This window comes from Pontibacter ummariensis (assembly GCF_900188175.1).
Taxonomy (GTDB): Bacteria; Bacteroidota; Bacteroidia; order Cytophagales; family Hymenobacteraceae; genus Pontibacter; species Pontibacter ummariensis.
In genome coordinates this window covers 57,672-115,342 of sequence record NZ_FZOQ01000018.1, presented here as the reverse complement: position 1 = coordinate 115,342, position 57,671 = coordinate 57,672, and the positions used below count along the sequence as shown (strand labels likewise).

Annotated in this window: 38 protein-coding genes and 1 riboswitch (1 of these 39 only partly in view); of the genes, 20 read left to right on the top strand and 18 right to left on the bottom strand. The window is 53.1% G+C overall.

Annotation, left to right across the window (positions count from 1 at the left end):
- On the bottom strand, window positions 1-2,844 hold the 5' portion of the coding sequence (locus CHB92_RS17960; RefSeq protein ID WP_089320612.1) for a class I SAM-dependent DNA methyltransferase. 624 nt of this gene lie to the left of the window's left edge; only the first 2,844 of its 3,468 coding nucleotides appear in the window; the start codon lies at window positions 2,842-2,844; the stop codon falls past the left edge of the window.
- A 349-nt stretch (window positions 2,845-3,193) separates the two neighbouring features.
- On the opposite strand from CHB92_RS17960, the gene CHB92_RS17955 reads away from it, so the two are divergent.
- Window positions 3,194-4,333: a M48 family metalloprotease gene (locus tag CHB92_RS17955; RefSeq protein ID WP_089320611.1), complete on the top strand. Its 1,140-nt coding sequence runs from the start codon at window positions 3,194-3,196 to the stop codon at window positions 4,331-4,333.
- A 327-nt stretch (window positions 4,334-4,660) separates the two neighbouring features.
- A complete protein-coding gene (locus tag CHB92_RS17950) occupies window positions 4,661-4,894 on the top strand; it encodes a hypothetical protein (protein WP_218824276.1) in 234 nt (77 codons plus the stop codon).
- A 184-nt stretch (window positions 4,895-5,078) separates the two neighbouring features.
- On the opposite strand, the gene CHB92_RS17945 is transcribed toward CHB92_RS17950, so the two are convergent.
- The 8 genes from CHB92_RS17945 to CHB92_RS17905 all read right to left on the bottom strand — a co-directional run bounded on the left by CHB92_RS17945 (window position 5,079) and on the right by CHB92_RS17905 (window position 16,524).
- Window positions 5,079-7,517, bottom strand: coding sequence for an outer membrane beta-barrel family protein (locus CHB92_RS17945; RefSeq protein ID WP_089320610.1), 2,439 nt, complete (start codon window positions 7,515-7,517; stop codon window positions 5,079-5,081).
- 304 nt (window positions 7,518-7,821) lie between these two features.
- Window positions 7,822-8,442, bottom strand: coding sequence for a DUF3347 domain-containing protein (locus tag CHB92_RS17940; RefSeq protein ID WP_089320609.1), 621 nt, complete (start codon window positions 8,440-8,442; stop codon window positions 7,822-7,824).
- A gap of 116 nt (window positions 8,443-8,558) precedes the next feature.
- Window positions 8,559-9,773 carry an efflux RND transporter periplasmic adaptor subunit gene (locus CHB92_RS17935; protein WP_089320608.1) on the bottom strand — a complete coding sequence of 405 codons (1,215 nt, stop codon included), beginning with the start codon at window positions 9,771-9,773 and terminating at the stop codon, window positions 8,559-8,561.
- 78 nt (window positions 9,774-9,851) lie between these two features.
- Window positions 9,852-11,168, bottom strand: coding sequence for an efflux RND transporter periplasmic adaptor subunit (locus CHB92_RS17930; RefSeq protein ID WP_089320607.1), 1,317 nt, complete (start codon window positions 11,166-11,168; stop codon window positions 9,852-9,854).
- A 139-nt stretch (window positions 11,169-11,307) separates the two neighbouring features.
- On the bottom strand, window positions 11,308-12,618 hold the full coding sequence (locus CHB92_RS25540) for a TolC family protein (RefSeq protein ID WP_106219155.1): 1,311 nt from the start codon (window positions 12,616-12,618) through the stop codon (window positions 11,308-11,310).
- Window positions 12,605-14,506 carry an efflux RND transporter permease subunit gene (locus tag CHB92_RS17915; protein ID WP_089320605.1) on the bottom strand — a complete coding sequence of 634 codons (1,902 nt, stop codon included), beginning with the start codon at window positions 14,504-14,506 and terminating at the stop codon, window positions 12,605-12,607. Before CHB92_RS17915 ends, CHB92_RS25540 begins: the two co-directional genes overlap by 14 nt.
- A gap of 125 nt (window positions 14,507-14,631) precedes the next feature.
- Window positions 14,632-15,927, bottom strand: a complete 1,296-nt coding sequence (locus tag CHB92_RS17910) for an efflux RND transporter permease subunit (protein ID WP_089320604.1) — start codon at window positions 15,925-15,927, stop codon at window positions 14,632-14,634.
- Window positions 15,928-16,083: 156 nt separating this feature from the next.
- The gene (locus CHB92_RS17905; RefSeq protein WP_089320603.1) at window positions 16,084-16,524 is read right to left on the bottom strand and encodes an HYC_CC_PP family protein; all 441 of its coding nucleotides are present in this window, start codon (window positions 16,522-16,524) and stop codon (window positions 16,084-16,086) included.
- A gap of 248 nt (window positions 16,525-16,772) precedes the next feature.
- Between CHB92_RS17905 and CHB92_RS17900 the strand changes: the two genes are divergently transcribed.
- From CHB92_RS17900 to CHB92_RS17850, 11 genes are all read left to right on the top strand, one after another.
- Window positions 16,773-19,685, top strand: a complete 2,913-nt coding sequence (locus CHB92_RS17900; protein WP_089320602.1) for a triple tyrosine motif-containing protein — start codon at window positions 16,773-16,775, stop codon at window positions 19,683-19,685.
- A gap of 279 nt (window positions 19,686-19,964) precedes the next feature.
- Window positions 19,965-22,931 (top strand): SusC/RagA family TonB-linked outer membrane protein, encoded by a 2,967-nt coding sequence (locus CHB92_RS17895; protein ID WP_089320601.1) that lies wholly within the window; start codon window positions 19,965-19,967, stop codon window positions 22,929-22,931.
- 18 nt (window positions 22,932-22,949) lie between these two features.
- Complete coding sequence (locus CHB92_RS17890; RefSeq protein ID WP_089320600.1) at window positions 22,950-24,431, top strand: RagB/SusD family nutrient uptake outer membrane protein; 1,482 nt, start codon at window positions 22,950-22,952, stop codon at window positions 24,429-24,431.
- A 125-nt stretch (window positions 24,432-24,556) separates the two neighbouring features.
- Window positions 24,557-26,137: a glucoamylase family protein gene (locus CHB92_RS17885; RefSeq protein WP_245842695.1), complete on the top strand. Its 1,581-nt coding sequence runs from the start codon at window positions 24,557-24,559 to the stop codon at window positions 26,135-26,137.
- Between the two features lie 122 nt (window positions 26,138-26,259).
- A complete protein-coding gene (locus CHB92_RS17880; protein ID WP_089320598.1) occupies window positions 26,260-27,627 on the top strand; it encodes a glucoamylase family protein in 1,368 nt (455 codons plus the stop codon).
- 31 nt (window positions 27,628-27,658) lie between these two features.
- Window positions 27,659-29,398, top strand: coding sequence for a family 43 glycosylhydrolase (locus CHB92_RS17875; protein ID WP_089320597.1), 1,740 nt, complete (start codon window positions 27,659-27,661; stop codon window positions 29,396-29,398).
- Between the two features lie 45 nt (window positions 29,399-29,443).
- The gene (locus tag CHB92_RS17870) at window positions 29,444-30,097 is read left to right on the top strand and encodes an SGNH/GDSL hydrolase family protein (protein WP_089320596.1); all 654 of its coding nucleotides are present in this window, start codon (window positions 29,444-29,446) and stop codon (window positions 30,095-30,097) included.
- A 12-nt stretch (window positions 30,098-30,109) separates the two neighbouring features.
- Window positions 30,110-32,467, top strand: coding sequence for a beta-glucosidase BglX (gene bglX, locus CHB92_RS17865; RefSeq protein WP_245842693.1), 2,358 nt, complete (start codon window positions 30,110-30,112; stop codon window positions 32,465-32,467).
- Window positions 32,468-32,811: 344 nt separating this feature from the next.
- A complete protein-coding gene (locus tag CHB92_RS17860) occupies window positions 32,812-35,148 on the top strand; it encodes a DUF7133 domain-containing protein (RefSeq protein ID WP_089320595.1) in 2,337 nt (778 codons plus the stop codon).
- 20 nt (window positions 35,149-35,168) lie between these two features.
- The gene (locus CHB92_RS17855; protein WP_245842691.1) at window positions 35,169-36,002 is read left to right on the top strand and encodes a formylglycine-generating enzyme family protein; all 834 of its coding nucleotides are present in this window, start codon (window positions 35,169-35,171) and stop codon (window positions 36,000-36,002) included.
- A gap of 12 nt (window positions 36,003-36,014) precedes the next feature.
- Window positions 36,015-36,731 (top strand): 3-keto-disaccharide hydrolase, encoded by a 717-nt coding sequence (locus tag CHB92_RS17850; protein ID WP_245842690.1) that lies wholly within the window; start codon window positions 36,015-36,017, stop codon window positions 36,729-36,731.
- Between the two features lie 142 nt (window positions 36,732-36,873).
- On the opposite strand, the gene CHB92_RS17845 is transcribed toward CHB92_RS17850, so the two are convergent.
- From CHB92_RS17845 to CHB92_RS17820, 6 genes are all read right to left on the bottom strand, one after another.
- Complete coding sequence (locus CHB92_RS17845) at window positions 36,874-38,265, bottom strand: alkaline phosphatase family protein (protein WP_089320593.1); 1,392 nt, start codon at window positions 38,263-38,265, stop codon at window positions 36,874-36,876.
- Complete coding sequence (gene eboE / locus CHB92_RS17840) at window positions 38,210-39,493, bottom strand: metabolite traffic protein EboE (protein ID WP_089320626.1); 1,284 nt, start codon at window positions 39,491-39,493, stop codon at window positions 38,210-38,212. Before eboE ends, CHB92_RS17845 begins: the two co-directional genes overlap by 56 nt.
- A gap of 65 nt (window positions 39,494-39,558) precedes the next feature.
- Complete coding sequence (locus tag CHB92_RS17835; RefSeq protein ID WP_245842688.1) at window positions 39,559-40,767, bottom strand: 3-dehydroquinate synthase; 1,209 nt, start codon at window positions 40,765-40,767, stop codon at window positions 39,559-39,561.
- A gap of 111 nt (window positions 40,768-40,878) precedes the next feature.
- Window positions 40,879-41,781 (bottom strand): UbiA-like protein EboC, encoded by a 903-nt coding sequence (gene eboC, locus CHB92_RS17830; RefSeq protein ID WP_089320592.1) that lies wholly within the window; start codon window positions 41,779-41,781, stop codon window positions 40,879-40,881.
- Complete coding sequence (locus CHB92_RS17825) at window positions 41,781-42,722, bottom strand: TatD family hydrolase (RefSeq protein ID WP_245842685.1); 942 nt, start codon at window positions 42,720-42,722, stop codon at window positions 41,781-41,783. The genes eboC and CHB92_RS17825 overlap by 1 nt, the downstream gene beginning before the upstream one ends.
- Window positions 42,723-42,750: 28 nt before the next feature.
- Window positions 42,751-43,647, bottom strand: coding sequence for an EboA domain-containing protein (locus CHB92_RS17820; protein ID WP_089320591.1), 897 nt, complete (start codon window positions 43,645-43,647; stop codon window positions 42,751-42,753).
- A gap of 238 nt (window positions 43,648-43,885) precedes the next feature.
- Here CHB92_RS17820 and mug point away from each other — a divergent pair, with 238 nt between their 5' ends.
- A complete protein-coding gene (gene mug, locus CHB92_RS17815; RefSeq protein ID WP_218824275.1) occupies window positions 43,886-44,434 on the top strand; it encodes a G/U mismatch-specific DNA glycosylase in 549 nt (182 codons plus the stop codon).
- 378 nt (window positions 44,435-44,812) lie between these two features.
- Window positions 44,813-45,091, top strand: coding sequence for a hypothetical protein (locus CHB92_RS17810; RefSeq protein WP_089320590.1), 279 nt, complete (start codon window positions 44,813-44,815; stop codon window positions 45,089-45,091).
- Between the two features lie 174 nt (window positions 45,092-45,265).
- On the opposite strand, the gene CHB92_RS17805 is transcribed toward CHB92_RS17810, so the two are convergent.
- Window positions 45,266-47,758 (bottom strand): TonB-dependent receptor domain-containing protein, encoded by a 2,493-nt coding sequence (locus CHB92_RS17805; RefSeq protein ID WP_089320589.1) that lies wholly within the window; start codon window positions 47,756-47,758, stop codon window positions 45,266-45,268.
- A gap of 469 nt (window positions 47,759-48,227) precedes the next feature.
- Window positions 48,228-48,329, top strand: a riboswitch (SAM riboswitch).
- Window positions 48,330-48,855: 526 nt separating this feature from the next.
- Here CHB92_RS17805 and CHB92_RS17800 point away from each other — a divergent pair.
- The 5 genes from CHB92_RS17800 (at window position 48,856) to CHB92_RS17780 (ending at window position 55,259) form a co-directional block, all read left to right on the top strand.
- A complete protein-coding gene (locus CHB92_RS17800; protein ID WP_089320588.1) occupies window positions 48,856-50,976 on the top strand; it encodes a HEPN domain-containing protein in 2,121 nt (706 codons plus the stop codon).
- A gap of 96 nt (window positions 50,977-51,072) precedes the next feature.
- Window positions 51,073-51,915: a uroporphyrinogen-III C-methyltransferase gene (cobA, locus tag CHB92_RS17795; RefSeq protein ID WP_089320587.1), complete on the top strand. Its 843-nt coding sequence runs from the start codon at window positions 51,073-51,075 to the stop codon at window positions 51,913-51,915.
- A gap of 33 nt (window positions 51,916-51,948) precedes the next feature.
- The gene (locus CHB92_RS26400; RefSeq protein ID WP_089320586.1) at window positions 51,949-53,493 is read left to right on the top strand and encodes a TSUP family transporter; all 1,545 of its coding nucleotides are present in this window, start codon (window positions 51,949-51,951) and stop codon (window positions 53,491-53,493) included.
- Between the two features lie 103 nt (window positions 53,494-53,596).
- Window positions 53,597-54,763: a trans-sulfuration enzyme family protein gene (locus tag CHB92_RS17785; RefSeq protein WP_089320585.1), complete on the top strand. Its 1,167-nt coding sequence runs from the start codon at window positions 53,597-53,599 to the stop codon at window positions 54,761-54,763.
- A 49-nt stretch (window positions 54,764-54,812) separates the two neighbouring features.
- On the top strand, window positions 54,813-55,259 hold the full coding sequence (locus tag CHB92_RS17780) for an OsmC family protein (RefSeq protein WP_089320584.1): 447 nt from the start codon (window positions 54,813-54,815) through the stop codon (window positions 55,257-55,259).
- A 146-nt stretch (window positions 55,260-55,405) separates the two neighbouring features.
- On the opposite strand, the gene CHB92_RS17775 is transcribed toward CHB92_RS17780, so the two are convergent.
- Window positions 55,406-56,683 (bottom strand): sulfate adenylyltransferase subunit 1, encoded by a 1,278-nt coding sequence (locus CHB92_RS17775; protein WP_089320583.1) that lies wholly within the window; start codon window positions 56,681-56,683, stop codon window positions 55,406-55,408.
- A complete protein-coding gene (gene cysD, locus CHB92_RS17770; RefSeq protein ID WP_089320582.1) occupies window positions 56,683-57,591 on the bottom strand; it encodes a sulfate adenylyltransferase subunit CysD in 909 nt (302 codons plus the stop codon). Before cysD ends, CHB92_RS17775 begins: the two co-directional genes overlap by 1 nt.
- Window positions 57,592-57,671 lie beyond the last annotated feature (80 nt).

The following is a 57,671-nucleotide window of genomic DNA, read 5'->3' as shown; positions in this document are numbered from 1 at the left end:
GATCTGCTCCTGCTGCGCTTCGGTGGCGGCAGGGAAGGGGAAGGGGTCGAAGCATTTAGAATTGTTGTAACGTGGAGTGTTGCCACCCAAATCACTACCAGCAGTAAGTGCCCATACTTGGTGTATGCTGGATGATAATACGCCTAAATTATAGTAATCATCACTAGCAATTACAATAACCTCGCTCTCGACCAAGTTATGTGTCTCTAGAAGTTGAAAGACCCTATGCTTAGCAGTTCTTGCTGTTGCAATAAAGCCACTTAATCCTTTAACAGCTTCTCGCATTTTCGGCTGATTCTCTCCGAAAAGCCACCACTTTAGTCTTCGGATTTCCCTTGGGTTATGATCTCTTTCAGGCTTTACATGTAAATAAACATGCTGATATACTTCAGGATACTTAGATAATACTTCCTTTTCATCAAGACCAAATAGGTCTATCACATATTTTTCTTTGACTCCCTGAGCTAAATCTCTACTCGTTAAGTATGGGCGAATAATCTTAAAGTACTCATTGCTTATACTTTGTAGTTTAGCTGCAGATGAAGGGTCTAAGACAAACCCTAAGCCATGAAGTTTTACACCCATATTACTCATGCCAACATTAGACTTTAATGAAGTTGCTTTGAAAACTTCTGCACCAATTGATAGATTGGCATGAACTTTACCCTCCTTTTCAATAAAAGTAACGTGGGCTTCTAATCCATCTGTTTTACTTTTTGTAGCAGTATAAAGAATTCTTCCTCTGGTTTCACCCTTTTCAGCAACACTCATTGCTATCTCTACTGCGGCTCCATCTCCACTATCTACCCAAGGATGGTCAGGAATAGCAAGCGTAATTGAAAGTGGTGGAGTAGCTTGCATATGTGACTCTATCACTCGGCTGTTAAATGTCTGTTTTATACTATTGGTGGTGATGAAACCGAAACGTTCTGCCTTATCTGCACGAACAATTTCAGCTGCTTTGTGCCACCAGTACATCACGAAGTCAGCACTATCGGGTACAGCGCCTTTATAAGCTTTTCTCAATGCCTCTGTATAGCCATCTCCCAAAGCTTCACGCATTTTAGAAGTACCAATAAATGGCGGGTTGCCTACTATAAAATCGGCTTCGGGCCAGGTAGCGGGTTTAGGGTCGAGGTAATCGTATACGATGGTGCGGGCGGTTTCGTCGGGTACTTCCTGCCCGGTAACCGGGTGCGGTTTGGTGCTGTGGCCGTCCCAGCGGGTAACGGGCTGCTTGTTGCTGTCGAGGCGTGGGGTACGGTCGGAGTAGCTCAGCACCGCGTCCTGCTGCCGTATGTTGCCATACTCGCGCAGGATGGGGTTGCTCAGGCGGGTGGCCGAGCCGTGCGCCCGGAAGTGCCACTGCAGGTAGCCGATCCAGAGCACCACGTCGGCGATGGCCGCTGCCCGTGGGTTTACCTCCAGGCCCAGCAGCTGCGCCGGCGTTACGGTATAGCCGCCCGTCATGTCGAGGGTGCGCTGCCCCGGGAAGTGGTCGAGGTACTCGGTTACCTCGCCCTCCAGCCTTTTGAGATGCTCCAGGGTGACGTACAAAAAGTTGCCGCTGCCGCAGGCCGGGTCCAGCACGCGCACCGAGCACAAACGGCGGTGGAAGGCTTCAATTTCTTTACGAGCGCCGGCTTCGTCGCCGCTGTCTTCGAGTATGGCCGAGGCGGTACGGGCCGCTTCCCACTCTTCGCGCAGCGGCTCAATTACGGTTGGCATGACGAGGCGCTCCACGTAGGCGCGGGGCGTGTAGTGGGCACCCAGCTTGTGACGCTCGCGCGGCTGCAAAGCCCGCTCCAGCAGCGTACCGAAAATGGCAGGCTCCACGTCGGCCCAATCGGCCTCGGCGGCAAGTATAAGCAAGTCTAATTGGGCTTCGGTGATGGGCAGCGCCTCGGGTTCTTTAAACAAGTAGCCGTTAAACTGCGGGATAACCGTGCGCAGGGCCGGGTCAAATCCGCCTTTGTCCATACTCTGCCAGAGCGCCTGCAGTGCGTGCGGGAAGTAAGCGATGTTGTGGCGGTAGTCCTGCAGCAGCTTGGTAAAGGAGCTGTCGGGCAGCAGCTGCACGTCTTCGGCAAACATGGTAAAGAGGCAGCGCATCAGGAAACCCGACACCTGCTCCGGCGTGTGCCCTGCCGCCTCCAAAGAGGTCGCCAGCTTTGCCAGCCGCTCGGCCAGCGCCCTGGTAACACGGGCTGCACGTCGGCTTGGGTCCAGCTCCAAAGGGTCGGTAAAGAGCAAACGCAGGCGCTCGCGCACCTCTTCTTTGTTAAGTTCCTCTAAGGTAATTCTGTAGTTCTGCGGATCCGGAAACGGCACATAGGTCTTTCCCTGCCGCGCAAAATCCGCATACAGATCAATGCAGTAGCCCACATCCACCACCGCCAGGAAGGGTGGCCAGCCTTCGGTGGTCGGCAAGGAGCGGGCGTAGCGCAGGGCCTGTTCCTTGGCCTTTTTCATCTCGCGCTCCCAGGTGCGGGTGTCACGAGTGGCCGTGCCGGTCTTGGTCTTTGCCCGTTCCGCGCCCAATAGTTCGGCCTCACTTATACTTGCCTTGTCGGAGCCCTGCTTGGCCTCCAGCACAAAGCAGTCTTTCTTATAGAGGTCGATGAAGTTGGTGCTGGTCTTGCCTTCGCCGTCGTCAAACACCACCGGCCGCTCAAAAGTATAAGTCGCCTCGTGCACCTTATCGGTGGCTGGCTGTGGCTTCTCCACGCCCAGCAGCTCGCACAGCTCGGTTAAAAACAGCTGGTAGTTAGCACGTTCCGAAGCGCCGGAGGCTTTCCAGCGGGTGATGAAGTGAGTGACGGCAGGGGTTGGTGACAGGCTCATGTAAGGATGCTGTTTGCTTTCTGAGGGCGGATATGGTTTTACAAGTGCAGTTTAGGAAATTTAGGTGAGAAAATATAGAGCAAAGGCTATTTAATGCAGGGCAGCAAGTACCTTGTCTCTGCTTATGCCGCGGCCACATCACGCACAAGCAAAGGCCCGCCAAAGAGGAAGAATACTATAGGAGGGAAATGTGGTTGACGTGTAAAGAGGCTGCCCCGGTGTAAATTAAATCACAGCAAAAGCGTAATTTCTTGCTGGTGTCGATTCTTCTGCCTACCTTATCCGTGTAATTCAATATACTCATATTATCATTCTAATCCCTTAACCTACTTTTTTAAACCCACTTTACATGAAGACAATGAAAATTGCACTAGGCTTCCTGGGCCTGGCCTTGTTCGCTACGTCCTGTGAGAACGAGATGGAAGAGATGGACACCCGCTTAACAACTAGTGCCGTTACCCAGCATGCGGTAGTGTCTCCTCAGGATGGCAGGCTGAACACCCGTGTAACCCTTAAAAACCTATCGGACGTTAAGCTGATAAGTGAGAACCTGCGCGGCTATTTTGTCATCAACAATGCCGTGGAGGCGACGGACTGCGGGCCTACTGAGTTTATAAGTGTGCAAAACAAGTATATCGGTCAGCTTGGGAGGGAACTTGTTCCAGTTTTTGGTGGACCGACTGCAAACTACCTGTTCAATTTGTACATGAACATTAACTTTGTGTCTGCTTATTTTGACAGATCACCTAACCAATACTTTGGCGAAAAAGGGGAGTACACCAATTTTGTGACCAAGCGCACCCGTGAGCTGGAGGGGTTCTGGAACATGCCAGGTCAAATACGTGTAAACGGCCAGCATAACGAAACACTGAACGACCGCAACAAGGTGGGTTACATTCTGTATAACTATTTTAGCGGTTTTGCATCAGAAAAAGAAGCATATGATTATGCTGATATACTGGTAGGGATTAATGCAACCATGGCAACCCTTCCAGAATCACCTTTCTTCGCTATAGACGGGTTTGCCACCAGCGGCAACCTGATCGTCATTGGGGATGGCTTGGTAGGAATGATGACTGAGGCTGGCGTAGAGCAGGACATTGTCTGGACGGGTATTCTGGCCCATGAGTGGGCACATCAGATTCAGTTCGATAACACAGCGGCTTGGTACCCAGCGGGTGCTGCAGATAATGCGCCGGAGGCTACGCGCTACACAGAGCTGGAAGCGGATTTTATGGCTGCCTATTACATGACGCACAAGCGCGGTGCCACCTATAACTGGAAGCGGGTAGAGCAGTTCTTCAACCTGTTCTTCCAGATCGGAGACTGCAGCTTTGGAAGTGCTGGCCACCACGGCACACCAGCACAGCGCCTGGCAGCAGCCCAGCTAGGCTACGAAACAGCAAACCAGGCCCAGAAGCAAGGCCACATCCTGTCTCCGCAGCAACTGCACGAGTTGTTTGTAGCCAGCATAAACAACCTGCTATAGCCTGAGAGCATACTTGCAACATCAGAAGAGCCGTTCCACTACAGTAGAACGGCTCTTTTAATGTTAAGTGGCTGTACTATTAAGTACTACCTGCGTGCTGTATCTAAAGCGATGCTTGCCATACCCGGCACCTGCAGGAAAGCGCTGGGCCCACTGCCTCACAGCGTGCACTGCTCCTGCGAGTGCCTGGTTTCATGCAGGCTTAGGCGTCGGGGAAGGCCTTTTTTGTTGCTCCTGTTGTTGTAACTGACTGGTATTTAACCTTTAATGGCCTGATTCGTTAAATTGATTAGAAGAGATATAATTTTGTTTTGACGAAGTAAGACTATGGAGGACACTATGGGAGAATTAGTATTAGGACTCGGCATCTTCGGCCTGGCACTAGGGCTGATAGGGCTGATATTATATATATGGAGTATTGTTTGGGCCTACAAAGACGCAGAGCGCAGAGGCAAGCCAGGCTGGCTGATCGCACTGGTGGTCGCTTTTGTGGCCTGGCCGATCGGGCTGCTGCTGTGGCTGATCATCAGGCCGGATGACCGCAGGTCGTATCATCATTAACGGAATCAGTAACTATATAGGTTAATGTGGAGCCTGTCTGTGCTTGTAGAGCATAGGCAGGTTTTCTATTTGGGGAGCAGCGCAAACCGCAAACGCAGCACAAGGGCTGGAAGCCTGTGAATAAGTGGAAATAAAAAAAGGCAGCGACAAAGCCGCTGCCCTCTCTGGAAAGAAAGCACTAAGATTAGTTGCCGCCGGCGCGGTTCAGTTCGTCCAGGTTCACGTTACGCTTCTTCGATTCGAAAGCAGAACCTTTGCTGAAGCGGTAGCGCAGGTTAAAGCGCACGCCACGGTCCCCGCGGTACTGTTTAATGGCATTGATGTTCCCGTTCAGGTTGGTATCCAGGTCCAGCACGCGGCTTTTGAAAATATCAGTCACGTTCAGGGTCATGGCCAGTCTGTCGTTCATGAAGCTGCGTTTTAAGCCGCCATCTACCCACCACTGCTGTTTGATGCTGTACATGCCATACACGGCTGGTCCCTGGTAGCCTCCGTTTACCTCCAGTCGGAATCCCTTTGGCAGCATGATGTTGTGGGTAGTCTGTCCGATCACGGTGAACTGGTCGTTCACCACCAACTCCTCGTTGGCCAGGGCCGTGTACTCCTGGTACATAGCGGTTATGTTGTTGCTGATCTCCCATTTGTTAGAGAGGCGCACAGGCGCTACCAGGGTAGCAGTGGCACTCTTCAGGTCTTTCACGTTCTGCTGCTGAAACACGGTGGTGTTATCCTCCGGGTTCTGCTCTGGCACCTCTGCAATAAAGTCTTTGGTCATGGCGTAGCCCAGTACCAGGTTATAGGTCTGCTTCAGGGTTTGCGTTACCTCAAAGGAGTTGATGTATTGTGGCTTCAGGTAAGGGTTGCCCTGGGCCCAGGTATAAGGGTCTAGGTAAAAGATAAAAGGATTCAGCATCTGGTAGTTTGGCCGGTTGATGCGGCGGCTGTACTTATACCCTATCTGGTAATTGTCGCTTATTTTCTGCCGCAGGAAGATGCTCGGGAACAGGTCCAGGTAGCTGCGGTCGGTGGTCTGGTTCTTTGTGAGTGAGCGGCCTCTAGACTCGGTCTGCTCTGCCCGCAAGCCGCCCTGCACTGTCCAGTGCTGGCCTAGCTTAGCCGACACGTTAGCATAGGCGGCATAAATGTCTTCTTTGTAGATGAAGTGGTTGCTGCGGTTAGGGTCCGGCACCTGTCTGCCGTCCGATGTTTCAAAAAAGCGCAGCTCGTTGTCTGACTTCACGTGGCTGGCCTTGGCCCCCAGCTCCAGCTTGGTTGTTTTACCCAGTTGTTTGGCAAAGTCTACCTTGGCGGAGTAAATATCATACCCGGTCGGGTTCTCACTTATCAGCAGTTCCTGCACCGCTGCCCTGCTGTCAGCCAGTCGGAGGTAGGAGTTCCGGAACTCAGACGCATTCTCACTCTGGATATGCACGTAGTCCAGGTCAGCGGAAAGGGTCGTGCCAGCCGTATCGAGCTTGCCCAGGTAGTGCAGGTTAAAGGTGCCGTTGCGGTAACTGCTTTCGGCTACGTTTGCGGCATCAATGTACAGATCATCCGCCGCATTCGGGTTACGAAGGTAAGAGGCGGTGCTAAAGATATTGTCGCTCTCGTTAAAGGTAAGGTAGCTCATCACCCCGATGCTGTGCCGGTCGTTGATCTCATAATCTGTCCCCAGACGCAGGGATGGCTGCAGACGCTCTTCTTCCTCGTAGCCTGTCTGGTCGAACTTGCTCTTGCTGCCGTCTTCGTTCGAGAACACACGGTGCATCTCCATGTCGCGGTAGCGCATGCGGCTTGCCAGGTCCAGGCTGCCGAAAGAGTTCCACTTGCCGTTCTTCAGGCTAAGGTCTGCGCCGGAAGTGTAGGTGCTCAGGTTGTTGTACTGGTAGCCGGCGTACACGCTTCCGTTCATGCCGCTGTCCTGTGGCTTTTTCAGGTTGATGTTGATGATGCCGGAGGCTCCTTCTGCATCAAACTTGGAGGAAGGGTTGGTAATGATCTCCAGGTCTTTCAGGTTTTCGGCGGTCATGCCCTGCAACAGGTTCTGCAGGTCTTTGCCCGACAAAAAGGAGCGCTTGCCGTTGATCATGACCTGCACGCCGGTCTTGCCATTCAGCTGGATGTTGCCATCCTGGTCTACCCACACGCCGGGTGACTTGGTCAGTACCTCATAGGCGGTACTGCCGCTGGCCAGGGCGGTGCCTTCCACGCTGACCACCATCTTATCCGGGTGTGTGGTAACAGTCGGGCGCATGGTTTCTATCTGTACCTCGGCCAGTGCTTTGACGTCTGCCTTTACCACCAAGGTACCGAAGTCTTTGGAAAAGGCCGGGCCTGATACCTCAAAAGGAGCTGTCTGTGTTTCTACATAACCCAGAGCGCTTACTTGCAGCAGGTACTTGCCTTTGGCGGGCGTCTGGATCAGGAACTTTCCGTCCATGTCGGCGATGGCACCTGTTACGACCTTCGCGGTGGCGGCATCCAGTACGGCAACGTTGGCAAAGCCGACAGCCTGCGCGTTCTCGTCGAGCAGGACACCGGTGAGTTTGCCCGTGTTTTGGGCGAAAGAAAGGCTACTGCAGAAGAGCAGCAGCAGGGAGAGTAAGAATAAATTTTTTTTCATGGTTTTATTTTGCTTAGTGCTTGTAGTGTGTGATTCTATGCTATAAAAGTATGCTATAGTACTTTGTAATGCAAGGTACTGTTTGGTTTCCGGAAGGACTTTTAGACGAACGCCTGATTTTTATCTTCTAACACCTGCTGTAAAAAGAGAAGGAGGGAGCCGGTGCTGCTACCAGGGTGGGGCAGCGTCTATAAGATGCCACAAAGGGGTAAAGGGTTGCTTGGGCACTTAGAAAAAACAGGCCGGGGCACAAAAAAAGAGCACACCGGCCGGCGCGCTCTTTTTACTGTTGCTATGGAAATACTTAGTTCTGGTATACTTCTTCGGTGCTGCCGCACTTCAGCATTTGCTCCCCGAAGTAAGGGTTACGGATCTCCTCGTTAGAGCTCAGCCAGTAAGCGCCTTTGTTGTTCAGTGCCATCGGGCAACGCTGGTAGTACAGTGTCTGATCAGCCGCGTTAAAGGCTTTCGTCAGGGCGAAGGTAGCCTCAGAGAGTGGCTCCAGGCTCTCACGCTGGGCGGCAATTTCTTCGGCGGCCGCAATGGCTTCGGCAGTTTCTATCACTTTCGCGGTTTTTTCCTCGGCATAGGCTTTGGCATCGGCCTCCAGGTTTGCGACCGGCATGGCACGGGCAATCTCCAGCACATTGCTGGCAGCTGCTTTGGCGGCTGTCGCGTCAGAAGCCACCAGGGCTTCTTTCAGGTTCAGGTAAGCATCCACCAGCTGCGAGATCTGGTTTTGCACGGGCTCTGCGACAGAAGAGAAGTCAGGTGTTTCGACCACCACTGTCGTAGCTTCTGCCTCGGCGGGCATTTCCATGTCCATGTTCTCACCTACGGCTGTCTCTGCTGTTTCAGCGTTCTCAGAGCAGGCAGAGAAGGTAAAGGCTGCTAGTACGGCTGCTGTAAAAAGGGTCTTTTTCATGGTTGATAATTTAAGATAATTGATTGATTGATTTTTGAATAATGTTTGAAACAGGTTGTGGGCGGAAAACGGATCAGCATGCTTCTGTAAACAGTCATTTGCCCATACAAATCTTGCTAATGGTTATGCCCGGCCATCGGGTCGCTTCCTTTCTTAAGCACAAACTCGCTGTAGAGCAGGTAAGCGCCCGAAGTTACTACTTTATCATTTTCATTAATGCCGCTCAGGATAGCCACCCTGTCAGCGCTTTCCTCGCCGATCCGTACCATGCGGGCCTGAAAGGTATTGTCGCCCGTTTGCACCCACACGTGGCTGCCGTTCTGGTCGCGGATAACAGCATCGGTTGGCACGGCCAACACAGCACCGTTTTTACCCGCTAAGCTTACATTGGCCTGCATGCCCGGCAGGTACTTGTTGTCGGGGTTCGGCATCTCAGCGCGAAGGGTCGCTACCTGGCTTCCCGGCCGCAGTTCCGGGCTGATAAAGGTGACCTCTGCCGGAAGGGGCTCTTCTGCAAAGCCCTGCACGGCTACCTGCACCACGTCTCCGGGCTGTACGCCTGCTACCTCCTGGGGGTACAGTTCCGCTTCTACCCAGATCTTATCCAGTTTGCCCAGTCGGTACAGGATGGCTCCCTCGGTTACATATTGTCCTTCTGCTGCTGCTACATCGGTGATCACCCCGGAGGAGGGGGCCACAAAGGTAACCCGCGCATCCAGATCTCCTGTCCGGGCCAGGCTGCGGATCTGCGCCTCGGTGAGGCCGTAGAGCAGCAATTTGTTTTTAGCGGCCTCCAGGAAAGAGGCAAAGCGGGGGTTCTCGTCGCCTAGTTCCTGGTATTGCTTCAGGGCCAGCAGGTACTCGCGCTGCAGCGTCAGTAACTCCTCGGAATAAATTTCATACAGGGGCTGGCCTTTGCGCACGCTCTCGCCCGTTTCCTTGATGTACATGCGCTCCAGGCGGCCCTGGGCCCGACTGCTGATCACGTCTGTCTGCGTCTCGTCCAGCACCAGCTTGCCTGTCAGGATCGTGTTGCTCCCCACATCCCCTAGCCCCACCGGTTGCACCTTAATGTTGCCCAGTGCGATCTGGCTCTCGCTCAGCATCAACTCGCCGGTATCTTTCCCGGACTGCGATACAGGCACCAGGTCCATCCCACAGATGGGGCAGTCCCCGGGCTCGTGCTGCACGATTTGCGGGTGCATGGGGCAGGTGTAGGTGATGGCATCAGCCACAGCGCCTTCCTCCTCGTGCTCATGCCCTTGCTCGGTACAGGCACTGACGGTGGAAAGAGCCAGGAGCAGGAAAAATATATTCAGGTATCGTTTCATGTCTTTCTAATTTTGAAGAATCGGGTTCCGGACGACTGAAAGGGTCACTTTCAAAATCCACGTTCTACGTTCACTTACTTACTCCGCTACTTTCACAAAGCTTTCGCTGTCTACCAGGAACTGGGCGTTGGCCGCGATCTGGTCAGTTTGCGCCAGTCCTTCCACTACCTGCACCAGCTCTCCCTGTATTGTACCAACGGTAACCGCCACAGGCCTGAAAGCACCGCCCTCTTTCTTGAAAGCAACGGCTTTTGTGCCGATGTCCAGCACCGCCTCGCGGGGTACCCACAAGGCAGGAGGGGTGGTGTAAGTGGCGGCGCCCTCTACCAGCTGTCCCACCCGGGCTACCTTTTGCTCGCCGGGCAAGTACACCCTTACCTTGGCAAAGTTCTCGCCAGCCTCATAAAATGGCTGCAGAAAATCTACCTGTGCTTCCAGTTTCTCGCCGGGTAGCTGTGGGAAGGTAACCTGTACCGGGGCGCCTTTCGCAATGGAAGCGACTTCGCCGGCAGGTATGTTAAACTCTGCCCACAGCTGCTCCGGGTTCACGACCCGCAACAGCGGCTGTCCGGTGCTCACATACATGCCCTCGCGGAGCTGGATAGACTCCCCCGGGGCAGGAGCTGCGGTGGAGCGGTCGGCCATGTTACCGGTCGTGCCCCCGCCCATGCCATTCATCCCACCCGCTGCATTATTCGGCGAGGTGATGCTTGTCTGGCTAGGCCTTGCGACGGGGGCTGTGGTATTCAGCCCGATTGCATAACCATTATAAGGACTGTAGATCGCGAAGGTATAGCTGGCCTCGCCTGTACGGATAAGCTGGCTGATCTGGGCTTCGGTAGCCCCCAACAGGCGCAGCTTCTGCTTGGCCCCTGCTATCAGTGCCTCGTCCTCCGGGGCGGACTGTACCAGGTACAGCAGTTCGTTTTGGGCTGTCACCAATTCCGGGCTATAAATCTCCATCAGCTTTTGCCCTTTGCTGACAGGCTGGTAGTTATAGTCCACGTACAGCTTCTCGATCCGCCCCCCGACGCGGGTAGGAACAGTATACACCCTGCGGTCGTCGTAGGTGATGATGCCCTCCATCTCTACTGCCACCGGCAGGGCCTTTTCTTCGGGCTTAACCGTGTTGATGTTGGAGACGATTGTCTGGTTGGTAGGCTGCAGCAGGAAAGCCAGGTCATCCGTGATCTCGATGGCTTCTCCCTCTGCCGACATCGGCACCAGGTCCATCCCGCAGATAGGGCAGTCCCCTGGTTCGTCCTGCACGATCTGCGGGTGCATAGGGCAGGTATAGGTTGTCTCCTCGGCATGGTCGTGCGCTTGCTCGCTCTGGCAAGCTACTGCCGTAAACAGCGCGAGCAACAGGAAGAGTATGTTCAGGTATCGTTTCATGTCTTTCTAAATTTGAATGCGTCGCTGCTTGACGCTATGCCTTGTGATCCTATCAGGAGAAGTCCACCGGAAAAGGAGATTCGACCCATAGCCGCAATCCCAGATTCCCAATTTCTAGATCCTGAATTTTCTGATCCCACTATCGCTCCAGCTCTTTTTCGTAAGCCACGGCCAACAGGTACAGCTCCTGCAGGTTGTCGAGGTACTCCATAGAGGCCATGTTCAGGGCTTCCCAAGCGTCGATCACTTCGGGTAGCTCGGCGCTGTTCTGCTCATAAGCCAGCATGGTCACGTCGTAGTTTTTCTTCAGGGCCGGGATGATCTTTGTCCGGTAATTCTCTACCTGCTCGCGCTTGGCGTTCAGTTCCAGCGCCATGTTGCGCACCATGCCCTGGGCCTCGTTCAGGATGTTTTCCCGCTCCCGCTGCATCGCCTCGATTTCGAGGTTCATGGCCTTCACGTTGGCTTTGTACATCTTCGACGACCAGGGCGCGATCGGTATCGTTACCATGCCCATGGCGGTGAACTGGTCCGGCATCATGTTGTTGCGGGGCGTCATGTGGTCGAAGCGCAGCCGGAAGTCGGGTTTGCGCTCCAGCCTTTCCTGCTCCACGCCCAGGCGCATGCTTTCGATGGTTCTGTCGAGCTGCAGAATATCACTCCGGGTCTCGGTCAGGTAAGCGGTATCGGCAGCTAAGACTACAGCCTCCGGAATGCTAATGAGGGTGTCAATGCGGAAGGTTTGCTCCTTCGGCAGGTTCATCAGCGTGTTGAGCGCCACGTTTTTCTGGATGATCTCGTTGCGCGTCATCAGCTGCATGTTTTCCACCTCGTGCAAACGGGCCTCGGCCTTGTAGATGCTGCCCAGCTTCCCCTGGCTATAAGGGTAGCGGATGCGGGCCAGCTTGAGCATGTACTCCATGATCCGTTCGCTGTCCTGCAGCACGTCCAGCTTTTTCTCCAGCACGACCCAGTTATAGTAGGCCGTTTTGGCCTCTGCGCGCAGTTCGTTGAACGTAGCTTCTGCTTTGGCTAGCTCGATGGCTGCCCGGGAGTCGTAGTAGGCCTGCTTGGCGCGTTGCTTGGCCGGGTTTGGGATGGCCTGCTCGGCCGAAAGCATGTAAGACCCTTCTTTCTCGTCGCGCTCCACGTTCTGACCTGGATAAGGCAGCATGAATACGCCTGCCCCTACCATGGGGGCCATCCAGCCTGTTGCGCCCTCGGCATAAGCTTCCTGTGCCTTCGCCAGCAGGTCGTACTGCTGCAGCATGGGGTTGTTGCTGCGGATGGTTTGCAGCACGCTGTCCAGGGCTACCGGCTGTTGCGGAGCCTGTGCCTGTGAGGCGGTTACATTGAACAACATCAACAGCAGGCCCGCAGCGAAAGCAAAGCATCCCCCAGCCCCCTTTAAGGGGAGGCTTTGTAGTCTGTATTTCTTAATGCTTAACATCGTAAATCTCTAGTTTTCCGTGTTTCTTCAGTTCGTACTCTTTCGTCATCTCGAACACCACTGGGGTTACCAGCAGGATGTGGATGGACGAGGTAAACACACCCCCAATCATCGGTAGCACGATCGGCAGCATCACATCCGTGCCAACACCCGTGGCCCAAAGCACCGGGATCAGGCCAAACAGGGCCACAGACACGGTCATGATCTTCGGACGCAGGCGCTTGGCAGCTCCCATGAACACATAGTCGCGGATGTCCTGCTTGGTGATGGTCTCGTGGGAGTTGCCTTTGGTGTCCACCAGCTCTTTCATGGCCTCGTTCAGGTACACCACCATCACCATGGCGGTTTCGATGGCCAGACCGAAGAGGGCAATAAAGCCCACGGCCACCGCCACCGAGAGATCCACCCCGTAGAAGTACACAATGAATACGCCGCCCACCAGGGCAAACGGAATGGTGATCAGGTTCAGCAAGGCCTCTTTCAGGGACTTGAAAGAGAAGTAGAGGATCAGGAAGATGATAATCAGTACCAGCGGAATAATGATCTGCAACGTTTGGGTAGCCCGTACCTGGTTTTCCCACTGGCCGCTCCACTCCAGGTAATACCCTTCCGGCAGTACCCCTGTCATCTCTGCATTGATCTTCTCCATCGCCTCTTCCACGGTGCTGCCCAGGTCGCGCTCGCGCACGTTGAAAAGCACTGCCCCACGCAGCTGCGCGTTTTCCGAGTTGATCATCGGAGGGCCATCCGTAAAATGAATTTCAGCCACCGAGGATAAAGGAATGGTGCCCGCTGCCCCTGTCTGGATCGGGATGCGCTGGATGCGCTCTACGCTGTTGCGGTACTCCTGCGCCAGGCGCACGTTGATGGAAAAGCGCTCCCGCCCCTCGATGGTATTGCCAATGGTGGCACCGCCCAGGGCAGACTCGATTGTCATGTTCACATCGTCCACGGTGAGTCCGTAGCGGCCCAGGGCCTCGCGGTTAATGTCGATCTCCAGGTACTTGCCACCTGTAATGGGCTCCACATACAGGTCCTTCACCCCCGGTACTGCCTCCAGTGCCGACTTCACTTTCTCCGACACGGCGTAAATAGAGTCCAAGTCCTGCCCGTATACTTTCACACCCACGTCGGTACGAATACCGGTGGCCAGCATGTTGATGCGGTTGATGATGGGCTGTGTCCAGCCGTTCACCACGCCCGGGATCTGCAATTTCGCATCCAGCTCCTGGATGATGTCCTCCTTGGTGATGCCCTCGCGCCACTCAGAACGGGGCTTCAGCATCACAATGGTTTCGATCATGCTGATAGGGGAGTTATCCGTAGCCGTGCTGGCACGACCCGCCTTGCCCAATACCTCATCCACCTCCGGCACGGACTTGATGATCTTATCCTGTACCTGCAGGATGCGCTTGGCCTCGGCGTTCGACACATCGGGCAGCGTGACAGGCATGAACAAAATAGAGCCCTCGTCCAGGGGCGGCATAAATTGGGTACCCAGACTCATCAGCATCGGAATCGCCACGACCAGGGCCAGGATGTTGATGCCAATGGTTGTTTTGCGCCACTTCAGGCACCACTTCAGCACGGGGCCGTACACCCGCTCCATGCCCCGGTTAATGGGGTTGGCGCTGTCGTCCTTGAACTTACCCTTCAGAAAGAAGGAGATGAGTACGGGCGTGAGGGTGATCGCCACGATGGCGTCCACGATCAAAATGAAGGTCTTTGTCCAGGCCAGCGGACTAAAAAGCTTGCCTTCCTGGCCTGTGAGCAGGAACACCGGCAGAAAGGAGGTGATCACGATGACCGTACTCCAGAACACGCTCGGGCCTACCTGCTTGGAAGCTCTTTCTATGATGTTGAGTCTTGTTTCTTTGTCTAATTTCATGATTATTCAAGCTTGAATAATTGCATTTTGAATGAAGAAGGTTACTTGGTGGCTGTCTGGTGCCAGTCAGGACGTCCTCTCATTCAATCATTCATGGTTGCATTAAGCGGTCGGTGAACTGTTCCTTAGCTGTTTGTTTCCTCTTCTATCCACTTCTTGCCCCTGGTCGCATCCGCCAGGTGCCGGTAGGAGTTCTCCACCATCACGATGGCGTCATCCACGATCACACCCACGGACAGGGCGATACCGGTCAGCGACATGATGTTAGAGGAGATATCAAAGGCATTGAGCAGGATAAAGCCGATGGACACGGAGAGTGGCAGCTGGATGATGATCACCAGGGCGCTGCGCCAGTGGAAGAGGAAAAGGAACACGACCACGGAGGCCACGATCATCTCTTCGATCAGCGTGTTTCTCACAGACTCGATACTCTCCTTTATCAGGCCGCTACGGTCGTAGACGATGTTGAAGTCCACGCCCTCGGGCAAGCCCTTGGAGACTTCGGCCATCTTCTCTTTTACATTGGCGATCACCTCTTCGGCGTTCTCCCCATAGCGCATCACCACAATGCCGCCCACGGCCTCGCCTTCGCCATTCAGGTCGAAGATACCGAGGCGGCTCTCGCCGGTCATCTGCACCGTCGCCACGTCCCGCACCCGTACCGGAATGGTGTTGTTGGTGGTAACGGCGATGTTTTCGATCTCCTCGGCAGACTTTAAATAACCGGTGGTCTTGATGATATAGCCGATGTCGGAGCGTTCAAACTTGCGGCCGCCGGCCTCGTTGTTATTCGCACGCACAGCTTCTATCACCTGCGGCACCGTGATGTTATAATAGGTGAGTTTGTTCGGGTCTACGGTCACCTGGTACTGCTTCTGGAAGCCCCCGAAAGAGGCTACCTCGCTTACGCCATCCACGTTTTGCAGTGCGAATTTCACGTACCAGTCCTGAATGGCGCGCTGTTCGCCCAGGTCCATGCCCGGAGCATCCAGGGTATACCACAGCACGTGGCCTACGCCAGTGCCGTCTGGCCCCAGGGTAGGGGTAGCGCCCTCCGGCAGCATATTGCCAATGGAGTTCAGGCGCTCCAGCACGCGGGAACGGGCCCAGTACACGTCGGTGTCGTCCTCGAAGATGACATAGATAAAGCTCATGCCGAACATGGAACTGCCGCGCACATACTTCACCTCGGGCAGACCCTGCAGGTTGGTGACCAGGGGATAGGTGACCTGGTCTTCCACTAACTGCGGGCTGCGGCCCATCCACTCGGTAAACACGATCACCTGGTTCTCGGACAGGTCGGGGAGGGCGTCTATTTTATTTGTTTGCACCGAATAAAGCCCCCAGCCAAAGAGAATGGCGGAAACAAGCAGGACGAATACACGGTTGCGTAGCGAAAAGGATATTAACTTCTCGATCATGGAAATGATAGTCTATAACATTACAGAATGATGGGAGCCACAGGGGATGTGGCTGCAGGAGGGGTGCCGAAACAGTAGCAGCATGGCAAGCCGAAGCTGGTAGCAAAATATAGCCACAGCGAGTCAGCGCGCCGGCAGGGCACCGGGTTCTGTAATTTATAGCAGGAAAGACTGCACCAGCACGGGAATATCGCGCGCCAGCGGAGGAGAGGTATAGAGGGCGTAGGTAGGGCTTTTAGCGGTTTCAGGCGCTAAAAGCTGTAGGATAACGACTTTAACAGTAGCCAGAAACTTGAGGTCCTGCAGCTTTTGCAGGGATATAGCTTTGGAATCAGCCGCGACGTCGTGCCGCTCCACAACCACCTCATGGTTCTCGCAGCAAGGACCATCCTTCGTTGACTTATCTTCCTGGGAAGCATGGCAGGGCGGGAGCTCCTGATGCTCTTTTGGCATCATCGGGCAATCAGCCTCCGCACCGAAGAAGGTGACATCGCGCAACTCACCACCACATATATGCATGCCCACAGCCATACCCGTCGAGGAGACGAGCACCAGCAGCGTGAGGGTAAGCAATATGATCTGGCGGTATAGTTTCATGTTTTTATTTCTGCTTGCAATACAAAGGTACAGCTTTCGGCAGTAAGCACTTTACAAAATTAACGAAAATATTTACATCTTTCTTGCATTTTATAGAAAAAGGAAAGCACAGTTCTTTTTAGGGAATGTAAAGAAAGAAATAAATTGTACTTTATTTAAGCAGAACTAACAAACATCTTTTAAGACCCTTGGCAGGCTCTTTGCTGAAAAATTTGCATCTTGTAGCAAGAAGGATAGAAGTTTACATTATGGTGTTGTCTCTTGTAAAGCGTGAGGGTAAATTCAGGTTAATTGTTAGCCTACTTTCGATCTTTTTAGCTTTAGCGGTCAAAGCAGAGGGTAACCGTAGTCTCGGATATCCTTACATTCAAAATTATACTAAACTAATATATCAGGCAGGAAACCAGAACTGGTCCGTTACCCGCGGCGCAGATGGCGTGATGTATTACGGCAATTCAAACGGATTGCTGGCTTTTGACGGAAACAGCTGGCAGTTGTACCCCATGCCCCATAAGGAGATCGTGCGAGCCGTGGCAGCTGATGGAAAAGGGCGTGTTTATGTTGGTGGTTTTGGGGAGATGGGCTATTGGAGCTACGGCAAAGATGGGCTTTTCCGGTATACCTCCTTGGTGAACCTGGTGCCGGAGCAGTACCGGCCTAAAGATGAGATATGGAAGATTTACACCGAGAAAGATAAAGTATACTTCCAGTCGTTTGGCAGCATTTTTATCTATCAAAACGGGAAGATTAGGGTGGTAAGAGCGGAACAACCCTACCTGTTCCTGTTTAGAGCCGGCGAACGGTACTTTGCCGAAGTGCTTTCAAAAGGCCTCTACGAACTGAAAAACGACAGCTTGCATTTTCTAAAGAATAGCCAGAAGTTGGGACGGTCGGGGGTGCTGTCGGTGCTTCCTTTCTCAGAGGGGCGCTATTTGGTTGGCACGGCCAAAGAAGGCGTTTTTTTATACGATGGAAATGACTTTGTGCCGTGGGAGAACGAGGCAAACGGCTATTTGAAAGCCTTTCAGCTCAACAATGGAGCCAGGATCAACAAGAACTACTACGCTTTTGGCACCATCCTGAATGGCGTGGTAATTCTGGACAAGTCTGGGAAACTGGTGCACAAGCTAAACAAAAGCAGCGGCCTGCAGAACAACACTGTCCTCAACCTGTACACCGACACTACACAGAACCTTTGGGTAGGCCTGGATAATGGTATTGACCGGGTGGAGGTAAATTCTCCGCTTTATTTCTACTTCGATAAGGCAGGTACCTTTGGCACGGTATACAGCAGCATCGTGCACGGCGGCAAGATCTACCTGGGTACTAACCAAGGCCTTTTTTATAGCGACTGGAACCCGGGCAAAAGCAATGCAGCACAGAACCTGAACTTCCGGATGATCGAGCACTCCCAAGGCCAAGTGTGGGAGTTGGCTGTGCTTGATGGAGAATTGCTTTGTGGGCATAATGAAGGAACTTTCAGGGTAGAGGGAAGTGAGTTAGTGAAGGTGTCGGACATAAAAGGCGGATGGACCATAAAGAAACTACGGACAGATCCCTCGGTGTTGATACAGGGCACTTATACCGGACTGGCGGTTTACCGGAAAGACAGGTCCGGGCACTGGGCTTTTGCACATAAGGTGGAAGGCTTTTCTGAGCCAAGCCGCAATGTAGAGCAGGATCATACGGGAAACATCTGGGTGAGCCATGCTTATAAAGGTCTCTTCAAATTATCCCTGAGCCAGGACGTAAGGAAGGTCGTTGCTGCTAAAAGCTTTGATGCGAGTGATGGTTTACCCGGGGACCACAAGGTAAACATATCCCAGCTTTTTAACCGTCTGTTGTTCTCCTCCGACTCAGGCTTTTACCTCTATGATGAGTTAAGCAGCAGGTTTTCTCCCTATACCGAGCTGAATAGTAAGCTAGGCGATCTGGCGGCATCCAACCGCATCATTCCTGCTTCCGGTAAAAAGCATTGGTTTATTAACCATGGTAAAGTTGCTTTGGTGGACTTCGAAAAACCGCAGGCACCCCGGATCAACACGAATCAGTTCAGTATCCTTGATGGACGCATGGTGCAGGAGTACGAGAGCATTAGTAAAATCAGCGACTCTATTTACCTGATCAGCATAGATGATGGCTTTGTCGTGTACAATACGGAGCTAAAGCCACAAATGGGCCTGGTGTTGCCACCAGTTCTGATACGGGAGGTAGCAGACATAACCGAGAGGCCTGAGCTCTTAAGCGGGACAGGGCAGCAGGAGGGGTTGGAGCTTCCATTCGAGCATAACAACATCCGTTTTACCTACGCACTGCCTTATTATAAGCAGGCAAGCGTGCAGTTTCAGTACTTTTTGGAGGGCTATTCTAAAGGTTGGTCTGCTTGGGGCGCTGCCACACAAAAGGAGTTCACGAACCTTAGCCAGGGAGAATATGGCTTTAAGGTGCGTGCCCGCATCAACGGGGAGACCATAACAGAGGCTACCCTGTATCAGTTTACTGTTTTACCGCCATGGTATGCTACCTGGTGGGCGTTCGCAGGCTATGCTGTCCTTGGCCTGGGCTTGCTGTGGGTAGGCCGCCTCCTCTATAATAAGAAGTTGCAGCGCGACCACCAGCGGATAGAGGAGCAGATGGAGAAAGAAAAGCAGGAGCAGTTGCGGCAGGAAGCGATGCTGCACGAGCAGAAGCTGGTGAAGCTGCGGAACGAGCAGCTTAAGTCGGAGCTGTCGAGCAAGAGCCGGGAACTGGCTAGTACTGCTCTGAACATCGTTAATAAGAACGAGATGCTTCAGAATATAAGCCATGAACTGAACAAACTGCAGGATGCGGAGGGAAACCGCCTGCCCGAGAAGCAGCTTAAAAAAATACAAAAAATCATAACAGAGGGGATGAGTTCGCAAAACGACTGGGAGCTCTTTGAGAAGAGCTTCAACGAGACCAATGCGAACTACTTTAAAAAGCTGAAAGAAGGCTATCCGGAGCTTACCCCGAACGACCTGAAGCTTTGTGCCTACCTGCGGATGAACATGTGCAGCAAAGAAATCGCCTCCCTGCTCAACATCACCGTGCGAGGGGTGGAACTGCGTCGCTACCGACTCCGGAAGAAGCTCAATATGGAGCACGACAAGAACCTGGTGGAGTTTGTGATGGAGATATAACACCACATCAACACCACATCATTACCTCTCATGCCGCCTGAGATAGAGCCTCTGGCGGCATTTTCTATTACATCAGCTTATCTCCCCCACTTGCTCAACGTATAAGGAGTATTTACTCACCAGTCCTGTATCTAAAGCGAATCATCTGTGTAACCACTCACTATTTTAAAGTGTGATGTGGTAATGTAGTGGTGCTTTTTTTTGATGTCGGATTCACTTTCCAGAGCTTTACAGCTACAAACCTTAACAATCAAAACTTAAATCAATAGGATAAGACGTATGAAGAAAAATTGTCTACTACTAGTGATGTGCCTGCTGATGGTTCATCTTGCTTTTGCACAAAATACCATTCCTGTGCAAGGTAGGGTGGTCGACGCTTCTACAGGGCAGCCGCTGATTGGAGCGGGGGTCGCGGTACAGGGTACCAGCATTGGCACACAGACCGACGTTAATGGGAATTACACCATTAATGCCCCGGCAGACGGGACACTTGTGATCAGCTACATTGCCTATCAGAATGCCCAGGTACCGGTCAATAACCGAAACACCATTAACATCGAGTTGCAGCAGGATACCGAAGCCCTGGAGGAAGTGGTTGTGGTGGGGTATGGTGTGCAGGAGAAGCGGGATGTAACCGGTTCTATCGCCTCTGTTACAAACGAGGAGCTTGTGAAACAGGCCTCTCAGAACCCGGTCAGCTCCCTGCAGGGCAAAGTGGCCGGTGTGACCATCACGAACTCCGGCGCGCCAGGGGCGTCTCCACAGATCAGAATCCGTGGTGCTGGCTCTGCTTTAGGAAGTGCAGACCCACTGTATGTGGTGGACGGTACCTTTGTGGATAACCTGAGCTTCCTGAATCCGGCAGACATCGAGTCGATCGAGATACTGAAAGATGCCTCTAGTGCCGCTATATATGGTGTAAGGGCAGCAAACGGTGTTGTGCTGGTAACCACTAAGCGCGGCAAGGCCGGAGACTCACGTGTCAATTATAACGGGTTTGTAGGTGTGCAGCGTGTAACCAATGCACTGGAAATGACGGATGCCCAGGAATACGCTACCCTGATAAATGAAAAGAATGGGACAGAGCTGATTCCAACGGATTTGCCAACCACGGACTGGTACGATCAGATTCTGCGCACAGCCTTGATTCAAAATCACCAGGTATCAGCTTCCGGTGGTTCGGAAAAGATCACCTATAGTGCTAGTGCCGGTTATCTGAACCAGGAGGGTATTATTGAGGGAAATGAGTACGAGCGTATTACGGCCCGTTTGCAAACAGACTTTGAGCTAAGTGAAAATGTAAAAGTCGGGTATAATGGCATTTTCTACAACTATAACTCCCTGGATATTCCGGGTGATATCTTCTACCAGGCCTTTGTGGCGCCGCCGATTATTCCGGTGTTTAAAGCAAATGGCAACTACGGGGATTCCTTTGACTTCAATGTAGGGAACTTTGCCAACCCACAGGCTTCTATCGACTGGTTTAAGCAGGAGTCGTCTGGCCAGCAGTTTATTGGCAATGCCTTTGGTGAAGTTGAGTTCTTAAACAACTTTACCTTCCGTACCAGCCTGGGCGTGAATTATGGTCTCAATGAATTCACCAATTACAGGTCTCAGGACTCCCTGACGAGTGTGCAGTATGCCTCCCGTAGTCTCTTAACACAGGGAAGAAGTAAAAGAACCAGCTGGTTGTGGGAGAATACCTTGACCTACGACAAGGTGTTTGGAGAACATGAAATTACCGCTTTGCTGGGTACTTCTGCTCAGGAGAACAAGTTTGAGAATTTCGTGGGATCGGTAAACGATGTGGAATTCAACTCAGACGCCAACCTGTACCTGGACCTGGGTGATCCGGAAACCTTCTTGATAGAGGCGGATGGTGACAGGTTTACCTTCCTTTCTTACTTCGGTAGGATTAACTATACTTTTAGAGACAAGTATTTGCTTACTGCCACCCTGCGTTACGATGCTTCTTCTAAGTTCCCGAGTAGCGACAGATGGGAATACTTCCCTTCTGTAGGCCTTGGCTGGCGTGTCATTGAAGAGGAGTTCATGCAGGACCAGACGATACTTGATAACCTGAAGCTTCGGGCAAGCTGGGGCAGACTGGGCAACAACAACATTCCGTCCAGCATCTTCATCCTGCCAGTTAGCACAGACGCCCGTTATGGGTCTATCTTCAACGGTGTTCTCTATCCAGGGCGTAATATAACACAGGTTGTTTCTCCTACACTTTACTGGGAAGTAGTGGAAGAAGTAGACCTTGGGGTTGAAATGGGCTTTCTGAACAACCGATTGACGGCAGAAATAGACTGGTACAACAAGGAAACGAAGGACGCTATCTTTGGCCTTACGCCTCTAGGTTACCTGGGATTAACAGGTGAGATCAGAGGTAATTATGCCACCTTCCGTAACAGGGGCCTCGAGGCTGTTGTAAACTGGACAGATGATATCTCGGATGACATCACTTACAACATCGGGCTTAACTTCGCTGTGAATAAAAACGAAGTAACCGGCATTGCGACAGGCAATAATGTGTTCTTTAACGGTAACCTTCCAGTAGGTGGTTACCAGGTAAGCATTACCCGCATCGGGGATCCAATTGGTGCTTTCTATGGTTATGAAGTAGACGGCATCTTTCAGAATGAGCAGGAAGTGGCAGCTTCGGCACAGCCAAACGCACGACCAGGAGACTTCCGGTACCGTGACCTGAACGATGATAACATCATTGATGAGCGGGACAAAACCATTATTGGTGATCCGAACCCCGGGTTTGTTTTTGGTATCAACACTGGCTTCAGCTACAGAAACTTCGACTTTGTGTTAGATATTCAGGGTGTGTCTGATGTAGACATCTACAATGGAAACAGAAACGTGCGCTATGGCAATGAGAACTTTTCGCAGGATTTCTTCGACAACCGTTGGACTGGTCCGGGGACCTCTAACTTTTATCCTTCTGCAAGTTTAATTGGGAGCAACCTAGACCCGAACGACTTCTTTGTAGAGAGCGGAGATTACATCAGGATCCGAAACCTGCAGGTAGGATACAACCTGCCGCAGTCGCTGGTAAACAACTGGGGCATGCAGAACTTCCGCATATATGTAAACGCCCAGAACCCGATCACCTGGTTCGACTATAACGGCTTCTCACCAGAGGTTGGCGGTGTACCCGTAAGTCAGGGCATAGACAGAAACGTTTATCCGCTGTCGGCCACCTATAACTTTGGTGTAAATGTTACTTTTTAACGAATAGCTAAGGACTTTATGAAAAACATATTTTATAGTATTAAGCGCAACTCGTTTATACTTATTAGCACCCTGGCCATTGGCGGCTTGTATTCCTGCTCAGAGGATTTTCTGGACGTGGAGCCAGAGGGTGTTCCTGTAGGGGAGGACTTTTTTGTGACCGGAGAGCATGCCATGCAGGCTGTAAACTCTATTTACGGTAACCTGCGCGAGTGGAACAACATTGCCTTCGCTCACCTGGCGATCACAACCATCACATCGGATAACGCTGAGAAAGGAAGCGTGCCGGGGGATGCCGGCTTCCTGGATAATTTCGATAACCTGACCGTTACACCTACAGAAGGACAGCTTAATGGCTACTGGAATGGCCAGTACCAGGGCATAAACCTCGCTAACCAGGTGCTTACCAACGTGCCTCAAATCAACATGGATGAGAGCCTGAAAGCACGCCTGCTGGCCGAAGCCAAGTTTTTCCGGGCCTACCACTATTTTAACCTGGTAAGGGCCTTTGGAGGAGTGCCCCTGCGACTTTCCGTGCCTCTGCCGGGAGAGCAGGAGGACCCAGAGCAGTTAAACCTGCCAAGAGCCTCTAAGGAGGATGTGTACGCCCAGATCGTGGAAGACCTGAGAGAGGCAGCGCAGGTGTTGCCCGTGAACTACGATGCCGCCAACGAAGGGCGCGCCACCAAGGGAGCTGCCCTGGGTATGCTGGCCAAGGTGCAGCTTTACCAGAAGAACTGGCAGGAGGTGCTCGACCTGACAGAGCAGATCATGGGGCTGGGGTACTCGCTGACGCCGAACTACTATGATATTTTCCGTATCTCAGGCGAAAACAACAATGAATCCATTTTTGAGATACAGGCAGCCACCATACCAGGTAACTGCGGTGCCTCCAACAGCCAGTGGGCAGAGGTACAGGGCGTTCGTGGCCAATTTGGCTGGGGCTTTGTAGAGCCGACCCAGGACTTGGTGGAAGCCTACGAGGAAGGAGACGAGCGCTTGGACGCAACGATCCTGTTCCGGGGAGAGACTACCCCCGAGGGAGACGTGATATCAGAAAGCGCTCCAAACCCACGCTACAACCAGAAAGCCTATGTGCCTAGCTTCGTGACGAACGAGTGTGGCTATGGCAGAGACCAGAATATCCGCATTTTGCGCTTCGCCGAGGTGCTGCTGATGCATGCTGAGGCAGCCAACGAACTTGGTCGAACAGAGCAGGCACTGGAGACGCTGAACATGGTACGTGTAAGGGCAGGTCTTGAGCCGATCGAGTCGGCTACGCAGGAAGAGCTGCGTAACCTGATCTGGCAGGAGCGCCGCGTAGAGCTGGCGCTGGAGAATGGAGACCGCTTCTTCGATCTGGTGCGCCAGGGGAGGGCCGCCGAGGTGTTGCAAGCGCTGGGTAAGAACTTCGTAGAGGGCAAAAACGAAGTTTTCCCTATCCCGCAGCAGCAGATTAACCTTAGCGGCGGAACGCTGACTCAAAATCCGGGATACTAATTACTGAACCAAAGTATGGGGCTGCCGGCAAGGCAGTTCCATACTTTCTTTTTTTAGAGTTGCCACCCCTGTAAGAAAGAATGACTTGTAAAAACCTTTGGTCCTGTTGTCTCTTGCTGCTGTGTGTGCTGTTATCCTGTAGCAGCGACAAGGCAGAGCGACCGGTGCCAAGCCCTATAGACCCACAAACACCGCCTGCTGTATCCACCGCCGAGGACAAGGCTCTACTGAACAGAGTACAGGAAGAGAGTTTCCGGTATTTCTGGGACTATGCCCATCCCACCAGCGGCATGGCCCGTGAGCGAACCGGATCAGGGGAGGTGGTAACCTCAGGTGGGACCGGCTTCGGAGTGCAGGCCATCCTTGTGGGAGTAAGCAGGGGGTGGATTACCAGAGCACAGGCTGTAGAACGACTAAACAAACTTACTGACTTTTTAGCCAGGGCCGACCGCTTTCACGGGGCCTGGAGCCACTGGCTTAACGGCAGCACGGGTGCTGCGATTCCTTTTAGCCAAAAGGACAACGGGGGAGACCTGGTGGAGACCTCCTATCTGATCAATGGCTTGCTAACGGCGCGTGCCTATTTTAACGGGGCAGGGGCCGAAGCAGAGCTGCGGGATAAAATCACGCAGTTGTGGGAAAGCGTGGAATGGGACTGGTATGCCTCACGCGGAGACGGGCAACTGTACTGGCATTGGAGCCCGACCTACAACTGGGAGATGAACTTGCCCATACGGGGGTGGAATGAAGCTTTCATAACGTATGTATTGGCGGCCTCTTCCCCCACACACCCTATAAAACCGGAAGTGTACCAGAACACCTGGGTGAGCCCCAACTTCGGGGCAGTACAGAACTACGCGGGATACCCCCTGAAGATGGGGCCGGCCTACGGAGGACCTCTGTTCTTTGCGCATTACTCTTTCCTGAGCCTCGATCCAAGGCAACTGGAAGACAGTTATACCAATTACTGGCAGCAGAACCAGAACCATACCATGATAAACAGAGCCTATAGCCTGCTGATGGCCCCGAAAAGCTATGGCTACTCCGGGAGCTACTGGGGCCTGACGGCCTCAGATGATCCGGATGGGTATGCTGCCCACTCACCCACGAACGACAATGGTACGGTAGCCCCCACGGCAGCCTTGGGTTCTTTCCCTTATACGCCCTATTACAGCATGCTGGTGCTACGCAACTTTTATAAAGGCATGGGCGGGCAACTGATAGGGGAGTATGGCTTAAAGGACGCGCATAATAAAGTGCGCAACTGGACGGCAACAGACCACCTGGCTATAGACCAGGGCCCAATTGTGGCCATGATCGAGAACTACCGCTCTGGCCTGCTCTGGGGCTTGTTTACGGAGCAGCCGGAAATACAGGCTGGCCTGTCTAGGTTAGGCTTCCGCCAGCCCATCTATGAAACGGGTTTTCCGCTCGTAGCACCCAATGTGCAGACAGGGCAGGTGGACCTTCTTAGGCACCCGGACCTGGAGAACTATCTGATAGAGGTGGCGACGAAGGAAGCAGAAGCCTACACGCTCACCTTGTGGAGAGAGGATGGAACCAAAGTAAAAACGATTTGGGATGCTGAAAGTAGAGGGGCAGGGCTGGAGCCCGTGGCCTTGGGAAAGGAGCTGGTGCCTGGAAGGTATAAACTAACACTCAGTTCCCCGTCTGTCCATAAAGAGGTCTCCCTTTCTTTACACTAACGCGGGCCTGGCTCTGGAGCTTCCTCAGCATAAGGTCGGATATGCCACAAACCAAGGGCCAGGGAATTTGAGAGGCCTTTGTTTTAACTGATTTATGAGAACCGAATAATAACCGCACAGAAATGAAAAAGAAACTTTTAGCCATACCACTACTGGCAGCGCAGTTGTTTTACAGTTGCCAGGGAACAACCGAGGCAACGACTACTGCTACAGCGGAAGCTGTAGGGGAAGAGTCGCTTACAAATGAAGAACTGCTGACACGGGTACAAGAGCAGACCTTCCAGTATTTCTGGGCCGGTGCCGAGCCTAACTCCGGGCTTGCCCGTGAGCGCATTCACATGGATAACGTGTACCCCGAAAATGATCAGAATGTCGTGACCACCGGGGCTACTGGTTTTGGGCTGATGGCTATCCTGGTGGGCATAGAGCGGGGCTTTATTACCCGTGAAGAAGGTGTGCAGCACCTACAGAAGATGGTGAACTACCTGGAAAAGGCAGACCGCTTTCATGGGGCCTGGCCGCATTGGATACAAGGAGAGACCGGTAAGGTGAAGCCCTTTGGCCAGAAGGATAACGGGGGCGATTTGGTGGAAACGTCCTTTCTGGTACAGGGGCTGCTGACAGTGCGCCAGTACCTGCAGGACGGGAGCGAAGAGGAAAAAGCCCTTGCCGCACAAATAGACAAGCTCTGGAAAGAAGTGGAGTGGGATTGGTACCGTAAGGGTGGCCAGAATGTGTTATACTGGCACTGGAGCCCGGACTATGGCTGGGAAATGAACTTTCCGGTGACTGGTTACAACGAAGCCCTGATTATGTATGTGCTGGCTGCCGCTTCGCCTACACATGGGGTGCCTGCCGAAGTGTACCATGAGGGCTGGGCACAGAACGGAGCCATCACCTCCGATGCTACATCCTACGGCCGGGAGGTGGTCCTGAACCACAACGGCCACAAGGGCAGCGTTGGCCCCATGTTCTGGGCTCACTACTCTTACTTGGGGCTGGACCCGCGGGGGCTGAAGGATAAGTATGCCGATTACTGGAAGCTTAACCAGAACCACACCATGATCCAGCACGATTATGCGGTCGATAACCCGAAAGATTACGAGGGTTATGGCGAGGATACCTGGGGCCTTACCTCCAGCTACTCACCTAAGGGCTACGCGGGTCACAGCCCCGAGCACGACTTGGGGGTGATCTCTCCGACGGCGGCCCTGTCCTCCTACCCATACGCAAAGGAGGAGTCGTTGAAAGTGATGCGCCACTTATATGAGGATATGGGAGACAAGCTATGGGGGAAGTACGGCTTTTACGATGCTTTCTCTGAGGAAAAGGACTGGTATACGCCCCGTTACCTGGGGATAGACCAGGGGCCCATCCCGGTGATGATCGAGAATGGCCGCACAGGCCTGCTCTGGGACCTGTTTATGAGCGCTCCGGAGGTGCAGGCAGGCCTGAAAAAGTTAGGCTTTGAAAGCCCGCATTTACAATAGTTGTTTCAGTTTATTTAACGGAGAAACCCGCATGCAAACCTACGTAGGCGTTAATAAAGTACTTCAGGCTGTGGTCGCGGTCTTTTGTATTACAACTGCACAGGCACAGGATACGCAGTCCGAAACTTACTGTAATCCGCTCAACATCGACTACACCTATGCGGTGTACGATGCCCATAAAGACATTTCCTACCGTTCCGGGGCAGATCCTGCCGTGGTGGAGTTCCGGAACGAGTACTACATGTTCGTAACCCGCTCCATGGGGTACTGGCACTCGAAGGACCTGCAGCACTGGAACTTCATCTCTCCGGAGAAGTGGTATTTTCAGGGCTCAAATGCCCCGGCTGCCTTTAACTACAAAGACTCTGTGCTTTATGTAGCCGGTGATCCCTCGGGCTCTATGAGCATCCTGTACACGGATGATCCGAAAAAGGGAAACTGGAAAGCCACCCCCGCCATCCTGAACGACCTACAGGATCCGGCGCTGTTTATTGATGACGACGGGCAGGCCTATATGTACTGGGGCTCCTCCAACACCTATCCGCTCCGGGTGAAGAAACTGGACAAGGAGCACCGTTTTAAGCCGTCCGAAGAGACAGTGGAACTGTTCACCCTGCACGGAGACAAGCACGGTTGGGAGCGCTTCGGCGAGAATCATTCCGATACAGTGCTGGCCGGCTATATGGAGGGAGCCTGGATGACGAAGCGCCGTGGCAAGTACTACCTGCAGTATGCTGCCCCCGGTACGGAGTTTAACGTGTACGGCGATGGGGTGTACATCAGCGACAGCCCCTTGGGGCCGTTTACTTACGCGCCTAACAATCCCGTGTCGTACAAGCCGGGTGGCTTTATGAACGGGGCAGGGCACGGTAGCACAGTAGAGGGCCCTGCCGGGCAGTACTGGCACTTCGGCTCGGCCACCGTATCAGTGAACATGAACTGGGAGCGCCGCATCAGCATGTTTCCGACCTATTTCGACAAGGACGGCCTTATGTATATGAATACCTATTTCGGCGATTATCCGCATTATGCGCCTGCCGTTCCAGGCAAAATGGGTGAGTTTACCGGCTGGATGCTCTTGTCTTACCAAAAGCCCGTAAAGGCCTCCTCTTCGCTGCAGGGCTTTAAGCCGGAGAACATGGTGGACGAAAACGTGAAGTCTTTTTGGGTGGCAGCGAAAAACAACGACCAGCAATGGGTACAGGTCGACCTGCAAAGCCCCGGGAAAGTATACGCCATCCAGGTAAACTACCACGACTACAAGTCCGATCTCTACGGCAAAGTGCCGGGGTTACACCACCGCTACCTAATTGAGGGCTCCAGGGATGGGGAAACCTGGCAGACGCTGGTAGACAGAGAGGACAACTACAAGGATGTGCCTAACGATTACGTGGAGCTGGCAACCCCGCAAACTGTCCGCTATATCCGCTTTCAGAGCCTCCATGCCCCTACGCCTAACCTGGCCATCTCAGGTTTGCGGGTGTTTGGCCACGGGCTGGGCAAAGCGCCCTCGCGGGTAAAGGGCGTACAGGTGAAGCGCTTAGCTGACCGTCGCGATGCCCTTATTACCTGGGATAAGCAGCCGCGCGCGCAAGGGTATAACGTCCTGTGGGGCATCGCGCCCGACAAGCTGTATAACTCCTGGATGGTGTACGGGGACCATTCCCTCAACCTCAAAAGCCTGTCTGTCGACCAGGCCTACTACTTCGCGGTGGAGGCCTTTAACGAGAGCGGGGTATCGGACAGAACAAAGACTATAAAAGCAGAATAAGCTCTGGTTATGGAGTGTTTCTTGATGCATCAGAAAAGTCATAATATGCGAAAATTAGCTCTATTATTCACCGGCCTGCTCTGGCACTGTAGCCTCCTTGCCCAGGAACTGCCTTTCTGGAACGAGATTAAAGCCTTTAAGGAGCAGGATAGCCTGCAGATGCCGCCGAAGGATGGGATCCTGTTTGTCGGCAGCTCCTCCATCCGAATGTGGGATAACCTGCAGGAGGCGTTTCCTCATCAGACCGTTCTCAATCGCGGCTTTGGAGGCTCGAACCTGCTGGACCTGAAGCATTACCTGAGTGATATTGTGTTCCCTTACCGACCAAAGCAGATTATCATTTACTCGGGAGAGAACGATATTGCCTCAGGCACTGTGCAGGCCCAGGAGGTGCTGGCACGCTTTGAGGATGTTTTTCAGGCGATCAGGCAGGAGATGCCGCAAGTGCCCATCACGTTTGTGTCCATTAAGCCCAGTCCTTCGCGCTGGGAGTTCAAACCTACTATAGAGGAGGCAAACCGGCTGATCCGGGCCTATCTCCGGAAGCAGCCTAAAACGAGTTACGCAGACGTGTACCCGCTGATGTTAAACCAAAACAAGCGGCCGAAGCCGGAGATATTTTCACAGGACAGCCTGCACATGAACCGGAAGGGCTACCAGATCTGGCAAAAAACTATTGCTCCCCATTTATCCAAATAAAGTAAAAAACGAATGAAACGAGTTTTATATACAACCTTAGTGCTGTCTCTGTGCATGGCCTGCGCAGATAACATGACACCACAGAAAACTACTACAACAGCCAGCACAACAGCAACTGGTCAGCGTGCAGCCCACGCTTCAAGTCCCGCTGCAGATCCGGAGATGGACAAGTTTATCGACGAGTTGATGGCCAGAATGACGCTGGAAGAGAAAATCGGGCAGCTAAACCTGGTGGCGGTTGGTTTTGATGTCACAGGGCCGGTGGTAAGCCAAAATGTGGATGAGAACATCCGCAAAGGAAACGTGGGGGGCGTTTTTAACACTTTTACCCCGGTAGCTGCCCGAAAACTACAGGAAATGGCGGTGAACAACACCCGCCTTAAAATCCCGCTTTTGTTTGGGTACGATGTAATCCACGGGCACCGCACCATCTTCCCGATTCCGTTAGGGCTATCCACGAGCTGGGACATGGAGGCTATTGAGCGCAGTGCCCGCATCGCTGCCGACGAGGCCTCGGCCGATGGCCTGAACTGGGTGTTCTCGCCCATGGTAGACATTGCGCGTGATGCCCGCTGGGGACGTATTGCCGAAGGCGCCGGGGAAGATCCTTACCTGGGTTCCCAGGTAGCCAGGGCGATGGTGCGGGGCTATCAGGGCGATGACCTGTCGGAGGAAAACACGGTCATGGCAACGGTCAAACACTTTGCCTTGTACGGGGCCGCCGAAGCGGGACGTGACTACAATACGGTGGACATGAGCCTGAACCGCATGTTCAACGAGTACCTGCCCCCTTACAAAGCGGCCATCGAGGCCGGCGCAGGTAGCGTGATGACCTCCTTTAACGAGGTGAATGGAGTGCCGGCCTCGGCGAATAAATGGCTGCTGACCGAGTTGCTGCGCGACAAGTGGGGATTTGATGGCTTTGTGGTGACAGACTACACGGCAATTAACGAATTGGTAGCGCATGGTATAGGTGATGAGGCACACGTAGGTGCTCTGGCCCTGAAAGCAGGTGCAGACATGGACATGGTGGGAGAGGTGTTTCTGAAAAACCTGAAGCAGGCGGTGCAAAGCGGTGCCGTAAGCGAGGAGGACATCAACAAAGCCACCCGTCGCATTCTGGAGGCAAAGTACAAGCTAGGCCTGTTCGAAGACCCTTATCTGTACACAGACGAAGAGCGGGCAAAGAACACGATCATGAAGCCTGCGTACCGAGAGGCGGCCCGGGAGATTGCACGCAAAAGCATGGTACTGCTGAAGAACGAGAAGCAGGTGCTGCCACTGCAGAAGTCTGGAACCATCGCGTTGATCGGGCCATTGGCTAAGAACCAGCGCGATATGATCGGTAACTGGAGTGGTGCCGGCGACTGGAAGCAGGCCGTGTCGCTGGAGCAGGGAATCCGCAATGTAGCTGGCCCGGGCGTGAAGATCAAGTATGCCAAGGGAGCCAACATTGCGGATGATGAGCAAATGATCCAGCGCCTGAACGCGCACGGCGGAGACTTGGAGATAGACAAGCGCTCTTCCGAAGAAATGATCGCCGAGGCGGTGAAAACAGCAAGCGCCTCGGATGTGATTGTGGCCGTGGTGGGAGAGTCGCAGGGGATGACGGGAGAGGCGGCCAGCCGCGCCGACATTACGTTGCCGGGACAGCAGCGCGAGCTACTGAAGGCCCTGAAGAAAACAGGCAAGCCCATGGTCGTGGTGCTGATGAACGGACGTCCGCTGGCCCTGACTTGGGAAGACGAGAACGCAGATGCGATTCTGGAAACATGGTTTGCTGGGACAGAGGCAGGTAATGCGATTGCGGATGTGCTGTTCGGTAATTACAACCCCTCCGGAAAGCTGACGGCGTCTTTCCCACAGGTAGTGGGGCAGGTGCCTCTTTACTATGCACATAAAAACACAGGCCGCCCGTTCGGTGGTGAACTGCTCGACAAGTATAAATCCCGTTATATGGACGTAACCAACGAGCCCCTGTACCCCTTCGGATATGGCTTAAGCTATACTACTTTCGATTACTCCCAGCCGCAGCTGAGCAAAAACAGTATCAGCGCGAATGAATCGCTGGAGGTAAAAGTGGACGTGAAGAACACCGGAAACTACGATGGCGAAGAGGTTGTACAGCTGTACGTGCAGGATGTGGTAGGCTCCATTACCAGACCTGTAAAGGAGCTGAAAGGCTTTCAGAAGATCAACCTGAAGAAGGGGGAGACTCAAACGGTTACGTTTACGATTACCCCGGAAGACCTGATGTTCTACAACAATGAGCTGGAGCGCGTACTGGAGCCAGGCGAGTTTAAGGTGTATGTGGGCACTAACTCCCGGGATGTGCAGGAGGCCAGCTTCACCGTCAGGGAGAACCAGTAAAAGCTACCGAAAAGGATTGAATAAAAGGGTGGGTTTGGACAGAAGCCTTGTTAACGAGCGACTTGGTCATAAGGTGCCTGGCGCCTCATCTGGGCTTGATACTAGAGTGGTCTATAAATAGTTGACGAATCAAGGTGCTTCAGTCTTAAGGAGAAGGCCGGGGGGCTTGTAGTGATAGCTGTTGTAGTGCCGGTTGCAGGTAGGCAGACGATAGCGAAGCGGTAAAGAAGCCCCGGCCCTGATTCTCCTGCTATTCATTTTATCGCTTGATGCTATGAGCAACTACACGTTCCCATAAAAAAGATTTTGCCCGAACACACTGAAATAAATATTACCCTTACCTCATGTACCCAAGACACACTAAAAGGAATTCCGATTTCAGACTGAGTACCTGCAGTGCTGTGGTGTTGGCGCTGCTGGCCTTTGTTGGCTGTAATCGCAAAAACACAACAGAACAGCAGGCCTTAGCAACAGAAGACTTTGAACGAGTGGTGGTAGATAAAGATCCTCCTGCCACACCGCTCTCTCCGGAGGAAAGCATGCGCAAGATTGTTTTGCCGCCTGGTTATAAAGTAGAGCTGGTAGCCAGCGAGCCCATGGTACAGGAGCCAGTGGCCCTCGCCTGGGACGGAAACGGCAGGATGTACGTTGCTGAGATGAATACCTACATGAAGGATGCGGAGGGCACCGGGCAGTTTGAGCGAACCAGCAGGATTAAACTACTGGAGGATACCGACTGGGACGGGAAGATGGACAAAGCCACAGTGTTTGTCGACAGCCTGCTTTTGCCTCGCTTAGTTCTCCCGGTGGGAGACCAGGTGTTGGTGCAGGAAACGAACGTGCAGCATATCTGGAGCTATCGTGATACGAACGGAGACGGTAAGGCCGATGAGAAGAAGATCGTTTTTCGGAACGATGTGCTAGATGTGCGGAACCTGGAGCACCAGAATGGCGGCCTGATTTGGAACCTCGACAACTGGATCTATCCATCACGGGATAACCTGAGATACAAATACAAGGATGGGAAGTTGGAGGCTGACACGCTGGTGGACAATATGATTGGCCAGTGGGGGCTTACCACTGATAACTATGGCCAGCTGTTTTACTCTGAAGCAGGTCCTGGGCTACCGGCAGTGCAGATACAGCAGATGCCGGCGTATGGCGCGCTTAACTTCAAAGACCAGTATACCCCTGAGTTTGCGGTGCCCTGGCCCATCATTGGGACAGTAGATGCCCAGGGAGGGAAAGACGTGTTGCGCCCGGACAACACTCTGAAGCATTTTACTTCTGGTGGTGGGCAGTCCATTTTCCGGGGGGATCGCATGCCCGCCGACATGCTGGGCGATTATTTTATACCGGAACCCGTAGGGCGTATCATCAAACGCGGCGAAGTGTACAAGGAGGAGGGGAAAACGTACATCAAGGACGTGTATGAAGGCAAAGACTGGCTGGCCTCTGCCGATATGAACTTTCGTCCCATTAACACCTATACCGGTCCGGATGGCACCTTTTACATAGTAGACATGTACCATGGCATCATCCAGGAAAGTGAATGGTCAGGGCCGGGTACCTATCTCTACGATATCATTCAGGATAAGGAGCTGTACAAGAACAGGGGCATGGGGCGCATTTACAGGGTGGTGCACAAAGACTTTAAGCGAGATCCGCGGCGGCCAAACATGCTTAATGAGCCTGCCAGCAAATTGGTCTCTTACCTGAACCACCCGAACGGCTGGTGGCGCGATAACGCACAGCAGCTGTTGATCGTGCGCAATGATAAGTCTGTTATCCCTGCCTTACAGAAAATTGCCTTAGGGCAGCAGACGTCTTTTGAAAAGAAGCCAGGACCTCTGGCTCGCATCCATGCCCTCTGGACGCTGGAAGGAATGGAGGCCCTCGACAAGCCTACTCTGTTTAAGGCCCTTGCTGACGATGACGCCCAGGTAAGAAAAACGGCGGTGTGGGTGGCCGAAAAATTTGTGAACCAGAACGACCAGGAGGTGATTGCTAAACTGGCGTCCATGCAAGATGACCCGGGCGCTGATGTGCGGGTCCAGCTTGCCCTGTCATTGCGGGGCAATAAGACGGAGGAGGCACAAACTGCTGTACAAGAGCTCTTAGCGGGCAACCCGAATAATGAGCTGATGCAGTACTCCCAAGAAACCTTTGCCGAGACACAAAGAATATTGGCAGCGGAAAGAGAGCGAACACGAAATCTGAGCCCTGCAGACAGAGAATTGGTGGCCAACGGGGCAACGATATACAAACAGCTTTGCTCTAACTGCCATGGGGTAAATGGAAAAGGGCGCCTGATTGGGGACGATGAAATGCCAGCGCCTCCGTTGGCAGGTTCCCCACGCGTGAGGGGGGACAAGATACTGCTCACACAACTGATGCTGAATGGGCTGCAAGGACCGGTAGATGGCAAAACTTATCCGAACACCATGCCAGCCATGGGCCACCAGGACGATAAATGGCTGGCTTCAGTTATGAGCTACATCCGGAACAGTAGCGAACTCGGAAACAAGGCCTCCGTGATCACACCGGAGGAAGTAAAGGAAATACGGGCCAACACGCCTAAGATTCCGGAAGGCATGACCCTGCAAATGCTGGAGATCTTTAAGCTCGGCCGAGCCGAAAGAACGAACTGGGCAGAGGGGGAAGCTGCCAGTCAGGAATAGCTGTAATTAGACAGAAGACCATGAAGAAGTATCCAAAGCGAATGTGGGCACTCTTGGTTTCCGCCCTTTGGCTGCAAAGCTGTGTCGTTACAGCCCCGAAGCCAACCTTTACCAACCCCTTGGGAATGGAGTTTGTCCGGATTGAGCCCGGCAGTATGCTTGTAGGCAAGTACCAGCCAACCGTTGGCGAGCCCGGCAAAGGCGACCCGGGCCGGAAAACACTGCCGGACTCCATTTACAGGGTAGCCGAAAAAATGGCCGCTCAGGCAGCTATGCCGGGCTTCAAGGTCACCCTGGATCAGCCGTTCTACATTGGCAAGTATGAGGTGACACAGGAGCAGTGGGAGAAGGTAATGGGGCATAACCCATCGTTTTTTCAGGGAGACAAAGTAAGCGACGATGCGACAAAGCACCCGGTTGAAAATATCTCCTGGCAGGATGCTCAGGTTTTTGTTCGGAGGCTAAGTGCATTGGACAAAAAGCATGAGTACCGCCTCCCAACTGAGTTTGAGTGGGAGTATGCTGCCCGGGCAGGGGCGGATGATGATATACCTTGGGCGGAAATCAATAAAATAGCAGTGCTTGGAGGTACCACTACCAGTGCCATCGGGCAAAAGCAACCTAATGCCTGGGGACTTTACGACATGCTGGGCAACGTGTGGGAATGGGTAGAGGACTACTACAACAAAAAGCTGTTTGCAGACCCGGTGCCGCCCCAGTTCGGTGAAGAACACGTGCTCAAAGGTGCTTCCTTTACCGGAGATGTGAAAAACGCGACTTATAAGACGCACGCCGCTGGTCCGGGCAATGGCTTTGACGTAGGACTTCGGGTTGTGATGGAGGCTAAGCAGTAAAGAAAAGGTTGAATGATGAACAGACATATAAAAAGCTTTACCGTTCTCTTCTCCGCCCTTCTGTTAGGTGCTGTCGCCCATGCCCAAATCCCGGCAGGCTTTCGGCCAATTTTTAATGGGAAGAACCTCGAGGGCTGGCACATTAGCCGCACCACCCATCAGGGAACCACCCCAGATGTGCGGGTGGAAAATGGAGCCATCGTGCTGCGCCAGCACCCTTACGGCCAGGGAGGAGTTTTGTTGTCGGATGAGAAGTACAAAAACTTTGACCTCTACCTGGAGGCGAAAATAGACTCCTTTACAAACGGGGGGATTTTTCTCCGCTCCTCTGAGAGCGGCATCGCCTACCAGATTGAATTGGATGAAACAGCGGGCAGTACCGGAAGCCTTTATGGGGAGCGCATGCCGGTAAGCCAAGGCGCCGAAGCAACAGACTTGGCAAAGGTTTGGAAACCCAATGGCTGGAACTCCTTCCGGATCCGGATGGTGGGGGACAAACCACGCATTACGCTTTGGGTCAATGGCGTGAAGATGTGGGACGTTGTGCAGCCAAAGAATGATTTCACCGCTGGCGCCACCAATGGCATGATCGGGCTACAGTCACATTGGACGGCGCTCTTTTCTCCCGCTGCCTTCGACTGGAATGGGTTGGAATCATGGGCGCCGGGGGCCGCTCACCGCTTCCGGAACATAGCTATCAAAGAGTTAGACGAGGAGCTAAAAGAATAAACCCAAGTGGGCATGCTTAGATCCTGCTAATGAGAATTAACGAACGTATTTGTTTTTCATCACCAGCTAAAGGGTAGAAGTTTCTTCTACCCTTTTTTATAGCCAGTTAGCAGTGCGGTGAGACCTATTATCAAATAGGGTATTATAGCGCCATTTCTTTCTTCGACACCTGCAAGTGCGAGAGGATCACATTAAACACATCTACCGCCTGCACTTCCTGCGGTAGCTTTTGCTGATTCTTTGTCAGCAGCACGGGCCACTCATTCTTGTCTTCAGGAATACGACCGTGTGAGCCTTTTATGAGGGTAGCGTCCAGTGGGATAATGTCCATCACCATCCGGAAGCCCAGCTTTTTCTTTAGCACTTTGGCAGCTACCTTCGGGATCAGGAACTTGATCTTCGGATCGGCGAACATCTCCACCGGGTCATAGCCGGGTTTCTTGTGGATGTCGACCATGCGGGCATAGTCCGGGGCCTTTTTATCGTCGAGCCAGAAGTAATAAGTGAACCACGAACGTTCATCCGCCACGACCACCAGTTCACCACAGCGTTCATGGGCCAGCCTGTACTTGTTGCGTTCCTCGCCAGCCAATACTTCCTGCACGCCCGGCACCTGCTGTAACAGTTGCTGGACTTCCGCAATATGGGCAGGATTCTCGATGTACACGTGCGCGATCTGATGGTCTGCTACGGCAAAGGCTTTGCTCATGGCCATGTCCAGCAGTTCGGTGCCGCGCTCGTGACGCACCGCTATGTACCCGTTTTCGCGTAGCACCCGGTTGATGTGTACCGGATTGTTGACATCCGATATGCCGTACTCTGACAGGACTACGACTTGTGCCCCTTTTGCTTCGTAGTACTGGATCAGGTCCGCACAAACGGCATCTATTTCCTGCAGGTCCCTGGCTATGCGTGGGTCGCCTGGCCCCAAACGCTGCAGGTTGTAGTCCAGGTGAGGCAGGTAGATCAGTGTCAGGGTCGGGTCATAGAGGTCGTCCGTTATCTTGGAGGCATCGGCGATCCACTTACTCGACTTAATAGAGGTTTTCGGGCCCCAGTAGTTAAAGAGGGGGAAAGTACCCAGTTCTTCCTGTAGCTGGTCGCGCAGTTCGGCTGGTTGCGTGTAGCAATCCGGTAGCTTGCGCCCATCGGCCAGGTACTGTGGCCTTGGGGTAAGGGTATAATCAGCGGTAGTGTTCATATTATACCACCAGCCCATGTTGGCTACGGTAAAGTTAGGCTCCTGTGCTTTGGCTACTTCCCAGATCTTTGGGGCCTGCACCAGCTTGTTTGACTGGCGCCACAGCTTTATTTCGTCTTCCTCCCGAAAGTACCAGCCATTGGCAACAATGCCGTGCTCCTCTGGCCATTTGCCGGTCAGGTAAGTCGACTGGGCCGTACAGGTAACTGCAGGAAGCACCGGGCGAATAACTGTATTCTGTGCCGCTGCTGCCCACTTGGCCAGAAAAGGGGTGTTTTTACCGATGAGTGAATTCGTGAGTCCTACTACGCTCAGAACTACCGTTTTCTGCATGTTGTGTTTTGTTTATCGTGGAGATTACCCACTCCAGCTCCCGCTGGATGGATTCTGACAGTTCTTTCTTCATGTCTTCCGGCAGTACCTCCCAGGTATAGGTCTCGACCTCCAGGTGCTGTGTCGTCAGGTTGCCCTTCCGCAACAGCGCAAGCACCTCTACTATATCTTTCTGTGTGGATTGCAGCCCGTTGTATTGCTCGGTAAAGAGGGGCACATGAAAGTGCGTGCGCCACTCGATGGCACTGGGCTTGCGGATATGCTGGAGGGCAAAGGTCAGGTCTGCGTACTGGGTCAGATCACCTTCCGCATTCAGCTCTACTACCTGGTGGAGGTAAGTAGATTCGGCGAAAGCGCTAAGGGTTTCGGCAATCTCGCCTCTTGTCTCCACATCTTTTGGCAGGGCTGTTTTCAGGGCAGCGCTCAGTTGCACCTTTCCGATCCGGATGCCTGCTTCCTTCAGCCGTGAGACAGCCTTGGCATGGCTTTCATAGGTCAAGGCGATGTGGCAGACGTCATAGCATAGCTGCAGGTGTTCGAGAATCGCCTCCCGGGCTTCCTGTGCTGTCAGGCCCCGCTCTTCTTGTAGTTGCGCTACCCCTGTTGGTAAAAGCCTGTCCTCGTAATACCGGATGACTTCAGAGATATTTTCCAACAGGCCGTCCGGCTCTGGCTCGATGTCTACGTGAATGGTTTTGCCTGTCTCTTCTTTTAGCTGTACCAGTTCCTGTACCAAAGTGACTAAGTTGCTTGTGGCATTGTTAAAAACGCCTTTTTCTTTGGTATCGTCCTCTTCCAGGAGCCAGGGCTTGTAAGAAAGAGGAGAGGTGGAGATGCCGCCTTCCATGCCTTCCGGCAGAAGCGCGGCCAGTATCTTTGCCAGTCTCACCGTATAGGCGAGGCGCTCCGGCGTGGTCCAGTCCGGCTTGTGGACATCATCCTTTACCGATTGGCGATGGAAGCCCCCGTAAGGAAAACCGTTCATGGTAAACACATACAAGCCTTGTTCCGCCAGCCATTGCTTAAAGCTCCCCAGGTTATCACCGTCCAGCAACTCGAGACTGGCCCTGTTCGACAGCCGCAGTCCGATGCCAAACGACTTATCGGGCGATAGCTTTTGTTTAAGGGGTGGGAGGTAAGCTTCCAGCTGCTGGAAGGCTTCAGGCCAGGTTTCGCCGGGGTGGATATTTGTACAATAGGTAAGGTGGTGTCCTGAGTCCAGATACATGTTTCGCTCAATTTAAGTAAAAAGAACAGCAGCCTTAAAACTCCCGTACTGCCCTAAAGTCTAGTTTAAGCTGCAGGCTGAGGTTGGTGGCGCTTTTGTAATAGTTCTACGGCTTGTCTTAACAGCGGTTCGTCCATGTGATGTACTTCCACACCTTCCCCGATCTTATTTAGCAGCATAATAGTGAGCTTTCCTCCCAGGTGCTCCCTAAACTCCTGCAGGCCCTTGATTACGCTAAGCTGATCGGAGCCTGCTTCCCGCTGTGACAGCTGGGGCACGTACAGCTCAAAACCCAACTCTTCCAGTAGCTGCAGCACGTCCTCTGCTTCTTCCCGCGTGAGCATGCCTTTCAACATCGAATAGGTCACGTCCAGGGCCATGCCGATGGCAACGGCCTCACCGTGGCGCAGTTGGTAGTCGGAAAGCTGCTCGAGTTTATGGGCTGCCCAGTGGCCGAAGTCCAGGGGACGGGAGGAGCCGGTTTCGAAGGGGTCGGCTCCGCCAATGTGCTCCACGTGCATTTCGGCGCAGCGGTGGATCAGCTTTTGCATGGCCGCCATGTCGCGCTTGGCTAGCTTTGCCGCGTCCCGTTTGATAGCCTGGTAAAAGGCCGCGTCCTTAATCAGGGCCACCTTGATGGCCTCAGAGATGCCCGAGCGCCAGTCCCGGTCATGCAAGGTCAGTAGGAAGTCACTGTCGTTGATCACGGCAAAAGGTGGGGCAAAAGTCCCCAGGAAGTTCTTTTTGCCAAAGGAGTTGAAGCTGTTTTTTACACCCACGGCCGAGTCATCCTGTGCGAGCACGGTGGTCGGGATGCGAATGTGGCGAATGCCCCGGTGGGCGATGGCGGCGGCAAAGCCTGCCATGTCCAGCACGGCGCCGCCGCCGATGGCGATCAGGTATGAGTGCCTGTCGATGCCGTGCTCGTTTACGGCAGAAAGCAAGTCCATGAGCAGGGGCGTACTATTCTTCACCTCCTCACCGCCTGTGATGGTCAGGGGGGGCGCCAACAGCTTTACATGTTCTTTATGCTGCGCGGTATAAAGTTCGATGTCCTGTACAAGGTTTGGGTGCGCTTCTGCCACGCCGCTGTCTAGCACGAAAAACACTTTGCGTGGCCCGCTGCCCTTGTCCTGCTGCAGTACTTCTGTTAATAAGGTGTTATCTGCCTTAAAAAGGCCTGCGGTAAAGTAAACCCCATACCTAAACTGCACTGTAAACGACTGTTCAATTGTCCTCATGATCGGGGAGTTCTGAATTTGTAAATCTTGCATGCTGCTAGCTTATCCATCCTTAAGCAGGGAGTGCAAAAGCTTTTTCCCGACTAAGGATGGATAAGATACAGACATTCTCTCTAAAAGAACAATGCGTAACGCATAAGAATTCTATGTGACGGCAAAGTTACGGGCAATGTAGAGAGACACAGGCAGCAGGAGGAGCACCAGCAAGCCATACTGCCAGCCCGCAAAGCCCGCGGCCATACTGGCGTCCAGCACGATAAGCGAGAGCACCCCTGCTTTTACCGCCTTCATGATAAGCTTGGGCTCTTTCGCTGACATAGCTTTGAGGAGGGGAGGGAAGATGAGGTAGGCAAATAGCAGCAAAAAGGGAATGCAGTACACAAGGTTAAACTGTGGCAGTGCCGCCAGGCTAATAATTCCCGCGAAAACGGCTGCATACATAAACACGGCGCCTTTCAGGGCTGCCTGGTTTCCGCCGTGCACTTCGCCCCGGCTCACCATGGTAATGGCCGAAATGTACACGATCGGGATAAGGGCGATAAACCATAGCTCTTCCAGGGCGGCAGGCACGGCGCTTACGCCGAGCAGGAGGTTGCCCCCGCGACAGGCGCCCATGTTCACAGGTCCCAGGAGAGACTGGTGCTTGCCTTTCCAGTCGTACAAGAGGGCGAGCAAGGCCACAATGGTGGCAATAGCGGCACTCATCGCGGACACTTGCCAGGCCGCAAATACCCCACCTACAAGGAGGAGAGCACCTAAGGTAGTAGCACCAGCCAGGGTAGCCCTTCCGCTTGGGATGGGTCTCTCCGGCCGTTCTACGCGGTCCAGCTCTGCGTCAAACACATCGTTAAATACCACACCACCGCCGTACAGGCCAATGGTCGATAGCACAAGCCACCCCAGGGGGTGTAGGTTTTGGGCACTAAGATCTACTTCAAAAAGCGACAGCAAAGCGCCCGACGCTGCGTAACCCATCATAATGTCAGCAATGGCGGTTACGATATTGGCCGGGCGCATGAGCCGCAGGTAAGCTCCTACCTGGGCCATTAGCGAACGATGTTTGAGTCCAGTTCGCCTGAGGTGTTGATGTCGCCAACCACAGGTGTCTGACCGCCTCTGAGAACAGAGTTGTCTGAGAACTTCTCACGCTGGTCAACATTTGCGGGTGTCAGCCAGTCTGATTCGTGCATCTGCCCGCTTTTACCAAAGGAGTCGAGGGCATTCTGGTAGCATACTTTACGCACGTCCTCCGGGTCAATGCCGCGCTCCAGCATCAGGGAGGCTGTCTTTGGCACGGAGAGCGGATCGCTGATGCCCCAGTCTGCAGAACTGTTGACGATGATGCGCTCGGACCCGTATTTTTTCACCACTTCCACCATGCGCTCATTGCCCATTTTGGAGTTCGGGTAGATGGTGAAAGCAGCCCAGAAGCCTCTGTCCAGCACGTCCTTCACGGTTTCTTCGTTGTTGTGATCCACTACCACCATGTCCGGGGCGATGCCATGCTCCAGGCAAACCTCCATGCTTTTAATGGTGCCGGCTTTTTTGTCGCGGTGAGGGGTGTGGATCTGCACCGGCAGGTTCACTTCTTTCGATAGCTCCAACTGTGCCCGGAAGTACTTGTCCTCGGCTTTGGTCTGGTCGTCGTAGCCAATTTCGCCCACGCCCACTACGCCTTCCTTGTACAGGAACAGGGGCAACAGCTCCATTACCTGTTCGGCAAGGGCTTCGTTATTGGCCTCTTTTGAGTTCAGGCCGATGGTGCAGTAGTGCTTGATGCCGAACTGGCTTGCCCGGAAGCGCTCCCAGCCTACCAGGCTGCTGAAGTAGTCTTTAAAAGAGCCGGCCTCTGTGCGGGGCTGCCCCAGCCAGAAAGCAGGTTCGATGATCGCCACAATACCGGCCTTGCGCATGCGCTCGTAATCATCGGTCGTGCGCGAGGTCATGTGTACGTGCGGGTCTATCAGAAGCATGTTGTTCGTATTCATAATTTTATTTTATCTAAGGGTGATTCTTTTATTGTAAGGCCAGGGTTTTGTTGCCGATCAGTCTCCAGCTAAGTTCGCCGCTTTCGAGGCGGTTTTTCAGCAGCGGGTGCTGGTCCAGGAGCTCTTTGGCAGGCACAAAATTGCTTTGCGCACAGGCAAGAGCGGCTGCCTCCTGTTGTACCTCGTCGGGGTGGGCGAACAGTTTCTTGATGTCCTCCAGGATGGTTTCATCGATAAATGGCCCAATAGGTCGCCACAGCTCAGGAGACACAGGGCGTCCGGCAGCCCAGCGCTCATGCGCGTAGTCCGACAGCATGCGGGCCAGCTCAGGGTTGCTGCGCTTTTCGATGCCGTAAATACGGTAGAGGGGCTTTCCCACAAACAGCGTCTTGAGGACCAGTTGATTCCAGGCCTCTTCCGTCATGTAGTCGGCAGGGTAGGGGTTATCCAGGGCCACGGCCTCGTACACATCCCCCATGTTGGTGCGCACACCCTCGGCTGCACGCTCCGTAAACAATTCCGGGTGCGGCAACAGGGGCAGGCTTCCGTACAAGGCCACGAGTTCACCCATGTCGGCTGTGCTGAAGAGGGTTTCTACCCTGCGCTGAAACGCCTTCGCGTCCTGGTGAGGAAGGGAGAGCAGCAGCAGGGTGCGGGCAGCCTGTGCAGCTGACCAGGCAGAGGGGTTAAAGCCCTCCCGCAGCTCCTCTGCCTTTTGTAAGTCTTGGTCTGTTAGCTGCAGCGGGCTTTTTCCAACAAACCGGGGAGCGGCGCTAAAGGATAGAAAAAGGTCCTTGTCTTTTGCGTTCTCCGAGCTTAAAAGCTCCGTTTTCTGCTGAAGCCACTCCATGCCTTGCGGCGTGGTGCTTCGTACTATGATTTCTTTGAGGAATGTCTGGGTGGAGGGGATGTTTGCCTGGATCATAGTTCCGTTTGTTTGATGGCTGTATCAGCCGTTAGGGGCACAGCTGCTTTTGCCTGCCGCACCTTTCACTCAGTTTTATATATAGTAAAACTTACATATACTGCTGCATGACAAACGTGCCCAGGGAAAGAACGTTCAGATCCTCTCTTTCTTAGGCCACACACGTTTTTGCTGTGCAACTCCTGTAAGCTTTGCTACGCCAGCCGCAACAAAGCAGCTACAAGTAAAGGTAAAAAGAATGATGAAAAGATATAAGCCTACGAAAGAGGAAATTTTAGCGGCTGCCGGAAAGACCGTGCCCGACCTGATCGCACCAGACCTCAGGGTGCTCTTTTGCGGGATCAATCCCAGCCTCTATACTGCTGCCACCGGCTACAACTTTGCCCGGCCCGGCAACCGGTTCTGGCCTACCTTGCATGCTGCAGGGTTTACACCCCGGCGGCTACAACCCGAAGAGCAACAGGAACTGCTTAGTTACGGTTGCGGGATCACCAATTTTGTGGAACGGGCCACCGTTGCCGCCGCAGAGTTAAATAAGCAGGAATTGGTAGCGGGAGGGAAGCTGCTTGTTGAAAAGGTGCTGCACTACAAGCCCCGGGTGCTGGCGATGCTGGGCGTCACCGCCTACCGGGACGCCTTTGGCCGCCGGGACGCGGCAATAGGGCTACAACCCGAAACGATTGGAGACACGAGATTATGGGTGCTCCCCAACCCCAGTGGGCTGAATGCCCACTATACTCCGGATGCCCTGGCCCGGGTGTACGGGGAGTTGCGGGAGGCTCTTTAGTAAGTTGCACTACTAGTTGGTGCAATTGCATTAAGGGTGAAATGTGAATTTAAAGTATTGTGGTTTAGGTATATAGGGCTGGTATGGTAAAAAAAGGGAGAAATTTTAGTGCAATTATACAACCTGTCGGCCCTGATGGGAGTATAAAGCCTGTTTCTTGCCCTTTAGGGATGGTTTTGAAGGAATAGCCTTGCCGGGCAAAATAATGTTGTAACTTGGTTTAAGTCAATGGTTTGCCCCTGTAATTACCACCTCTAAATCCGTTTACCCATAAAAAAGTGCTGTTCACCTAATTTTTGTTCTTTGTTGAAGTAACGCAGTATAAATTTGAACTATAATAACTTTTAGGATGTGTGCTAGATAGAAAAAGCAGTAATTATGAGAGAGTTAGAAAGACTACAAAACGGACTTAGTAAAAGCAAAACATTATTGTACAAGCCTGATCAGGAAGGTCTGGCTTGCTCCTTCGTAAACGGAGGACTGGTGATTGATTCTTTCACCATTGAGGACGGCGTGCTGGCAGATGCCCTTGCCAAGAAAGGTGTAAATGGGGTTGTGGAGGGAAGTAACTTTGAAATGCTGAAGAACAACTATGAGTGGTTTTCGCTTCACGTGAAAAGCAAAAAGTTGTACCAGGAACTTGAAAGTAGCCTCTAGTCCAAAAACACCCTGATCGCATCAAGCAGTACTCCTCAGAAAACTGCTGAGCATTCTTTAAGAAGCACAAAGGGCCACTCCTCATCGGGGAGTGGCCCTTTGTTTTTATTTCCGTGTCCGCCTCACGGCTGTCTTTGGTAAGCCTTTTGCTTTTAAAGTGAGCTTCCTAGGGCATTATTGAACGCCTCCGGCCCCGTTGCCGTCGCCCTGCTTGGTGTCGTCGTTGCGGATGCTGCGTTTACGACGTGGCTTTGACTTTTCCATCTTGCCAAAGCGGTAATCGAAAGAGACACGCGCGCCGCGGTTGTAGTTGTTGATGCGGATGTGTTGCTCGTAGTCGATTGCGTTTACATCGTTCTTCATCTTCATGGACTCCCGGAAGGGGTTGTCTAAGCCCAGGCTGATGCCGCCCTTGCCTTCGAACAGCTCTTTTTTAAAGGCCAGCGTGTGGTAAGAGAAGGCGGCAAAGCTGCCCTGCAATTGCACCCTGCGGGAGTTAAAGCCTCCGTTGAACTGGGCGCTGAAGCCTTTGCCGAAGTTATAAGAGGAATTCATGTTGATGTTGTACATCCAGCCGCTGTTTTGATACTGGCTGCTCTCCAGGTCGACAAAGTAGATGTTAGAGCTACCGCCGATTGTCCAGGCGTTCACCGGCTTTACCGATCCGAACAGGCTGATACCGTAGGTCTTGTTTACCGCTACGTTCGCAAACGTGAGCACGGTGGTGTTGCCCTCCATTTGCGGTACTGTCTCAATCGCGTTATCTGTCTGGCGCATGTATAGGCTAGAGGAGATAGAGGTGGTCTTGAAGAAGGTGCTGTAGCCCAGCTCATAGAGGTTCGTAAGTTCGGCGTCGAGGTTCGGGTTACCGCGCACCACCGTGCCAGGGGCCTGCTCCTGATCAAAAGGATTCAGGAAGAACAGGGACGGACGCTGAATACGCTGGGTAAAGTTAGCCTTTAGTGTGTGCTTTTCTTTTAAAGTATAGGAGAAGGCCACACTCGGGATAAAGTTGCTGTAACTGTCTGAGAACGCTTGCCCGGCGGTAATCAGGTCAGCCCCGATCTCGGTTTGCTCAAAGCGGCCACCGAGCTTCACGTTTAGCTTTTTCTGAATGGCGAAGCCATACGTCAGGTAGGAGGCGTACACGTCCTGGTTGTACACAAACTCCTCCCGCTCGGTTTCCTCCCGGTCTCCAAACACGTCCCGGTAAATACCGTCACTGCTCACATCCCGGAAGATAGACTTTGCCCCGATTTCGAGGGTTGTCTTGTTCTCAAAGGGGTGCACGTAGTCCGCCTGGAAAGTAAACTCGTTGTTGCCACCGTCGTTGTTGTTGCGCTGCAGGTAGAAGGGGCCTTCGCCCTGGTAGTAGCGGTCCTGGTAGTTGCGGGTGTCCGCATCCGATATCGTGTACTGCGAGAGAATCGCCAGCTCCTGTCCGGGCTTCTCAAAGGTGTGCACAAAGTCCAGGTTCATGTCGGTGCCCTGCCGTTTGTTGCGGTTCTTTATATCCGTCAGGAAAGACTCGTCCACCTGCTCCATGCCCCCTTCCGTGACCAGTTGGCGCTGGCTGTTCTCCATGTTAAACTGGCCGGCGTTGCGACGTATGCTGCCAGACAAACTGTTCTTTGGGGTAATCTCGTAATCGAAGCCCAGTTGCGCGTTCATAAAGCCGCCGCGCATCCTGGTGTCGCCAAACTGCTCACGAATTCTGCGGGAGGCAGCCTCCTGCCCGTACTTTGGCGAAATGGTAACATTGCTCATGTCGCCATGGTTGTAAAACTGCACGGTGCTGGCGCTGGCGTTAACGCCGAATTTGCCGCGGCGCACATTCACGCTGCCGTTCCCATTGCTGGAGCGGGTGCCCCCCGTGGCGCTGATGGAGCCGCTAACGCCCTCCAGGCCCCCGTCTTTTTTGGTGATGATGTTGATGATGCCGGCAGTACCCTCCGCATCGTACTTGGCAGAGGGGCTGGTGATCACTTCTACCGACTTGATCATGTCCGCCGGGATCTGCTTCAGGGCATCGGCCACGCTGCCCGCCATGATGGAAGAGGGCTTGTTGTTGATGAGTACCCGCACGTTAGCGCTGCCGCGCAGCTGTACGTTGCCGTCCGTGTCCACAGAGAGAGCCGGCACTTTTTGCAGTACGTCCGCAGCGTTTCCGCCCGTGTTGGTGATGTCTTTCTCGGCGTTATAAACCGTGCGGTCTATTTTCTCTTCCACCAGCGGCTTTTCTCCGGTAATCACCACTTCACTTAGTTTCTTTGTATCAGTGGCCAGAGACACAGTACCCACGTTTACCTCAGCATTGTCTGACGTTACGGCGACATTTTCTACTGCCTTGAGCTGGTACCCCAGAAAGGATACGTTAAGCGTGTATTTACCTGCCGCTACTTTCTGTAGGGTAAAGCGTCCTTTCTCGTCTGCCATGGTGCCATCGATAGGCTTGCCCGTGCCTGGGTTAATCAGGGCTATTGTGGCAAACTCAATCGGTTGTTTTGTGTCGGCATCCACAACCACGCCGCTCACCCTGGCGTTGCCTTTGGGAGCCAGGGTACCCGGCTGTGCTGTCTGTGCCTGCTGCGGCCTGGCCTGCGGAGCTTGTGCCAGCACAGCTGTCGTGCTCAGTCCCAGCAGGATTATAAGTAAATTCTTCTTCATAGTTCTCTCTTTTAAAATGGGTAGGAGCAGGAAGTTGGTGTTAAAGTATGCGCGAAGGCACGTTACTGCGGCTCTACAATCCAAAGTAAGGGTGCCTTTTCCAACTGTTAAAACAGAATATACTAATACATCTCATTTCTATATGAATAGCCCGAACTAACCGATGAGCCTTTGGTAGGCAGAATCGGCTTTTTAGTCGGGAATAAAGAGCCTGTGGAAAAAGGTTGCCTCTGGGAGGGGGACAGCAAGGAAGTTGCCCGGTCTGCTACTGAACAGAAGCCTGAAGAAAACAGAGAGAAGCAGGGCAGGGAATAAAAAAACAAGAGCGGAGGGAACACCGCGCCCGGGTGTTCATGTTGGCAGCAGAAGAAGGCTTCTGTTAACGGTTTTTAAAAAAAACGCAGCATTTAAGAATAAAGTAAACTTTCTTTTGTAAATTTGTCGCAAATACTATTGCTGCATAGCGAGAAATTTATAGACGAAGAGGCGAGAGAACAGGCTCATTGACCCTCTGGCAACCATCTGCATAGAAAGGTGCCACGTCCTGCCCAACAAAGGGAAAATATAAATTACACAACAATGAACAAGACAAGAGGCTTTTTCCATTCTCAAGAGGCTATACTGCTTGCCCCTGCCATTACTAATATTGCCACATCCCGCTCCCTGATGTGTTGTTGCTGTTGTTCCTGTTAAGGAAACCCACGCTTATTTTCCCTGTCGTCCCGTAGCTCTTCCACGCAGAGGACTAACCCTACAGGGCTTTTTTATCCCTATTTAAGGAACGCTTACCCGCACCAGGCCAATGTACTGGTTAGGTAAAAGTACACAGTAACACAAACATGTCTACCGTCTCTTTTACATGCAAACCGCTTGTAGTAGCCAAGCTACAGAATAAAAGCTTTTACCCGGTTCCAGAGGCAGGTACCGCTCTTGCTTTTCCTTTACTTTTTACAGGAAGGGCCTGTTGCTACCCTTGTTGAAGCTGCTCTTCTCATACATTAACAGCATAGTTTTAATTAAAATCCCGGTGAATAAGAACGGGAAACAGTTTTAACCCGGCAGCGGATACCCGCCGTCCTCTTACAAATCCTAACCCGATGCAAAGTTTTAGATCAGAAATAGAAAATCCCTTAGTAGAGAAGGATATCATTGAGCTGGAGAAAAAGATCCGCTTATACCGCGAGGGAAAGCTTCAGGAAGACAAGTTCAAGAGCCTGCGCCTGGCCCGTGGCGTGTACGGCCAGCGTCAGTTAGGGGTGCAGATGGTGCGCATCAAGCTGCCTTTCGGCCGCATGACGACCCAGCAACTTACCCGGATCGCCGCTATATCCGATGAGTACTCTACCGGTAACCTGCACCTGACCACGCGCCAGGATATCCAGATACACTACGTGAGCCTGGACAGAACCCCGGAGCTGTGGGCTAACCTGGAGAAGGATGACGTGACCTTGCGGGAGGCCTGCGGTAACACCGTGCGTAACGTGACAGCCTCGCCGGAGGCAGGCATCGATCCGGAAGAGCCTTTTGATGTGTCCCCTTACGCGGATGCTACTTTTCGCTACTTCCTGCGCAACCCTATTTGCCAGGACATGGGCCGAAAGTTCAAGATGTCCTTCTCGTCCAGCGACGCGGACACGGCCATGTCTTACATGCACGACCTGGGCTTTATCCCGAAGGTAAAGGAGGAGAACGGCCAGACTGTGCGCGGCTTTAAAGTGATGATCGGGGGCGGACTGGGAGCACAGCCAGCCCTGGCACATACCGCGTATGAGTTCCTGCCAGAGGATAAGGTGATTCCGTTGATCGAAGGGGTGTTGCGCATCTTTGACCGCCATGGCGAGAGGAACAACCGTAACAAGGCGCGTTTCAAGTACCTGATCGCAAAGCTTGGCCTGGAGGAGGTGATGCGCCTCGTGAACGAAGAGTATAAAGCCTTGAAGTCGCACGCCTTTGAGGTAGACAAAAACGCCGACTTCCGACCAGCGCTGCCAGCAGCCGGCGAAATCCCTGACTTTGTGATCGAGGACACAGACAAGTATAACAAGTGGCTGAAGACAAATGTGTTTCAGCAGAAGCAGGAAGGGTACTACGGCGTGTACATCAAAGTGTTGACCGGCGATATCAGCAGCGATACGGCCAGAGCCCTCGTGCCCCTGGTGCGTGGGTACGCCGCAGATGACATCAGGGTAACGCAGGGCCAGAACCTGTTGCTGAAATTTGTGCGGGAAGAGGTTCTTCCGTACTTCTTCGCAAGATTAGATGAACTGGGGCTTGCTGAGCCGGGCTTCAACAGCGTGGCCGACATTACCACCTGCCCCGGTACGGATACCTGTAACCTGGGAATCTCCAACAGCGTGACTGCTGCCAAGGTGCTTGAGGAGGTGATTGTTAAGGAGTACCCTGAATTGCTGTTTAACAGAGACATCAAGATCAAGATGAGTGGCTGCATGAACTCCTGCGGCCAGCATGGCATGGCGAACCTTGGTTTTCACGGTTCCTCTTTAAAGAGTGGCAAGAGTGTTATCCCGGCCCTGCAGGTGCTGTTAGGCGGTGGTACCGTGGTGAACGGAGAAGGCCGTATCGCGCAGAAAGTCCTGAAAGTGCCGAGCAAGCGTGGTCCGGAGGTGGTACGCTCGGTAATCAACGATTACCAGGCCAATAAGCAGGAAAATGAGCGCTTTAACGAATACTACGACCGAAACGGGAAAGACTACTTTTATCAGCTGCTAAAGCCCCTTGCCGACCTGACCACACTCACAGCGGATGATTTCGTTGACTGGGGGCATCAGGAGCAGTTCGAGACAGCCATTGGGGTGGGGGAGTGCGCCGGTGTCATGATTGATCTCGTAGCGACCTTGCTGTATGAGTCTGATGAGAAACTGGAGTGGGCCGCCGAGGCATTGCAGGAACAGCGCTACGCCGATGCCATCTACTATGGCTATGCCTCATATGTCAGCACGGCAAAAGCCCTTCTCCTGGATAAGGATGTAAAGTGTAACACACACGCCGGCATCATCCATGACTTTGACACACATTTCGTGGCAGAGGGTGTTTTCAACTTTAGCCCTGACTTTAAGAGCGAAGTGCTGCAGATAAATCAGAACGAGCCAGGGGAAGCTTTTGCAAAGGACTACCTGAACAGGGCCCTGGTGTTTCTGCAGGAAGCCACCCGCTACAGGCAAGAGCAACGCCAAAAGCCAGCCTTTGAGGCCTTGTAGTAGTTTAAATGAAGAGTGATAATGGCATGGCTGTCGGAGGGTGAGGAAGCCTGGCAGGCAGTCATGCAATTATTAGATTAGCCGAAACTGAACAGAATGGCATCTAGAAGAAGAGAAATAAACAGTGCGGGCTATCTTGCGCCAACTGAAGCAACTGCAAAAAAGCAGGCCCGGCTGACGTTGGTGGGAGCAGGACCCGGCGATGCGGACCTGATCACCCTGAAGGGAATTAAAGCGCTGCAGCAGGCGGATGTAATCCTGTATGATGCGCTGGTGAACCCGGAGCTGTTGGAACATGCCGAGGCCGCTACGCCTAAAATATTTGTAGGGAAGCGGGCAGGGGCGCACCACCTGAAACAGGAAGAGATTAACCAGCTGATCGTGGAGTCCGCCTTTGCCTATGGCCATGTGGTGCGTTTAAAGGGAGGTGATCCTTTTGTGTTTGGCCGCGGCTACGAGGAGTTAGCTTACGCCGATAAATTTAACATTACCACAGCCGTGGTCCCGGGTATATCCAGCTCTATTGCTGTGCCAGAGCTACAGCAAATCCCACTCACCATACGAGGCGTGAATGAGAGCTTCTGGGTAATTACAGGCACCACGCGTTCCGGTGAGGTATCGAAGGACCTTTACCTGGCGGCTCAGTCCGAAGCTAGTGTTGTTATCCTGATGGGGTTAAGCAAGCTTGCACAGATCGCGGACCTCTTTGCAGAGGTAGGGAAAGCCGATACGGCAGTTGCTGTTATTCAAAACGGTTCTTTGCCGGATGAGCGCGTGGTGTTAGGCAATGTCAATAACATTGTAGAGCGGGTACAGGCGCATAGTGTCAGTGCCCCGGCTATTATTGTAATAGGGGAGGTGGTGAATTACCATCCGTCCCTGCGCTATGCCCTGGAGGTAGGCGTAACGAAACCGGCCCGGGAAATGGCGACGGTGTAAGGATGAGTAGTTTAGAGGCTTTAACAAAATTAAATGGATAAAACGCCAGACGTAACGGAAAGCTCCTCTGCCGAGGCGGTACAGCCCAAAGCAAACCCATTGTTTCCGGTCTTTCTCAAACTGGAAGAGCTACAGACGCTGGTAGTGGGCGGCGGCGCGGTGGGGCTTGAGAAACTGTCTGCAATACTGGCCAATAGCCCCAAAGCAAGTGTGGTGCTGGTAGCCCCGGAGATACACGTGGACATCTGGGCACTGGCGGCGAAGCACCCGCAGGTAGAACTGATCGCGCGTGAGTTTCGGGAGGAGGACCTGGCAGGCCAGGACCTGGTGCTGGTGGCGACGGACGACCATGTGCTGAACGTAACCATCCGGGACCTGGCGAAATCGCGCAAGATTTTAACCAACGTGGCCGACACCCCGCAGCAGTGCGACTTTTACCTGGGCTCTATTGTGCAGAAGGGAAGCCTGAAGCTGGCGATTTCGACCAACGGCAAGTCGCCAACAGTCGCAAAGCGCCTGAAGCAGGTGTTGAATGAGGCCTTGCCAGAGGAAATGGAGCAGGTGCTCGATAAGTTGACCCAAATACGGGCACAACTGAAAGGCGACTTCGCTTACAAGGTAAAGCGGCTGAATGAGGTAACGGAGCTGCTGGTGGAGCCAGCCAATGCACCGGCCACTACCAGAAAGAAGAAGGAGAGCAAGTACAGCCTGAAGGTTGTATTGATGCTTCTCTTTGCTGCCCTCTCCCTGATGATAACAGGCCACCTGCTTTTCAGCTACGTCCCGTTCAGCACCATCGGGGCGGTGGCCATGGATGTGGCAGCGCAGATAGACCAGGAAATATTGATCTTCATCCTGGCTGGCTTTGTGGCGCAGTTGATTGACGGTGCCTTAGGGATGGCGTACGGCGTGAGTGCCACCACCTTCCTGCTTAGCTTCGGCGTGTCGCCGGTGGCGGCGAGTGCCAGCGTGCATGCCTCCGAGATCTTTACCTCGGGGGTGTCTGGCTGGATGCACCTGAAGTTTGGCAACGTGAACAGCAAACTGTTTAAGACAATTGTGTTTCCGGGAGTACTGGGGGCTATTGTAGGGGCCTTCCTGCTGTATACACTAGAGGAGTACCTGTACCTGATCAAGCCGGTCGTGGCAAGCTATACCCTGTTCCTGGGTATTCTGATCATTCGGAAAGTGCTGAAGAAGCATGTGCAAAAGAAGCCTGTGAAAAGGCTGGGCATGCTGGGCGCCATCGGTGGATTTATGGATGCTATTGGCGGCGGCGGCTGGGGGCCTATCGTTTCTTCCACCCTTATTGCCAAAGGCCGGCATCCCATGTACACCATTGGCTCAGTGAACCTGGCCGAGTTCTTTGTGTCTTTTGCCAGCTCTGCTGCCTTTATTTCCTTAATCGGGATTACGCATTGGCAGATCATAGTAGGCCTGATCTTAGGAGGTACCATTTCGGCACCGCTGGGAGCGATGCTGGCCAGGAGGCTACCGGTTAAAACCATGATGATCATTGTCGGGATCGTTGTCATTATTGTCAGCCTGCGACTGATTTTTATGGCGCTTCCTTTTTAAGACGACGGATTTTTAGTACCATTAACAAACCGAGTAACAAGAGGTGCTCTATAAACGGTACCTCTTGTTTTAGTGCATAAACTATAAGCAGTAATACAGTTACATGTCTGATAAAGAAACAAAAGCGATCCGGATACAGGCCAAGCGCAGCCACAACCGGGAGCATTCTGTACCGCTCTACCTTACTTCCAGCTTCACGTATGAGAGTGCCGAGCAGGCGCGCGCGGTGTTTGCCGACGAAGAGGAAGGGAACATTTATTCCCGCTTCTCCAATCCCAACGTGGATGAACTGGTGGAGAAAATGTGCTACTTAGAGAAGGCCGAAGACGGCTTTGCCTTTGCCACCGGCATGTCGGCCGTGTTCACCAGCATGGCGGCCCTGCTAAAATCAGGTGACCACGTGTTGGCCAGCAGGGCCGTGTTTGGGTCTACGCACCAGCTGCTCACGAGCATCCTGCCCCGCTGGGGCATCACCCATTCCTACGCGGATGCGGGCAAGCCGGAGGAATGGGAAAGCCTGATCACGCCGCAGACCAAAATGATTGTGGTAGAGACGCCTTCTAACCCCGGCCTGGAGCTGATTGACCTGGAGTGGCTCGGAGAACTGAAGCAGAAGCACAACCTGATTCTGGTGGTAGACAACTGCTTTGCAACGCCTTTGCTACAAACGCCCACTGACTATGGAACCGATCTGGTGGTGCACTCTGCCACCAAGTATATCGACGGGCAGGGCCGCGTTTTGGGGGGCTTAGTGGTTGGCAAAGCGGAGCTTATCAAAGAAATCCGCTTCTTCTCGCGCCACACCGGGCCGGCTATGTCGCCGTTCAATGCCTGGGTCCTGTCCAAGAGCCTGGAGACCCTGTCCTTACGGATAAACAAGCACTGTGAAAATGCGTTGAAGCTTGCACAGGCGCTGGAAAATAACCCGGCTTTGGAAGTCGTGAGTTATCCTTTCCTGCCGTCCTTCCCGCAGTATGAGCTGGCCAAAAAGCAGATGAGCCAGGGGGGCGGAATCGTCACTTTCGTGGTGAAAGGAGGATACGATGCGGCAAAACGATTTATAGACGCCCTGCAGATAGCCTCCATCACCTCTAACCTGGGTGATACCCGAACAATTGTGACGCATCCGGCTTCGACCACCCATTCTAAACTATCAGACGAAGAAAAGGCAGCGACAGGCATCGCTGCCGGGCTGATCCGGGTTTCTGTCGGTTTAGAAAGCGTACAGGATATTATCGAGGACGTGGAGCAGGCTTTGGCGAAAGTTTAAGCCTGTTTCTCAATCTTATTTTTTGGACAAGAACATACAGTAGAAATTAATGGAAGTTAATTTAACACGCGTAGATGAGGATTTCCACTTCACCGGAGCAGGGGCATCCGGAGTAGAGGTACATATAGACGGTTCCCCGGAAATTGGGGGGCACAATGCAGGGGCACGCCCTATGGAGTTGCTGCTGATGGGGCTTGGCGGATGCAGCGCCATCGACATCATACAGATCCTGAAGAAACAGCGCCAGCAGATAGACTCCTTTCACATCAAGGTAACGGCTGAGCGGGTCCCCGGAGAGGTGCCTTCCCTGTTCAAGCAGATTCATGTGCACTTTACGGTAGGCGGTCCGCTGGAGGAAGAGAAAGTTGGCAAAGCGGTCAACCTGTCGATGGACAAATACTGTTCAGTGGCGGCTATCCTTTATAAAACGGCTACTATTACCCACAGCTTTGAAGTGGCAGCCGGAAAACAAAAGGCATCAAGCGAGGGAGTGTAAGCTAGTGGCACGTTCTACATCACACGCAGCACGAAATCTCTTTACGTTATAAAAAGAAAGAGCCACTGCAGAGTTCTGCAGTGGCTCTTTCTTTATTGCACAGGACCAGGAAGTCTTTCGACCTCTGTCCTGATACTTCTGTCCTTTTAGATCATGTAGTTAAGCTCACTCTCGTGGGTGATACTTGCCACCATGCCTGCGCCAACCGTTGTAAAGGAGGTCTCATCTACCAGGATAAAGCCACCGTTTGCCCGGTTGTCCTCATACTTGTCGAGCAGCAGCGGCGTGGCGGTCTTCAGCTGTACCCGGCAGATGTCGTTCAGTTGTACCTGGTCTGCGTCCAGGATGTTGTCCAGTCCGTTTACATCTACCTTATACTGTATCTGTCGCACAATGGCGCGCGTTTCAGTAGAGTTATGGCGCAACAACAGTTTGGCACCTGGTTTTAATGGCTTGTTGTTCATCCAGCATACCAGTGCTTCAAACTCCTTGGTTACCTCCAGGTTTTCTTCCTCCTTCACGATCACATCGCCACGGCTGATGTCTACATCGTCTTCTAACTGCAGCACGACAGACATCGGGGCAAAGGCCTCCTCCAGCTCTTTACCGCCTAGCTCTACCGACTTGATAGTGGACGTCAGACCGGAAGGCAGCACCGTTACTTTATCGCCTTTACGATAAGTACCGCTGATCACCTTACCCGCATAGCCTCTGTAGTCGTGGTGCTCGTGGGTATGGGGGCGAATCACGTACTGCACCGGGAAGCGGGCGTTCTCCAGGTTAAAGTCGCTGGAAACAGGTACCTGCTCCAGGTGCTCCAACAGGCTAGGGCCATTGTACCAGGGCATCAGCACAGAACGGTCTACCACATTGTCGCCTTTCAGCGCACTGATTGGAATAAAGGTGATGTCCTTTGCGTTCAGCTTCTTCGCAAACTGCTTGTAGTCTTCTACGATCTGGTTGTAAACTGTCTCATCAAAACCAACTAAGTCCATTTTGTTGATGCAGATCACCAGGTGGGGGATACCCAGCAGGGAGGAAATGATGGAGTGGCGGCGGGTTTGCTCCTGCACGCCCTTACGCGCATCGACCAGAATGATGGACAGGTTAGAGTTGGAGGCACCTGTTACCATGTTGCGGGTATACTGCACATGGCCAGGGGCATCGGCAATAATAAACTTACGCTTTGGTGTGCTAAAGTACTTATAAGCCACATCGATGGTGATGCCCTGCTCGCGCTCTGCCTTCAGGCCGTCCGTCAGCAGCGACAGGTCTACCTGTCCGTCTTCGTTTACTCTGCCAGAGCTTTCAATGGCTTCGAGTTGGTCGATGTAGATTTGCTTGGTGTCGTACAGCAACCTGCCGATGAGGGTGCTCTTGCCGTCGTCTACACTGCCTGCCGTTATAAATCTTAGTATATCCATTAAAAGTATCCTCCTTTCTTGCGGTCTTCCATCGCTGTCTCCGATAATTTATCGTCGATGCGGGTAGCGCCACGCTCACTTATTTTTGACTCGATGATCTCGGCAATGACCGCATCTACATCATAGGCCACAGATTCCACGGCCGCAGTACAGGTCATGTCGCCAACGGTGCGGAAACGCACTTTACGGGTCACGATCTCTTCTTCCGGATCACGGTAGATAAAGTCAGACCAGGCCATCAGTTTGCCATCGCGCACCAGGCACTCACGTTCGTGGGTATAGTAAATGTTCGGCAAGGCAATGTTCTCGCGCTTGATGTAATTCCACACATCCAGCTCCGTCCAATTGCTGATCGGAAAGGCACGGACATTCTCTCCCATGGCAATGCGACCATTGTAAGTATTCCATAGCTCCGGGCGCTGGCGTTTCGGGTCCCACTGGCCAAACTCATCTCTTACCGAGAAGATCCTTTCTTTGGCGCGGGCCTTTTCCTCATCGCGACGGGCACCGCCAATGCAGCAGTCAAAGCCAAACTCTTCGATGGTCTCCAGCAAGGTATAGGTCTGCAGGCCATTGCGGCTGGCATAACGGCCCTTGGCCTCTGAGAGGTTTTGCTTTTTGATCGTGTCTTCTACGTGGCGTACAATCAGCTTCTCGCCCAGGCGCTCCGCCAGCTCATCACGGTATTGGATTGCCTCCGGAAAGTTATGGCCTGTATCGATGTGCACCAGGGGGAACGGGAACTTGCCCGGACGGAACGCTTTCTCCGCCAGGCGAACCAGGGTGATAGAATCTTTACCGCCTGAAAACAACAGAGCGGGTTTCTGGAATTGCCCTGCTACCTCGCGCATGATGTGGATGGCTTCCGCCTCCAGCTGGTCGAGGTAATCAAGATATCTCTTGTCCATGCTTAATGTTAGGATGTTGAATTAATTTTTGAAAGACGAAGGACGTTTAAAAGCAGAAAGAAGTCTTTTGTCTCCTAGTC

Coding starts and splice junctions, on each gene's coding strand:
- CHB92_RS17810 (WP_089320590.1), top strand. CDS start 44,813: ATGAGAGAGTTAGAAAGACTACAAAACGGACTTAGTAAAAGCAAAACA.
- eboE (WP_089320626.1), bottom strand. CDS start 39,493: ATGTATCTGGACTCAGGACACCACCTTACCTATTGTACAAATATCCAC.
- CHB92_RS17820 (WP_089320591.1), bottom strand. CDS start 43,647: ATGATCCAGGCAAACATCCCCTCCACCCAGACATTCCTCAAAGAAATC.
- cobA (WP_089320587.1), top strand. CDS start 51,073: ATGGCATCTAGAAGAAGAGAAATAAACAGTGCGGGCTATCTTGCGCCA.
- CHB92_RS17895 (WP_089320601.1), top strand. CDS start 19,965: ATGAAGAAAAATTGTCTACTACTAGTGATGTGCCTGCTGATGGTTCAT.
- bglX (WP_245842693.1), top strand. CDS start 30,110: ATGAAACGAGTTTTATATACAACCTTAGTGCTGTCTCTGTGCATGGCC.
- CHB92_RS17945 (WP_089320610.1), bottom strand. CDS start 7,517: ATGAAAAAAAATTTATTCTTACTCTCCCTGCTGCTGCTCTTCTGCAGT.
- CHB92_RS17775 (WP_089320583.1), bottom strand. CDS start 56,683: ATGGATATACTAAGATTTATAACGGCAGGCAGTGTAGACGACGGCAAG.
- CHB92_RS26400 (WP_089320586.1), top strand. CDS start 51,949: ATGGATAAAACGCCAGACGTAACGGAAAGCTCCTCTGCCGAGGCGGTA.
- CHB92_RS17935 (WP_089320608.1), bottom strand. CDS start 9,773: ATGAAACGATACCTGAATATATTTTTCCTGCTCCTGGCTCTTTCCACC.
- CHB92_RS17910 (WP_089320604.1), bottom strand. CDS start 15,927: ATGATCGAGAAGTTAATATCCTTTTCGCTACGCAACCGTGTATTCGTC.
- eboC (WP_089320592.1), bottom strand. CDS start 41,781: ATGGCCCAGGTAGGAGCTTACCTGCGGCTCATGCGCCCGGCCAATATC.
- CHB92_RS17930 (WP_089320607.1), bottom strand. CDS start 11,168: ATGAAACGATACCTGAACATACTCTTCCTGTTGCTCGCGCTGTTTACG.
- CHB92_RS17900 (WP_089320602.1), top strand. CDS start 16,773: ATGGTGTTGTCTCTTGTAAAGCGTGAGGGTAAATTCAGGTTAATTGTT.
- CHB92_RS17905 (WP_089320603.1), bottom strand. CDS start 16,524: ATGAAACTATACCGCCAGATCATATTGCTTACCCTCACGCTGCTGGTG.
- CHB92_RS17890 (WP_089320600.1), top strand. CDS start 22,950: ATGAAAAACATATTTTATAGTATTAAGCGCAACTCGTTTATACTTATT.
- CHB92_RS17870 (WP_089320596.1), top strand. CDS start 29,444: ATGCGAAAATTAGCTCTATTATTCACCGGCCTGCTCTGGCACTGTAGC.
- CHB92_RS17785 (WP_089320585.1), top strand. CDS start 53,597: ATGTCTGATAAAGAAACAAAAGCGATCCGGATACAGGCCAAGCGCAGC.
- CHB92_RS17950 (WP_218824276.1), top strand. CDS start 4,661: ATGGAGGACACTATGGGAGAATTAGTATTAGGACTCGGCATCTTCGGC.
- CHB92_RS17805 (WP_089320589.1), bottom strand. CDS start 47,758: ATGAAGAAGAATTTACTTATAATCCTGCTGGGACTGAGCACGACAGCT.
- CHB92_RS17845 (WP_089320593.1), bottom strand. CDS start 38,265: ATGCAGAAAACGGTAGTTCTGAGCGTAGTAGGACTCACGAATTCACTC.
- CHB92_RS17855 (WP_245842691.1), top strand. CDS start 35,169: ATGAAGAAGTATCCAAAGCGAATGTGGGCACTCTTGGTTTCCGCCCTT.
- CHB92_RS25540 (WP_106219155.1), bottom strand. CDS start 12,618: ATGTTAAGCATTAAGAAATACAGACTACAAAGCCTCCCCTTAAAGGGG.
- CHB92_RS17880 (WP_089320598.1), top strand. CDS start 26,260: ATGAAAAAGAAACTTTTAGCCATACCACTACTGGCAGCGCAGTTGTTT.
- CHB92_RS17850 (WP_245842690.1), top strand. CDS start 36,015: ATGATGAACAGACATATAAAAAGCTTTACCGTTCTCTTCTCCGCCCTT.
- CHB92_RS17800 (WP_089320588.1), top strand. CDS start 48,856: ATGCAAAGTTTTAGATCAGAAATAGAAAATCCCTTAGTAGAGAAGGAT.
- CHB92_RS17835 (WP_245842688.1), bottom strand. CDS start 40,767: ATGCAAGATTTACAAATTCAGAACTCCCCGATCATGAGGACAATTGAA.
- CHB92_RS17940 (WP_089320609.1), bottom strand. CDS start 8,442: ATGAAAAAGACCCTTTTTACAGCAGCCGTACTAGCAGCCTTTACCTTC.
- mug (WP_218824275.1), top strand. CDS start 43,886: ATGATGAAAAGATATAAGCCTACGAAAGAGGAAATTTTAGCGGCTGCC.
- CHB92_RS17955 (WP_089320611.1), top strand. CDS start 3,194: ATGAAGACAATGAAAATTGCACTAGGCTTCCTGGGCCTGGCCTTGTTC.
- cysD (WP_089320582.1), bottom strand. CDS start 57,591: ATGGACAAGAGATATCTTGATTACCTCGACCAGCTGGAGGCGGAAGCC.
- CHB92_RS17860 (WP_089320595.1), top strand. CDS start 32,812: ATGTACCCAAGACACACTAAAAGGAATTCCGATTTCAGACTGAGTACC.
- CHB92_RS17780 (WP_089320584.1), top strand. CDS start 54,813: ATGGAAGTTAATTTAACACGCGTAGATGAGGATTTCCACTTCACCGGA.
- CHB92_RS17825 (WP_245842685.1), bottom strand. CDS start 42,722: ATGAATACGAACAACATGCTTCTGATAGACCCGCACGTACACATGACC.
- CHB92_RS17915 (WP_089320605.1), bottom strand. CDS start 14,506: ATGAAATTAGACAAAGAAACAAGACTCAACATCATAGAAAGAGCTTCC.
- CHB92_RS17875 (WP_089320597.1), top strand. CDS start 27,659: ATGCAAACCTACGTAGGCGTTAATAAAGTACTTCAGGCTGTGGTCGCG.